At 68.4% G+C, this 53,482-nt stretch carries 57 protein-coding genes and 4 pseudogenes (1 of these 61 cut by a window edge); 30 read left to right on the plus strand and 31 right to left on the minus strand.

The genetic code is table 11. The features are described 5' to 3' along the window. The 3 pseudogenes from ASD34_RS28210 to ASD34_RS28220 form a co-directional block, all read left to right on the plus strand. A pseudogene (locus tag ASD34_RS28210) lies at positions 1 to 244 on the plus strand (D-aminoacylase); the annotation flags it as partial. A 2-nt stretch (positions 245 to 246) separates the two neighbouring features. After that, positions 247 to 549 (plus strand): annotated as a pseudogene (locus ASD34_RS28215) (D-aminoacylase); the annotation flags it as partial. Position 550: 1 nt separating this feature from the next. After that, positions 551 to 755 (plus strand): annotated as a pseudogene (locus ASD34_RS28220) (D-aminoacylase); the annotation flags it as partial. On the opposite strand, the gene ASD34_RS13205 reads toward ASD34_RS28220, so the two are convergent. Further along, positions 752 to 1,678, minus strand: coding sequence for a LysR family transcriptional regulator (locus ASD34_RS13205; protein WP_056578093.1), 927 nt, complete (start codon positions 1,676 to 1,678; stop codon positions 752 to 754). The pseudogene ASD34_RS28220 and the gene ASD34_RS13205 overlap by 4 nt on opposite strands. Before the next feature lie 130 nt (positions 1,679 to 1,808). Between ASD34_RS13205 and ASD34_RS13210 the strand changes: the two genes are divergently transcribed. Both ASD34_RS13210 and ASD34_RS13215 read left to right on the plus strand, forming a co-directional pair. Continuing rightward, on the plus strand, positions 1,809 to 2,702 hold the full coding sequence (locus ASD34_RS13210; RefSeq protein WP_056578095.1) for an amino acid ABC transporter substrate-binding protein: 894 nt from the start codon (positions 1,809 to 1,811) through the stop codon (positions 2,700 to 2,702). 4 nt (positions 2,703 to 2,706) lie between these two features. After that, the gene (locus ASD34_RS13215; protein WP_056578097.1) at positions 2,707 to 4,029 is read left to right on the plus strand and encodes an aminotransferase class V-fold PLP-dependent enzyme; all 1,323 of its coding nucleotides are present in this window, start codon (positions 2,707 to 2,709) and stop codon (positions 4,027 to 4,029) included. On the opposite strand, the gene ASD34_RS13220 is transcribed toward ASD34_RS13215, so the two are convergent. From ASD34_RS13220 to ASD34_RS13240, 5 genes are all read right to left on the minus strand, one after another. After that, positions 4,016 to 4,390 (minus strand): c-type cytochrome, encoded by a 375-nt coding sequence (locus ASD34_RS13220; RefSeq protein ID WP_056582305.1) that lies wholly within the window; start codon positions 4,388 to 4,390, stop codon positions 4,016 to 4,018. The two genes, ASD34_RS13215 and ASD34_RS13220, sit on opposite strands and share 14 nt — an antisense overlap. 29 nt (positions 4,391 to 4,419) lie before the next feature. Beyond that, on the minus strand, positions 4,420 to 4,989 hold the full coding sequence (locus ASD34_RS13225; RefSeq protein ID WP_056578099.1) for a ferritin-like domain-containing protein: 570 nt from the start codon (positions 4,987 to 4,989) through the stop codon (positions 4,420 to 4,422). Positions 4,990 to 5,027: 38 nt separating this feature from the next. After that, positions 5,028 to 5,720, minus strand: a complete 693-nt coding sequence (locus tag ASD34_RS13230; RefSeq protein WP_056578101.1) for an RNA polymerase sigma factor — start codon at positions 5,718 to 5,720, stop codon at positions 5,028 to 5,030. Between the two features lie 65 nt (positions 5,721 to 5,785). Further along, complete coding sequence (locus ASD34_RS13235) at positions 5,786 to 6,484, minus strand: CBS domain-containing protein (RefSeq protein WP_056578103.1); 699 nt, start codon at positions 6,482 to 6,484, stop codon at positions 5,786 to 5,788. Further along, entirely contained in the window at positions 6,481 to 7,080 is a 600-nt protein-coding gene (locus ASD34_RS13240; RefSeq protein WP_235510061.1) for a DUF6306 domain-containing protein, read from the minus strand. The genes ASD34_RS13235 and ASD34_RS13240 overlap by 4 nt, the downstream gene beginning before the upstream one ends. A gap of 122 nt (positions 7,081 to 7,202) precedes the next feature. Here ASD34_RS13240 and ASD34_RS13245 point away from each other — a divergent pair, with 122 nt between their 5' ends. The 5 genes from ASD34_RS13245 (at position 7,203) to ASD34_RS13265 (ending at position 10,720) form a co-directional block, all read left to right on the plus strand. Then, positions 7,203 to 8,075, plus strand: coding sequence for a LysR family transcriptional regulator (locus ASD34_RS13245; protein WP_056578105.1), 873 nt, complete (start codon positions 7,203 to 7,205; stop codon positions 8,073 to 8,075). Positions 8,076 to 8,334: 259 nt separating this feature from the next. Next, a complete protein-coding gene (locus tag ASD34_RS13250) occupies positions 8,335 to 9,060 on the plus strand; it encodes a hypothetical protein (protein ID WP_056578106.1) in 726 nt (241 codons plus the stop codon). Between the two features lie 45 nt (positions 9,061 to 9,105). After that, positions 9,106 to 9,582 (plus strand): hypothetical protein, encoded by a 477-nt coding sequence (locus ASD34_RS13255; RefSeq protein ID WP_056578108.1) that lies wholly within the window; start codon positions 9,106 to 9,108, stop codon positions 9,580 to 9,582. A gap of 104 nt (positions 9,583 to 9,686) precedes the next feature. After that, on the plus strand, positions 9,687 to 10,295 hold the full coding sequence (locus tag ASD34_RS13260) for a flavin reductase family protein (RefSeq protein ID WP_056578110.1): 609 nt from the start codon (positions 9,687 to 9,689) through the stop codon (positions 10,293 to 10,295). Between the two features lie 5 nt (positions 10,296 to 10,300). Continuing rightward, positions 10,301 to 10,720, plus strand: coding sequence for a hypothetical protein (locus tag ASD34_RS13265; RefSeq protein ID WP_056578112.1), 420 nt, complete (start codon positions 10,301 to 10,303; stop codon positions 10,718 to 10,720). Here the strand turns inward: ASD34_RS13265 and ASD34_RS13270 are convergent. The 15 genes from ASD34_RS13270 to ASD34_RS13340 all read right to left on the minus strand — a co-directional run bounded on the left by ASD34_RS13270 (position 10,701) and on the right by ASD34_RS13340 (position 25,496). Continuing rightward, positions 10,701 to 11,261 (minus strand): methyltransferase family protein, encoded by a 561-nt coding sequence (locus tag ASD34_RS13270; RefSeq protein WP_056578114.1) that lies wholly within the window; start codon positions 11,259 to 11,261, stop codon positions 10,701 to 10,703. The genes ASD34_RS13265 and ASD34_RS13270 overlap by 20 nt on opposite strands. Positions 11,262 to 11,290: 29 nt before the next feature. Next, positions 11,291 to 12,049: an SDR family NAD(P)-dependent oxidoreductase gene (locus ASD34_RS13275; RefSeq protein WP_056578116.1), complete on the minus strand. Its 759-nt coding sequence runs from the start codon at positions 12,047 to 12,049 to the stop codon at positions 11,291 to 11,293. Then, entirely contained in the window at positions 12,049 to 14,109 is a 2,061-nt protein-coding gene (gene paaZ, locus ASD34_RS13280) for a phenylacetic acid degradation bifunctional protein PaaZ (protein WP_056578119.1), read from the minus strand. Before paaZ ends, ASD34_RS13275 begins: the two co-directional genes overlap by 1 nt. A gap of 58 nt (positions 14,110 to 14,167) precedes the next feature. Then, positions 14,168 to 14,899: an ABC transporter ATP-binding protein gene (locus ASD34_RS13285; RefSeq protein ID WP_056578121.1), complete on the minus strand. Its 732-nt coding sequence runs from the start codon at positions 14,897 to 14,899 to the stop codon at positions 14,168 to 14,170. Next, on the minus strand, positions 14,896 to 16,800 hold the full coding sequence (locus ASD34_RS13290) for an ABC transporter permease subunit (protein ID WP_056578123.1): 1,905 nt from the start codon (positions 16,798 to 16,800) through the stop codon (positions 14,896 to 14,898). The genes ASD34_RS13285 and ASD34_RS13290 overlap by 4 nt, the downstream gene beginning before the upstream one ends. Then, positions 16,797 to 17,825, minus strand: a complete 1,029-nt coding sequence (locus ASD34_RS13295) for a branched-chain amino acid ABC transporter permease (RefSeq protein WP_056578125.1) — start codon at positions 17,823 to 17,825, stop codon at positions 16,797 to 16,799. The genes ASD34_RS13290 and ASD34_RS13295 overlap by 4 nt, the downstream gene beginning before the upstream one ends. A gap of 127 nt (positions 17,826 to 17,952) precedes the next feature. After that, on the minus strand, positions 17,953 to 19,098 hold the full coding sequence (locus ASD34_RS13300; protein WP_056578127.1) for an ABC transporter substrate-binding protein: 1,146 nt from the start codon (positions 19,096 to 19,098) through the stop codon (positions 17,953 to 17,955). Between the two features lie 53 nt (positions 19,099 to 19,151). Then, entirely contained in the window at positions 19,152 to 20,246 is a 1,095-nt protein-coding gene (gene paaE, locus ASD34_RS13305; RefSeq protein ID WP_056578128.1) for a 1,2-phenylacetyl-CoA epoxidase subunit PaaE, read from the minus strand. Between the two features lie 10 nt (positions 20,247 to 20,256). Further along, entirely contained in the window at positions 20,257 to 20,784 is a 528-nt protein-coding gene (gene paaD, locus ASD34_RS13310; RefSeq protein WP_056578131.1) for a 1,2-phenylacetyl-CoA epoxidase subunit PaaD, read from the minus strand. Next, positions 20,781 to 21,560 carry a 1,2-phenylacetyl-CoA epoxidase subunit PaaC gene (gene paaC / locus ASD34_RS13315; protein ID WP_056582309.1) on the minus strand — a complete coding sequence of 260 codons (780 nt, stop codon included), beginning with the start codon at positions 21,558 to 21,560 and terminating at the stop codon, positions 20,781 to 20,783. The genes paaD and paaC overlap by 4 nt, the downstream gene beginning before the upstream one ends. Positions 21,561 to 21,574: 14 nt before the next feature. Beyond that, entirely contained in the window at positions 21,575 to 21,871 is a 297-nt protein-coding gene (paaB, locus tag ASD34_RS13320; RefSeq protein WP_056578133.1) for a 1,2-phenylacetyl-CoA epoxidase subunit PaaB, read from the minus strand. Further along, on the minus strand, positions 21,868 to 22,881 hold the full coding sequence (paaA, locus tag ASD34_RS13325) for a 1,2-phenylacetyl-CoA epoxidase subunit PaaA (protein ID WP_056578135.1): 1,014 nt from the start codon (positions 22,879 to 22,881) through the stop codon (positions 21,868 to 21,870). Before paaA ends, paaB begins: the two co-directional genes overlap by 4 nt. Positions 22,882 to 22,920: 39 nt before the next feature. After that, a complete protein-coding gene (paaK, locus tag ASD34_RS13330) occupies positions 22,921 to 24,231 on the minus strand; it encodes a phenylacetate--CoA ligase PaaK (protein ID WP_056578137.1) in 1,311 nt (436 codons plus the stop codon). Between the two features lie 13 nt (positions 24,232 to 24,244). After that, positions 24,245 to 24,691, minus strand: a complete 447-nt coding sequence (gene paaI, locus ASD34_RS13335) for a hydroxyphenylacetyl-CoA thioesterase PaaI (RefSeq protein WP_056578139.1) — start codon at positions 24,689 to 24,691, stop codon at positions 24,245 to 24,247. 1 nt (position 24,692) lies between these two features. Further along, positions 24,693 to 25,496 (minus strand): enoyl-CoA hydratase-related protein, encoded by an 804-nt coding sequence (locus ASD34_RS13340; protein WP_056578141.1) that lies wholly within the window; start codon positions 25,494 to 25,496, stop codon positions 24,693 to 24,695. Positions 25,497 to 25,645: 149 nt separating this feature from the next. Here ASD34_RS13340 and ASD34_RS13345 point away from each other — a divergent pair, with 149 nt between their 5' ends. Together ASD34_RS13345 and ASD34_RS13350 are read left to right on the plus strand one after the other, a co-directional pair. Then, entirely contained in the window at positions 25,646 to 26,248 is a 603-nt protein-coding gene (locus ASD34_RS13345) for a phenylacetic acid degradation protein PaaY (RefSeq protein WP_056578143.1), read from the plus strand. Positions 26,249 to 26,319: 71 nt separating this feature from the next. After that, positions 26,320 to 26,955, plus strand: a complete 636-nt coding sequence (locus ASD34_RS13350; RefSeq protein ID WP_056578145.1) for a TetR/AcrR family transcriptional regulator — start codon at positions 26,320 to 26,322, stop codon at positions 26,953 to 26,955. Here the strand turns inward: ASD34_RS13350 and ASD34_RS13355 are convergent. The 4 genes from ASD34_RS13355 to ASD34_RS13370 are packed head-to-tail and all read right to left on the minus strand — an operon-like array spanning position 26,939 to position 30,999. Then, the gene (locus ASD34_RS13355; RefSeq protein ID WP_056578148.1) at positions 26,939 to 27,976 is read right to left on the minus strand and encodes a VWA domain-containing protein; all 1,038 of its coding nucleotides are present in this window, start codon (positions 27,974 to 27,976) and stop codon (positions 26,939 to 26,941) included. The two genes, ASD34_RS13350 and ASD34_RS13355, sit on opposite strands and share 17 nt — an antisense overlap. After that, positions 27,973 to 28,968 carry a DUF58 domain-containing protein gene (locus tag ASD34_RS13360; protein WP_056578150.1) on the minus strand — a complete coding sequence of 332 codons (996 nt, stop codon included), beginning with the start codon at positions 28,966 to 28,968 and terminating at the stop codon, positions 27,973 to 27,975. Before ASD34_RS13360 ends, ASD34_RS13355 begins: the two co-directional genes overlap by 4 nt. Continuing rightward, positions 28,949 to 29,974 carry an AAA family ATPase gene (locus tag ASD34_RS13365; protein WP_056578153.1) on the minus strand — a complete coding sequence of 342 codons (1,026 nt, stop codon included), beginning with the start codon at positions 29,972 to 29,974 and terminating at the stop codon, positions 28,949 to 28,951. The genes ASD34_RS13360 and ASD34_RS13365 overlap by 20 nt, the downstream gene beginning before the upstream one ends. Before the next feature lie 20 nt (positions 29,975 to 29,994). After that, on the minus strand, positions 29,995 to 30,999 hold the full coding sequence (locus tag ASD34_RS13370) for a S1C family serine protease (RefSeq protein WP_056578154.1): 1,005 nt from the start codon (positions 30,997 to 30,999) through the stop codon (positions 29,995 to 29,997). A gap of 88 nt (positions 31,000 to 31,087) precedes the next feature. Here ASD34_RS13370 and ASD34_RS13375 point away from each other — a divergent pair, with 88 nt between their 5' ends. The 12 genes and pseudogenes from ASD34_RS13375 (at position 31,088) to ASD34_RS13425 (ending at position 42,514) form a co-directional block, all read left to right on the plus strand. After that, on the plus strand, positions 31,088 to 31,948 hold the full coding sequence (locus ASD34_RS13375; RefSeq protein ID WP_056578156.1) for a TatD family hydrolase: 861 nt from the start codon (positions 31,088 to 31,090) through the stop codon (positions 31,946 to 31,948). A gap of 131 nt (positions 31,949 to 32,079) precedes the next feature. Then, complete coding sequence (locus ASD34_RS13380; protein ID WP_056578158.1) at positions 32,080 to 32,565, plus strand: hypothetical protein; 486 nt, start codon at positions 32,080 to 32,082, stop codon at positions 32,563 to 32,565. Positions 32,566 to 32,669: 104 nt separating this feature from the next. Beyond that, complete coding sequence (locus ASD34_RS13385; RefSeq protein WP_056578160.1) at positions 32,670 to 33,212, plus strand: DNA-deoxyinosine glycosylase; 543 nt, start codon at positions 32,670 to 32,672, stop codon at positions 33,210 to 33,212. Further along, positions 33,212 to 33,988, plus strand: a complete 777-nt coding sequence (locus ASD34_RS13390) for a hypothetical protein (protein ID WP_056578161.1) — start codon at positions 33,212 to 33,214, stop codon at positions 33,986 to 33,988. The genes ASD34_RS13385 and ASD34_RS13390 overlap by 1 nt, the downstream gene beginning before the upstream one ends. Positions 33,989 to 34,006: 18 nt before the next feature. After that, positions 34,007 to 35,797, plus strand: a complete 1,791-nt coding sequence (locus tag ASD34_RS13395; RefSeq protein WP_056578164.1) for a GspE/PulE family protein — start codon at positions 34,007 to 34,009, stop codon at positions 35,795 to 35,797. 134 nt (positions 35,798 to 35,931) lie between these two features. Next, the gene (locus tag ASD34_RS13400; RefSeq protein ID WP_056578166.1) at positions 35,932 to 36,420 is read left to right on the plus strand and encodes a tripartite tricarboxylate transporter TctB family protein; all 489 of its coding nucleotides are present in this window, start codon (positions 35,932 to 35,934) and stop codon (positions 36,418 to 36,420) included. 19 nt (positions 36,421 to 36,439) lie between these two features. Next, positions 36,440 to 36,727: tripartite tricarboxylate transporter permease (locus tag ASD34_RS28225; RefSeq protein WP_235510062.1), on the plus strand; the 288-nt coding region annotated here is incomplete at its 3' end. 3 nt (positions 36,728 to 36,730) lie between these two features. Further along, positions 36,731 to 37,889, plus strand: a pseudogene (locus ASD34_RS13405) (tripartite tricarboxylate transporter permease); the annotation flags it as partial. A 203-nt stretch (positions 37,890 to 38,092) separates the two neighbouring features. Beyond that, on the plus strand, positions 38,093 to 39,064 hold the full coding sequence (locus ASD34_RS13410) for a tripartite tricarboxylate transporter substrate binding protein (RefSeq protein ID WP_056578168.1): 972 nt from the start codon (positions 38,093 to 38,095) through the stop codon (positions 39,062 to 39,064). 22 nt (positions 39,065 to 39,086) lie between these two features. After that, positions 39,087 to 40,700, plus strand: a complete 1,614-nt coding sequence (locus ASD34_RS13415) for a gamma-glutamyltransferase family protein (RefSeq protein ID WP_056578170.1) — start codon at positions 39,087 to 39,089, stop codon at positions 40,698 to 40,700. Positions 40,701 to 40,721: 21 nt separating this feature from the next. Then, a complete protein-coding gene (locus ASD34_RS13420; RefSeq protein WP_056578172.1) occupies positions 40,722 to 41,675 on the plus strand; it encodes a DMT family transporter in 954 nt (317 codons plus the stop codon). Between the two features lie 47 nt (positions 41,676 to 41,722). Then, positions 41,723 to 42,514, plus strand: coding sequence for an SDR family oxidoreductase (locus ASD34_RS13425; protein WP_056578174.1), 792 nt, complete (start codon positions 41,723 to 41,725; stop codon positions 42,512 to 42,514). A 103-nt stretch (positions 42,515 to 42,617) separates the two neighbouring features. Here ASD34_RS13425 and ASD34_RS13430 read toward each other — a convergent pair whose 3' ends face one another. Beyond that, on the minus strand, positions 42,618 to 43,529 hold the full coding sequence (locus ASD34_RS13430; RefSeq protein ID WP_056578176.1) for a DMT family transporter: 912 nt from the start codon (positions 43,527 to 43,529) through the stop codon (positions 42,618 to 42,620). Positions 43,530 to 43,649: 120 nt separating this feature from the next. Between ASD34_RS13430 and ASD34_RS13435 the strand changes: the two genes are divergently transcribed. Both ASD34_RS13435 and ASD34_RS13440 read left to right on the plus strand, forming a co-directional pair. Next, positions 43,650 to 44,636 (plus strand): quinone oxidoreductase family protein, encoded by a 987-nt coding sequence (locus ASD34_RS13435; RefSeq protein ID WP_082548663.1) that lies wholly within the window; start codon positions 43,650 to 43,652, stop codon positions 44,634 to 44,636. 124 nt (positions 44,637 to 44,760) lie between these two features. Then, positions 44,761 to 45,186: a response regulator gene (locus ASD34_RS13440; protein ID WP_056578178.1), complete on the plus strand. Its 426-nt coding sequence runs from the start codon at positions 44,761 to 44,763 to the stop codon at positions 45,184 to 45,186. Here the strand turns inward: ASD34_RS13440 and ASD34_RS13445 are convergent. Beyond that, positions 45,143 to 46,069: a LysR family transcriptional regulator gene (locus ASD34_RS13445; protein WP_056578180.1), complete on the minus strand. Its 927-nt coding sequence runs from the start codon at positions 46,067 to 46,069 to the stop codon at positions 45,143 to 45,145. The genes ASD34_RS13440 and ASD34_RS13445 overlap by 44 nt on opposite strands. Before the next feature lie 70 nt (positions 46,070 to 46,139). On the opposite strand from ASD34_RS13445, the gene ASD34_RS13450 reads away from it, so the two are divergent. Further along, complete coding sequence (locus tag ASD34_RS13450; RefSeq protein ID WP_056582313.1) at positions 46,140 to 47,147, plus strand: bile acid:sodium symporter family protein; 1,008 nt, start codon at positions 46,140 to 46,142, stop codon at positions 47,145 to 47,147. Between the two features lie 30 nt (positions 47,148 to 47,177). Here the strand turns inward: ASD34_RS13450 and ASD34_RS13455 are convergent, their stop codons facing one another. Next, entirely contained in the window at positions 47,178 to 48,143 is a 966-nt protein-coding gene (locus tag ASD34_RS13455) for a LysR family transcriptional regulator (RefSeq protein ID WP_056578182.1), read from the minus strand. 148 nt (positions 48,144 to 48,291) lie between these two features. Between ASD34_RS13455 and ASD34_RS13460 the strand changes: the two genes are divergently transcribed. Next, positions 48,292 to 49,170 carry a pirin family protein gene (locus ASD34_RS13460; protein WP_056578183.1) on the plus strand — a complete coding sequence of 293 codons (879 nt, stop codon included), beginning with the start codon at positions 48,292 to 48,294 and terminating at the stop codon, positions 49,168 to 49,170. A gap of 28 nt (positions 49,171 to 49,198) precedes the next feature. On the opposite strand, the gene ureG is transcribed toward ASD34_RS13460, so the two are convergent. The 3 genes from ureG to ureE all read right to left on the minus strand — a co-directional run bounded on the left by ureG (position 49,199) and on the right by ureE (position 51,268). After that, positions 49,199 to 49,849 (minus strand): urease accessory protein UreG, encoded by a 651-nt coding sequence (gene ureG, locus ASD34_RS13465; RefSeq protein WP_056578185.1) that lies wholly within the window; start codon positions 49,847 to 49,849, stop codon positions 49,199 to 49,201. Between the two features lie 21 nt (positions 49,850 to 49,870). Beyond that, a complete protein-coding gene (locus tag ASD34_RS13470) occupies positions 49,871 to 50,542 on the minus strand; it encodes an urease accessory protein UreF (protein ID WP_056578187.1) in 672 nt (223 codons plus the stop codon). Positions 50,543 to 50,683: 141 nt separating this feature from the next. After that, positions 50,684 to 51,268, minus strand: coding sequence for an urease accessory protein UreE (gene ureE, locus ASD34_RS13475; RefSeq protein WP_056578189.1), 585 nt, complete (start codon positions 51,266 to 51,268; stop codon positions 50,684 to 50,686). A 184-nt stretch (positions 51,269 to 51,452) separates the two neighbouring features. Between ureE and ASD34_RS13480 the strand changes: the two genes are divergently transcribed. After that, positions 51,453 to 52,391, plus strand: a complete 939-nt coding sequence (locus ASD34_RS13480) for a helix-turn-helix domain-containing protein (RefSeq protein ID WP_056578191.1) — start codon at positions 51,453 to 51,455, stop codon at positions 52,389 to 52,391. 151 nt (positions 52,392 to 52,542) lie between these two features. Then, positions 52,543 to 53,482, plus strand: the 5' portion of a protein-coding gene (locus tag ASD34_RS13485) for an amidase (protein ID WP_056578193.1). It continues 461 nt past the right edge of the window; 940 of the gene's 1,401 nt are visible here — the first part of the coding sequence; its start codon is at positions 52,543 to 52,545; its stop codon lies beyond the right edge, outside the window.

Genomic DNA, 53,482 nt, shown 5'->3' on the forward strand with positions numbered 1-53,482 from the left:
CGCACCGGCCGAGGAAGTCACCGCGCTCGCGCGCGTCGTGGCACGCCACGGCGGTGTGTACGCCACGCACCTGCGCAGCGAGATGCAGCAGATCATCGAAGCGCTGCACGAGGCCGGCGACACGGCGTTCAGCGCGGGCGTGCCGCTGGTCATCTCGCACCACAAGTGCGCGGGGCCTGCGAACTGGGGCCGCACCAAGGAAACGCTGCCGCTGATCGAGGCGCTGTCGCAGCGCCAGCAGATCNNCTGGTCGACGGCGTGATCGACGTGCTGCTGACCTGGTCCGACCCGCACCCCGAGATGACGGGCCGCCTCATCGCCGACATCGCGCGCGAGTGGGGCACCACCGAGCAGGAGGCCTGCCTGCGCCTGAAGCCCGGCGGCGCCTGCTACTTCCAGATGCTGGAAGAAGACGTGGAGCGCGTCATTGCGCACCCGCTCACCATGATCGGCAGCGACGGCCTGCCGCACGACCGCCATCCGCATCCGCGGCTGTGGGGCGCGTTCCCGCGCGTGTTCGCGCGCTACTGGCGCCAGCGCAAGCTCTTCNCGGCCTGCTGCGCGTCGGCACCATGGCCGACGTGGTCGTGTTCGACCCCGAGACCATCACCGACACCGCCACCTACGACAAGCCGCATGGCGTGAGCGTCGGCGTCGAGCGCGTGTTCGTGAACGGGGTGCTGGCCTACCGCGGCGGCCAGGGCGAAGCGAAGGTGCTGGCGCGCGCGGGGCGGATGCTGACGCGCGGACGCTAGGAGCGCTCTTCCTCCGGCTGCGCCTGGAACATGCGCGTGAAGTCGCAGCACGCCTGTGCCAGCATCACGATCGACGACGTGAGTGCGCTGCGATGCTCGCCCTTGTGCATGGCCACATACCGCACCACGGGCAGCGCGGGCGTCACCTCGATCACCTCGAGCATGCCGGCGTCGACCAGTGGCGCGAGGCATTCGCGCGGCAGGTAGCTCACGCCCAGGCCCGACACGGTGAGGCCCGTGAGTGCCACGAGGTTGCTCACCACGATGGCGTTGGCGGGCTGCACGCCCTGGTCCTTCATCCAGGCGTCGTAGGCGCGGCCGGTGCCCGAGTTGTTGCCCTGCACCAGCATGCGGTGGCGCACGAGGTCGTGCAGGCGCACGGTGCCGGTGGCCGCGGCAGAGGGGATCACGCCGGGCTTGCACATCCACGCGCTCTTCACGCGGCCGATGACCTTGCTCTGCATGCGCGCGTCGGCAAAGGTGTGGGGCACGATGACCACGTCGAGCTCGTCGGCCAGTAGCTTGTCGCGCAGCTGCAGGCTGTCGTCCACGTCCGGCTCGAGGATCACCTTGGGGTAGTGCTGCTGGATCAGGCCAACCAGGCGCGGCAGCCACGTCATCGCCGTGAGCTCGGTCACGCCGAGGCGGATGCGCCGCTCCACCACGCCGGGCTTGCCGAACTGCTCGACCGCGGCGTCGCGCTGGTCGAGCAGCTTTTTGGCGAGCACGAACATCTCCTCGCCCTTGTCGGTGAGCCGCGCGGTGCGCTGGCTGCGGTCGAACAGCTCGGTGTCGAACAGCTGCTCCAGCTCGTGCACACGCTTGGAAATGGCCGACTGCGAGGTGTGCAGCTGGTTGGCCGCCTGCGCGAAGCCGCCCAGCCGGGCGATCCAGAACAGGGCTTCGAGTTGCTTGAAGGTCATCACGGCGGGCGGCTCCTGAAAAGAACGCTTTTATTCATGCAATTCGATCACAAAAAATCGCTTTTAGAAATTCATCGGGACGCACAAGATGCGCCCCAGGCCACCGTCATTGCAACCCAAGGAACACACCATGGACTTCAAACTGCCTCTCGCATCGGCACTCGCCCTCGTCTTCGCCTGCAGCGCCGCCAGTGCCCAGGACGTCGGCACGCTGCGCAAGATCAGGGAGAGCGGCACGATCCAGATCGGCGCGCGCGACAGCCAGATCCCGTTCTCGTACAAGCTCAGCGCCGACAGCGCGCCCATCGGCTTCACCAACGACATCTGCCTGAAGATCGTCGACGCCGTGAAAGCCAAGCTGGGCCTGCCGAAGATCGAGGTGCGCTACACCATGCTCAACTCGACCAACCGCATCCCGCTGCTGCAGAACGGCACCGTGGACCTGGACTGCGCGACCACCACCAACACCACGCAGCGCCAGGCGCAGGTCGACTTCGCACCGAGCCACTTCGTCACCAACATCACGGCCGCCGTGAAGAAGAGCTCGGGCATCAACGCGCTGCCCGACCTCAACGGCAAGAACGTGGCCACCGTCTCGGGCAGCACCTCGATCCAGCTGCTGCGCGGCGCACGCAAGAGCGGCACCATCGAGGTGAACGAGATCGCGGGCAAGGACACGTCCGACGGCTTCCTGCTGCTGTCCACGGGCCGCGCCGACGCGTACGTGCTCGACGACGTGCAGCTGGCCGGCATGATCGCCAGCGCACCCAACCCGGGCGACTACAAGATCCTCAAGGAGTCGCTGCGCCAGGAGCCCTACGGCATCATGCTGCGCAAGGACGACCCCGAGTTCAAGGCGCTGGTCGACGAGACCGTCAACGGCCTCATGAAGTCGGGCGCCATCGAGCAGCTGTACAGCAAGTGGTTCCTCTCGCCGATCCCGCCGCGCAACGCGAACCTGAACTTCCCGATGACGGACGCGGTGCGCGAGATCTACAAGAACCCCAACAACAAGGGCGTCTGACACCATGGCAGCCACACGAGCGGACCTGCCCCAAGGCGAGCTTTTTTCCGATGCGCTGATGCGCCAGGTGCGCGAGCGCTTCCTGGGCATCGAGCGCGACCACCACGGCCGCGAGCGCCTGTACTTCGACAACGCGGGCGGCTCGTTCCGTCTGAAGGCAGCGGTCGAGCGCTTTGCGCAGGTCGACGCCATTCCCGACAACGCCGAGCGCATCCATGAAACGGCCGTCGAGTTGCAGGCGATGCAGGCGCGCGGCGCCGACGACCTGCGCACCATCCTCAACGCCACCGGCGGCAGCGTGTACCCCTCGCTCACCGCCTCGGGCGCGATGTTCGACATGGTGCGCGCGGTGGCCGAGAACGTGCCGGGCACGAACATGGTCACGACCGCGCTCGAGCATCCGTCGGCCTTCGACGCCATGCGCCTGTATGCGGAGCGCCTGGGGCGCGAGCTGCGCGTGGCGAAGAGCAACCCCGTCACCGGCGGTGTCGACGTGGACGCCATCGTCGGGCTGATCGACGAGCACACCTGTGTGCTCAACGTGATCCATGCGTCGAACATCTCGGGCGCCAAGCTCGACATGGCGGCCATCGTGCGGCGCGCGCGAGAGATCAAGCCCGACCTGTACATCCTCGTCGATGCCGTGCAGCACGCGCCGCACGGCGTCATCGACCTGCAGCAGACGCCGTTGGACGGCATCAACCTCGCGCCCTACAAGTTCTTCGGCTGCCGCGGCTCGGGCTTTGCGTGGATGTCGGAGCGCGCGGCCGCGCTGCCGCATCACAAGCTGGCCGGCAAGAAGCCCGGCCACTGGGAGCTGGGCAGCTCGGCGCCGTGGCAGTTCGCGGTGCTCAACGAAATCGTCGACTACGTGGGCTGGCTCGGCGGCCACTTCACCGATGCCTCCGACCGCCGCGCGCGCTTCGTCGCGGGCATCGAGCGCATCGAACTGCACGAGCGCGCACTGCTGGCGACGCTGCTCGACGGCACCGCGCAGACGCCGGGCCTGCGCGCGCTCGACGGCGTGCAGGTGTTCCTCGACCATGAAGACCTGACGCAGCGCGACCTGATCCTGGGCATCGGCTTCGACGGGCTCGACTGCACGCAGGCCGTGGTCGAGTACGGCCTGCGTGGCGTCACGGTGTACGAGCGCGTGGCCAGCAGTATCTACTCGAAGCGGATGCTCGAATCGTTCGGGCTCGAAGGCACGGTGCGGGTGTCGCCGCTGCATTGCCACACGGTGGGCGAGATGGAGGCATTCTTGCGCGTGACGCGCGAGATCGCGGGCGCCTTCGCGTCCGCCTCGCCTGCAGTCAGCGCGACGTAGGGCGCGCCAGTGCCGCGCAGGCCGGCGTGCCGTTCGCCTGCCGCAGGTAGGCGAGCAGGTCGGCGCGCTCCCGCGGGTCGGGTACGCCGTCGTAGGTCATGCTGCTGCCCGGCACCATCGCGAGCGGGGCGCTGAGGAAGCGGTCGAGCGTCTTGTCGTTCCACACGATGCGCGACTTCTTCATCGCCTCCGAGTACGCGAAGCCCGGCACGCTGCCGGCGAGCCGGCCGAACAGGCCGCAGTGGCGCGGCCCGACCCGGTCGGCGGCCAGTGCGTGGCAGGCCTGGCAGCGCGCGTAGACCTGTTCGCCGCGCACCGCATCGGGCGTTGCGGCACCTGCGCAGGCCCACGCGGCCAGCAGGCTCGCAGCGAGCCCGCGCGCCGCACGGCTCACGATACGAACGCCGAAGGCACCGGCGCCTCGCCGAGCGCCTGGCGCAGCACGGCCCAGTGCATCGCCTCGTCGCCGAGGATGCTGGCCGCGGCCTTCGACAGCTCGCGGTTGCCGAACAACGGCACTGCGCCCAGGTAGGCACTCACGGCGCCTTGTTCAAGCTTCGCCGCGAAACGCAGTACGTCGGCCTGCGACTTGAGCTGCTCCACCGGGAAGTCGTAGCGCGCCTTGGCCGCGACGGCCTTGCCGCCGAGCTTCGCGATGGTCTTGGCCAGCAGGTCGGCATGCTCCTTGTGGTGGCCCTGGAAGGTCACGGCGAGGTCCAGCACGGGCTTCTCGAGCAGCTTGCTTTCCGCGCCGAGCTGGTAGGCCGCGATCGCCTCGAGCTCGGCGCCGAGCGCGGTGTTGAGGATCTGCACGTCGTTGCCGGTGGCACCGCCGCTCTTCGCGGCGAGCGCGTCGCGCCCCGCCAGCAGCGCCACGGCGGCGCCCGACAGCATCAGGCCAGAGCGGCCGAGGAAGGCGCGCCGCGCGGCGGCCGGGGTGGGCATCAGGAAAAAGGACATGGTGGGGTCTCCTCGGGGGTGGTGGTTGTGGGAAGCCATCAGGGCAGCGCCGCCAGCACGCGCGCCACGATGCGGTCGCAGCGCGCGCCGTCGAACGCGAAGGCATCGCCCGTCGCGAGGTCGATGTCGCGCGACAGGCCTTCGCGCAGCAGGCTGCGGGCGCGGAAGAAGCGCAGCCGCACCGTGGCCTCGGGCAGCTGCAGCGCTTCGGCGGTTTCGCCGACGCTGAGTTCCTGTACGGCGCGCAGCACGAACACGGTGCGGTAGGCGCCGGGCAGCCGGTCGATGCGGCGTTCCATGAGTCGGCGCAGGTCTTCGCGCATGGCGAGGCGCTCCGGTTGGCGGTCGGGGTCGTCGGCAAGTTGCGTATCGCGGGCGTCGTCGTCCCCCGTGTCCGCATGGCCGTCGAGCGGAATCACCTGCGCGCCGCGACGCCGCAGGCGGCCCAGCGCTTCGTTGATGACGATGCGCACCAGCCAGGTCGAGAGCTTTGCTTCTTCACGGAAGCTGCCGATGGCGCGCCAGGCGCGCAGGTAGGCGTCCTGCAGCGCGTCTTCGGTGTCGGCGTCGCTGTGCAGGATGCTGCGCGCGGAGCGGAACAGCAGCTGGTTGTGCCGCCGCATGATGCGTGCGAAGGCCTGCGTGTCGCCCTGCGCGGCGCACGCCGCGAGTTCGGCGTCGGAGGCATTTGCCGCAGCATCGACAGTGAGGGGCAGGGCGGTGGGCGGCATGCGATGGATTCCTTCTGCCCATTGGATGGCGCTCCCCCGCGCCGTGTTGCAATTTTCTTTGCTTCTCAGACCATCGTCTGCCACTCGATCGTGCACAGCCGCTCGTCGACCACGCCGCGCACGCCTGTGATGCCTTCGGCTGCCACGCGCGCCGCGTCGCGCTCGGCCTCGTTGCCGACCATGCCGTGATACATCACGATGCCGTCTTCCACCGACACATGCGACCACGCGCGGCTCCACCAGGTCTGTCGTTCGAGTTCTGCCACGAGGCGCGCCAGGATCTGTGTGTCGTCGCATGCGTCGGTGCACGAGGTATCTGCGTCGGCCCGCCGCAGCAGCGCCTTGACCAGGTCGCCACTCGTCACGATGCCCACCAGCCGGCGTCCGCGCACCACCGGCAGGCGCTGGATGCGGTACGCGGTCAACAGCTGCGCGACGCGGGCCAGCGAGAGATCTTCGGTGATCGACACCGGCTCGCGCGTCATCAGGTCGGCCGCGCGCAGCGCGTGCGAGCGCACGTAGTCGCGCGGCGGCGCCGTGCGCTGCACCCAGCGCTGCCACCATGGGCGCGACGGCGCGCCGCCGGGCTCGGCCTCGTAGCGGTGCAGCAGGTCGGATTTGCTCACGATGCCGACCACGTCGCCCTGCTCGACCACGGGCACGCCGCTGATGTGGCGTGCCAGCAGCAGCGCGCTGATGTCACGCACCGGCGTGTCCGGTGCGATGGTGAAGACCGGCGAGGTCATGACGTCCTGTGCATTCATGGGGAAGCTCCTTCTTGCGGCTCGCAGGGAACCTGTGGTGCCTGTTGCGCGTTGACGCGCGCGATGTTCTGCTGGTGAGACATCAGCATCGCCGTCAGCTCGCCGTGGATGTGCGTGTCGCCAAGGCGTGGCAGCAGCGCCTGCAGCTTGCGCACCACCCAGCCCTGGCCCCGGTTGAGCAGGGCCAGGCGCGCGTCCAGGTCCGGCACGGCCATCGCGCGCTCGTAGAACGCGCCGGTGCGCGTGCTGGGCGTGGCGGGCAGCGACTGGATTGCGTCGATCAGCACGCCGCACCAGCGCACTTCGTCGCGATGGATGTCGGTCACCAGGCGCTGCAGCGCGGGGTCGTCGGTTTCGGCGGCGCTGCGCAGCGTGATGCGAGCGCCGGCGCGCTCGGCTTCGAGCAGTTCGTTCAGCGCGGCCAGCAGCGCGTCGCGGTCGCTGGCCTCGCGGTAGGCCGCGTCGAGCTCGTCGGCATAGCAGACCGGCGAGGACACTTCCACGCGCTCGGGAAAACGCAGCCCCTGCGCGCGCTGCGCGGCGGGTGTGTCAGCAAAGGGCGCAGCGGCATCGTCAGCCGAAGAGGCATGGGGCATGGGTGGCAGGGGACGCATGGGCAGGGCTCCGGAAGTCGTTTCATGCCCATGGTGAACCGAAGCTTCTCCTCAAGCCAATGAATGTTCATTGCAAATGACTGCAAAAAAACTAATATGAAACGATGGACATTGGCCTTGCTCGCACGTTCCTCGAAGTTGCGGCCACCGGCAGCTTCATTGCCGCGGCCGAGCGGCTGCACCTGACGCAGACCGCCGTCAGCGCGCGCATCCGCCTGCTCGAAGACCAGCTTGGCCGGCGCCTCTTCGTGCGCAACAAGGCCGGCGCGCGGCTCACGGCCTCGGGCGAGCGCTTCGTGGCCCACGCGACCACGCTGGTGCAGGTGTGGGAGCGTGCGCGCCAGCATGTCGCGCTGCCGCCGGGCATCGTAGAAGGCGTGAGCGTGGGCAGCGAGCCCAGCCTGTGGCACCCGCTGCTGGCCGACTGGCTGATCTGGATGCACCGCGTCTGCCCCGAGATTGCGCTGCGCGCCGAGGTCGACAGCGCACAGCGTCTGCTCGAGGCCGTGCAGGGCGGTGCGCTCGACCTGGCCGTGCTCTACAACCCGCCGCAGCGCCCCGGCCTCGTGACCGAGCTGCTGGCCGAGGAGCGGCTGGTGATGGTCACCACCGACCCTGACGGCCGCCTCGACCGTGCGCGCTACGTGTCGGTGGATTGGGGCCCAGCCTTCGCAGCCAACCACGAGGCTGCGTTTCCGGAACTGGCCCACGCGACGGTGTCGATCTCGCTCGGGCCGCTGGCGCTTACCTACCTGCTCGCGGTGGGTGGTGCGGGCTACTTCCGCATCGGCGTTGTGCGTCCGTACCTTGACGACGGGCGGCTGCGGCTGGTGGAGGGCGCGCCCGAGTTCTCGCATTCGGCGCACGCCGTGTATGCGCCGCAGCGTGAGAACGAAACGCTGGCGCGCGTGCGCGCCGGGCTGCGGCTGGTGGCGGCGGCGGAAGATGCGCACCACGGCATCGGCGCGGGCCGGTGAGTTCCGACGGGCGCTGAGGCCACACTGCACACTGCTTTCCGGGTTGTCATGAATGCTTAAGCAGCGGTTTTTGCGAAGTAGGCATCAAACTTAAATCTTGTCGGTTAACGGACTTCTCAGAAGACGGCACCGGCTCAAAAAAAACATGCCATAACGCCCGCGCAGCCTCGGGAGCGACGCTTCCCGCTGGTATGGTCGTGCGCGCAATTCAGCTCCACGCCACCACGCCCGTTGTCGACGCATTGGGTACTCGCTTCACATGCCCCTTCGCCACGACCGCATCTTTCCGCGCTACGCGTTCTACTGTGTGCTGGCCGGCCTGGCCGCGATCTATGTGTTCTGCGCCATGGTGCTGGTGCCGGCCAAGATCTACATCCTTCCGTACCTCATCACGCCGGATTTCGTTCGCTACAAGGGCGCGTTCTTCGTGCTGGTGCTGGCGATTCCGGCTGCGATCTATTTGATCTGCTGGAAGGGCAGCGACTTCTTTGCGTGGCTGCGCACCCCGTCGGTGCTGACGCTGACCGCGCACGGCCTGCAGCTGGGCACACAGACGGTTGCCTTCGCCGACGTGACGCGGCTGCGCCATCGCCACAACCGCAACCACCTGCTGCTCACCACCCGCGATGGCCGCACGCTGCGCCTGCGGCTCGACCTGTGGGACGACCCGTACGCGCTCGTCGCCGAAGTGGAAGAGGCCGTGGGCGAAGTGCTGCGGCACGACGTGGAGCGGCGCCTGCATGCGGGCGACACCGTGCCCTTCGGCGCGCTGGCGCTGAATGCGGAAGGGCTGGTGCACAAGGGCCAGTTGATCGCGTGGTCGAGCATCGACACCATCCGCACACAGTCGGATGCCGAAGCGATGGATGTCGACGAGCACCTGGTGATCGTGGCCAACGGCAAGACCCGCAAGATCGATCGCTCGAAGATCGACAACGAGCCGGTGCTGATGGGCTGCCTCATGCAGCGCCTGCCGTCGGCCTGAGCCTTCTCCCGATTTTCTTCATCTCCAAAGTACAGGGACTCAAAAATGGAAATCTACAGCTCCGCCAGCCAACAGGAAAAAACCCGCCAGGACCGCCCCGTCTTCTACTCGCGCACGCGGCTGATCGCCGGTGCCACGCTCTGGGTGGTGGTCGCGGTCGTGCTCGCCGTGCTGTGCATTCGCACGCAGGACAAGAACATCGGCATCCTCATCGCGGCGGCCTTCGGCCTGCTGGCCGCGTGGCTGGCCGTGAAGTGCATCCGCACACTGGCCAACATCGGAACACCCGCGTTCGTCATCGGCCGCCAGGGGCTGACCTTCGAGAACGGCCTGCTGCTGCCGTGGGGCAACATCGTCGAGAACACCTGGGTCAACCAGGACTACATGGGCATTCCCATCGGCAAGCAGATCCAGATCAAGACCGACCTGCCCAAGCCGAAGGCCCGGGTGCTGCGCCGTGCGACGGCATTGGAAATTTCGGGCGACGAGTACCTCGCCCTGTGCGACGCCTACGCGGCGTGACGAGCCACGCCGCGCCTGAGCCCCTCCGCAGGGCAGGGCGCGGCACCTGCTGGTAGGCTGGCGGGCCTCCATCCTCCGGGCTTGCCATCGCGGGCCCCACGCGCATGAACGCCTCTCACCGCCGGCCGGTTCCGCTGAACAAGGCCTACCGTCTTTTGAACCACGGGCCCACGGTGCTCGTGAGCGCCGCGCACGATGGCCGGCGCAACATCATGGCCGCGGCCTGGGCGATGCCGCTGGACTTCGATCCGCCCAAGGTGGCGGTCGTGCTCGACAAGAGCACCTGGACGCGCGTGCTGCTTGAGGGCGCGGGCACCTTCGCACTGCAGGTGCCCACGCGCGCGCAGCTCGACCTGACCGAGGCGCTGGGCAACAGCTCGGGCCGCGAGATCGCCGAGCGCGACGGCAGCGACAAGTTCGCCGCCTACGGCCTCTCGACCTTCGCGGGCGAGGCCACCGGCGCGCCGCTGCTCGAAGGCTGTGCGGCCTGGCTCGAATGCCGGCTGCTGCCCGAGCCGCCGATCCAGCAGCGCTACGACCTGTTCCTGGGCGAGGTGATCGCGGCGCAAGCCGACGCGCGCGTGTTCTCCGAGGGGCGCTGGCATTTCGAAGGACACGACGAGCTGCGCACGCTGCACCACGTGGCGGGCGGGCACTTCATCGTCGACGGCGAGGCGGTCGATGCAAAAGCGCTGCCGCGTTTGACACCGTAGCCTGCATGCCGGACCTGAACCAGATCATCACCGTCGTCGGCTACAGCCTCATGGGCCTGCTGGCGGCCATGATGGGTTCGCTGGGCCTGGCCGCGCTGTGGACCTGGCGCGACTGGCCCGGCGCCGACCGCCTGACCGGCCTGGCCGCGCGGCTCGCGATCCTCACGTGGATGGTGGGCGGCGTGATGCTGATCGTCGGCGGGCTGGCGATGGCCGGGCTGGCGACCTGGGTCATCTTCTGGGCGTCCAAACCGCTGCCGTCGACACTGCTCGGCATCGCGGGCTACGTGGCCTCGCGGGCCGTGCTCGTGGTCATGGCGGTGCTGCTGGTGCGCAAGGGCGGCCTGGTGCTCTCCGCCTGGTGGAGCGCGAGGAAAGAAGAGGGCGGGCCCGAAGCGCCCGGCGCTACAACACGAAAGGAATGAAGCGCCGCGTGCCGCGCATGTACGCGCGGTAGTCGTCGCCGAAGTGCGCGAGGCATTCCTTCTCGTCGCGCAGCGCCGTCAGGAACAGGAACAGCGTGGCCGCCAGCACCAGCACCAGCGTGAGCCAGGTGAACTGCTTGAGGAACGCGCCCCAGGCCAGCAGCATCAGCGCCGTGTACATCGGGTGGCGGATGTAGCGGAAGGCGCCGGTGGTGACCAGCGCCGAGGTCTTTTCAAAGCCGTACAGCGCCGGGTCGTCGTTGCGTACGTCGCTTGGCTTGCCGTGCGCCTTGAGCAATCGCACCGCGTGGATGGGCAACCAGATCGACAGCGCCAGCAGCACGCACGAGATCAACTGCTTGGCCGAGAACGGATCGACATGCCACACCGGCAGGTTCAGCACGATCAGCACCAGCATGCATTCCCACGCGAAGAAGCGGAAGAAGCCGTGGGAGCCGGGCTGGCTGAGCGGGCCGCGCGACACGTACAGCAGTGCGGCCGTGCCTGCGACAACAAGAAAGAGCTGAAACCAGAGGAGCATGGCGGCCGAATTTACACGGCCCGCAAGACTCAGCCGGAGATCGAAAACCCGCCGTCGACGGGAATGGCGGTGCCGGTCACGTAGTCGGACGCGGCGCTGGCCAGGAACACGGCGGTGCCCGCGATGTCCGAGGGCTGGCCCCAGCGGCCGGCGGCGGCGCGGGTCTTCACGCGCTCGTACAGGCCCGGGATCTGGTTGCGGGCACCGTCGGTCAGCTCGGTCTCGAACCAGCCTGGCAGGATGGCGTTGACCTGGATCTGGTCGGCCGCCCAAGAGAGCGCGGTCGACTTGGTGAGCTGCACGATGCCGGCCTTGCTCGCGGCGTAGGCCGGCGCGTAGGGCGCGCCGAAGATCGACATCATCGAGCCGATGTTGATGATCTTGCCGCCGCCCGCGGCCTTCAGGTGCGGGTGCGCGGCGCGGCTGCACAGGAAGGCGCTGGTGAGGTTGGTGTCCATCACCTTGTGCCACTCGGCCAGCGCGAGCTGGTCAACCGGCTTGCGCACCGTGGTGCCGGCGTTGTTGACGAGGATGTCGAGCCGGCCGCAGCGCGCCACGACCTCGTCGAACACCTTCTGCACCGAGGCTTCGTCGGTCACGTCGAGCGAGAGCGCGAAGCTGTCGCTGCCCAGTCCCTTCAGCGATTCGACCGCAGCGGCCGACTTCTGTGCATTGCGCGCTGCAATGATGACGCGGGCGCCGGCCTTGGCGAGGCCCTGTGCCATGCCGAGGCCGATGCCGCCGTTGCCGCCGGTGACGAGCGCGACTTTTCCTGTGAGATCGAACATCAGTGGGTTTCTGGTTTCTTGGAGACGAGGGTCAGGATATCGTAGCTCGCGACCAGTTCGCCGAGCTGGTTGGTCACCTCCACGTCCCAGGCCACCACGCCCTGGCCCTGGCCGCTCGCGTCCTTCTTGTTGCGGTCGATCTTGCGCTTGCAGGTCAGGCGCGCCTGGATGGTGTCGCCGATGCCCACGGGCTTGACGAAGCGCAGCGTGTCCAGGCCGTAGTTGGCCAGCACCGGGCCGGGCGAGGGCGAGACGAACAGGCCCGCGGCTGCCGACAGCACGAAGTAGCCGTGCGCGATGCGCTTGCCGAAGGGCGAGGCCTTGGCCGCCTCGTCGTCGAAGTGCATGTAGAAGTAGTCGCCCGAGATGCCGCCGAAGGCGACGATGTCGGCCTCGCCCACGGTGCGGCGGTGCGTGAGCAGCGAGTCGCCGATGCGCAGTTCCTCGAAGTAGCGGCGGAACGGGTGCACCTCGCTCTCGCGCAGCGCGGCGCCGCGCACGTGCTCGCCGGTGACGGCCGCCAGCATGGTGGGCGAACCCTGCAGCGCGGCGCGCTGCAGGTAGTGCTTCACGGCGCGCAGGCCGCCCAGCTCTTCGCCGCCACCGGCGCGGCCCGGGCCGCCGTGCTTGAGCACCGGCAGCGGCGAGCCATGGCCGGTCGATTCGGCGGCGGCTTCGCGGTCGAGCACCAGCAGGCGTCCGTGCCAGGCGGCAGCGACCGGAATGGCCTTGGCGGCGATGGCCGGGTCGCGCGTGACGAGCGTGCCCACGAGGCTGCCCTTGCCGCGCGCGGCCAGCGCCAGCGCTTCGTCGATGCCGTCCGCACTGTCGTAAGGCATGAGCGTGCTGACGGGGCCGAAGGCCTCGATGTCGTGCGCCGCATCGTGTTCGAGCGGCTTGCGGCTCAGCAGCAGCGTGGGCGCGAAGAACGCGCCTTCGCTCACGCCGTCGCCCACGGGCGAGAAGCCGTCGCGCGCGCCATACACCAGCTCCGCGCCTTGCAGCAGCGTGGCGACGCGCTCGGCCACATCGGCCTGCTGGTCGCGCGAGGCGAGGGCGCCCATGCGCACGTCTTCACGCGACGGGTCGCCGATGACGGTCTTGGCCAGGCGTGCGCGCAGCTTCTCGGCCACCGCATCGAGGTGCTGGCGCGGCACGATGGCGCGGCGGATCGCCGTGCACTTCTGGCCGGCCTTGATGGTCATCTCGCGCGCCACTTCTTTCACGAAGAGATTGAACTCCTCGTCGTCGGGCGTGACGTCGGGCGCGAGGATCGCGCAGTTCAGCGAGTCGGCCTCGGCATTGAACGGGATCGACTGGCGCACCAGGTTCGCGTTCACGCGCAGCCTGGCGGCCGTGTCGGCCGAGCCGGTGAAGGTGACCACGTCGGGGCCTTCGAGGCGGTCGAGCAGGTCGCCCGTGCTGCCGATCACGAGCTGCAGGCTGCCCTCGGGCAGGATGCCCGATTGCACGATGAGCTTCATCAGCGCCTCGGTGAGGTAGCTCGTGGCCGTGGCCGGCTTGCCAATGCAGGGCATGCCCGCGAGGAAGCTGGGCGCGAACTTCTCGAGCAGGCCCCACACCGGGAAGTTGAAGGCATTGATGTGCACCGCCACGCCGCCGCGGGGCACCAGGATGTGCGTGCCTGCGAAGCCACCCTTCTTGCCGAGCGGAAAAGCCGGGCCTTCGTGCACGAGGTTGCCTGAGGGCAGCTCGTTGGTGCCGATGCTGGCGTAGGCGCTCAGCGTGCCGGCGCCGCCCTCGATGTCGATCCAGCCGTCGGCGCGCGTGGCGCCCGTGTGGGCCGACACCGCATACAGCGCTTCCTTGTTTGCCGCCAGGTACTTGGCCAGCGCCTTCAGTCGCTCGGCGCGCTGCTGGAAGTCGAGCTTCATGAGCGCCGGAATGCCCACGCGGCGCGCGTGCGCCAGCGCCTCGGCGAAGTCGATGGCCTCGGCGTGCGTGCTCGCAACGGCCTGGCCGTTGACGGCGCTGCGCAGCGACTGTGCGGCTCCCTGGCCGATCCAGCGGCCGGCGATGTAGCTTTGAAGGGTGGTCATGGCGCGTGTCCTTTGAAGAGGGAAGGCGCAGCGGCGCGGAGCGCGCGCTGCACGGGGGTCATTGCTTGTTGCCGATGCCCAGGTAGGTATCGATGATTCGCTGGTCGTGCAGCAGATCGCCGGCGTTGCCTTCGAGCGCCACCGCGCCCATCTCGAGCACGTAGGCGCGGTCGGCCACCTGCAGGGCGGCGCGGGCGTTCTGTTCCACCAGCAGTACCGACACGCCGTGCTTGCGCAGCTGCGACACCACGCGCAGCACCTCGCGCACCACCAGCGGGGCCAGGCCGAGTGAGGGCTCGTCGAGCATCAGCAGGCGCGGGCGTGCCATGAGGGCGCGGCCGATGGCCAGCATCTGGCGCTCGCCACCCGAGAGCGTGGAGGCCATCTGCGGACGACGTTCCTTCAGGCGCGGAAAGATCTCGAAGATCTCGTCCATGCGCGCGCGCTGGTCGCGTTGGCCCTTGCGCCACTGGTAGAAGCCGCCGAGCAGCAGGTTGTCTTCGACCGACATCTCGCCGAACAGCTCGCGCCGCTCGGGCACCAGCGCCACGCCGCGCGCGACCATGATCTCGACGCCGGGGCGCGCGATGCGCGCGCCGTCGAGCGACAGCTTGCCGGTCGACTGCAGCAGGCCCATGGCCGCGCACAGCAGCGTGGTCTTGCCCGCGCCGTTGGGGCCGATGACGGTGACGATCTCGCCTTCGTTCACGTGCAGGTGCACGCTGTGCACCGCTTCCACGGTGCGGTAGGCGACGCAGAAGTCTTCCAGTTGGAGGATGGGGTGGCTCATGACTTGGCGTCTTCCAGCAGTTCGTCGTCGGCGCCACCGAGGTAGGCCTCGAGCACGCGCGGGTTGGCCTGCACTTCGGCCGGCGTGCCGGTGGCGATCACGGTGCCGAACTCCAGCACGGTGATGCGGTCGGCGAGGTTCATCACGAACTCCATGTCGTGCTCCACCACGAGGATGCCCAGGCCTTCGGCGCGCAACTGCCCGAGCAGCTCGGAGAGCGCGCGCTTTTCAAGATGGCGCAGGCCGGCGGCGGGTTCGTCCAGCAGCAGCACCGAGGGCTGGCCGGCGAGCGCACGCGCGATCTCGACCACGCGCTGCTGCCCCAGCGAGAGCGACGCGGCCGGCGTGTCGGCATGCGCGCCGAGGCCGCAGCGCTCGATCTGCTTGCGCGCCTCAGCCATCAATGCGGCTTCTTCGGCGCGGTCCAGCCGCAGCATGGCTGCGAGCCAGCCGCGCCTGGCGCGCAGGTGCGCGCCGAGCGCCACGTTCTCGACCACGCTGCGCTGCCCCAGCAGGCGCACGTGCTGGAAGGTGCGGCCCAGGCCGTGCGCCGCGAAGGCGCGCGAGGGGCGGCCCGACATGACGTCGCCTTCGAGCCGCACGTCGCCGGAGGTCGGATCGTCCACGCCCGAGATCATGTTGAAGAAGGTGCTCTTGCCGGCGCCGTTGGGGCCGATCAGTGCGTGGATCTCGCCGGCCTTCAGCGTCATCGAGATGTCGTTGTTGGCGATGAGGCCACCGAAGCGCTTGCTGACCGCATCAGCCTGCAACAGCATCGTGCCCGCCGCCGGCAGCACGCGCTGCGCGAGCTGCGCTGCCGGGGCCGTCGATGAACCGGCCGCGGGCGCCCTCGCCACTGGCCGCACCCAGCGGCTCACCAGCCGTGCCAGCGTGGGCCACAAGCCGTCGGCAAAGCGCTGCAGCACGAACAGCATCAGCAGGCCGAACACCACCACTTCGAAGTTGCCGCTGGTGCCCAGCAGCGCGGGCAGGATGTCCTGCAGCTTCTCCTTCAGCAGCGTGATCAGCGTGGCGCCGAGCACCGCGCCCCACAGGTGGCCCGCGCCGCCGACCACCGCCATGAACAGCATCTCGATGCCGATGTTCAGGTTGAAGGGCGTCGGGTTCACGAAGCGCTGCATGTGCGCGTAGAGCCAGCCCGACACCGCCGCCAAGAGTGCGGCCAGCACGAACAACTTGATGCGGTGGCGCGCCGTGTCGACGCCCATCGACTCGGCCATGAGCCGGCCGCCCTTGAGCGCGCGGATGGCGCGGCCCTCGCGCGAGTCGAGCAGGTTGTGCAACGCCCACAGCGCCAGCAGCAGCACGGCCCAGATCACCACGCCGAGCGCGCGCGGCGAGGCCAGCGAGATGCCTGCGATCACCAGCGGCGGCACGCCCGTGATGCCGGTCTGGCCGCCCAGGAACTCCATGTTGCCGAGCAGGAAGTACAGGCTCAGGCCCCAGGCGATGGTGCACAGCGGCAGGTAGTGGCCCGACAGCTTCAGCGTGACCGCGCCGAGCGCCCAGGCCAGCGCGAAGGTCAGCACCAGCCCGAGCAGCAGGCCCAGCCACGGCACCAGCGCCGAGCCCGCGATGCCGCCGAGCCAGCCTGCGGCCGTGGGCGACGTGCAGATCCACGCGGTGGCATACGCCCCCATGCCGACGAACGCGGCCTGGCCGAAGGAGGTCATGCCGCCCACGCCGGTCAGCATGACCAGACCGGCGGCCACCAGCGCATAGAGGCCGATGTTGCTCAGCACCGCGACCGTGAAGTCGGGCAGCCAGCCCCAGGCCAGCGCGAGTGCGACGATGCACGCCAGCGTGAGCACGCGCGGTGTGACCAGCGGACGGCCCGTGTGCACGGCGGTGGTGGACGATGAAGTCGACGGCGCGCTCATTCCTCGTCCTCCACGTGGTGGCTGCGCAGCGAACGCCACCACAGCACCGGAATGATCAAGGTGAAGACCAGCACTTCCTTGTACGCGCTGGCCCAGAACGAAGAGAAGGCCTCCAGCAGGCCGACCAGCAGCGCGCCCGCGAGTGCCAGGGGGTAGCTTGCGAGCCCGCCGACGATGGCGGCCACGAAGCCCTTCAGGCCGATGAGAAAACCGGTGTCGTAGTAGACCGTGGTGATCGGCGCGATCAGCAGGCCCGACACCGCGCCGATGAGCGCCGCGAGCGCAAAGCTCAGGTCGCCCGACAGCTCGGTGGGAATGCCCGAGAGCCGCGCGCCCACGCGGTTGATGGCCGTGGCGCGCAGCGCCTTGCCGACCATGGAGCGGCCGAAGAACCAGAACATCGCGATCACGAGCAGCAAGGTAACGCCCACCACCACGAGCGACTGTCCGCTCACGGGGATGCCGCCGATGTCGAAGCGCACGTCGGAGAACGGCGTGGTGCGCGAACCTTCGGCACCGAAGAAGAACAGGCCCAGGCCGACCAGCACGCCGTGCAGCGCGACCGAGACGATCAGCAGCATCAGCACCGTGGCATCGGCCAGCGGGCGATACGCCAGGCGATAGAGCAGCGGCCCCAGCGGCGCGATCAGCACCAGCGTGGTGATCGCCTGCAGGGTCATCGAGGTGGGCTTGAGGCCCAGCACCAGCACCGCGGCGAGGGCCGGGAAGGCGACGCACCATGTGAAGGCCGAGCGCCAGTCGATCGTCGCGCCGCGCTTCCAGCGCCACACCTCGACCACCAGCGCCATGACGCCCAGCGCCACCAGCAGCCACAGCGTGGCCGGTGTGCGACCGCCCTGCAGCGCCGCCATCGAGAGCGCACCGAAGGCGACGAACTCGCCCTGCGGAATGAAGATCACGCGCGTGACCGAAAACACCAGCACCAGCGCGAGCGCCATCAGTCCGTAGACCGCGCCGTTCACGATGCCGTCCTGCCCCAGCAACAGGGCAATCTGCAAGTCCATATGAAAACCTTCGGGCGGGGCCCGTGACTCAGTTCAGGAACACCGAGGAACCGGCCCTCGCCGGACCTCTGGTGTCGACCCCGTCAGGGGAAAGAAGCGGCACGCGGTGCGCGCAGCCTGGGCGAGCTCAGGGCTGGTACTTCCAGGCGCCGTTCTCGATCTTCACCATCACGCGCGCGCGTTGATCGAGGCCCAGGTGATCGGCCGCCGTCATGTTGAACACGCCGTGCGCGCCCGACACTTCCTTGGTCTGCTCCAGCGCATCGCGCAGTGCGGCGCGGAACTCGGGCGTGCCCGGCTGGGCCTTCTTCAGCGCGACCGGCACGGCCGAGCTCATCAGGAGGCCCGCGTCCCAGGCGTGCGCGCCGAAGGTCGACACCGTGCCCTTGCCGTAGGCGGCTTCATAGGCGGCGACGTACGCGAGCGCGGACTTCTTCACCGGGTTGCTGGCGGGCAACTGGTCGGCCACGAGCACCGGACCAGCGGGCAGGAAGGTGCCGTCCACGTCCTTGCCGCCCACGCGCAGGAAGTCGGCGTTGGCCACGCCGTGCGTCTGGTACATCTTGCCGGTGTAGCCGCGCTCCTTGAGTGTCTTCTGCGGCAGCGCGGCCGGCGTGCCGGAGCCGGCGACCAGCACCGCGTCGGGCTTGGCCGACATGAGCTTCAGGGCCTGGCCGGTGACCGAGGTGTCCGAGCGCGCATAGCGTTCGTTGGCCACGATCTTGATCTTCTTCAGCTCGGCGGCCTTCGCGAACTCTTGCGACCAGCCTTCGCCGTACGCGTCGGAGAAACCGATGAAACCCACGGTCTTCACGCCGTTGGCGGCCATGTGCTCGGCGATGGCCAGCGACATCATGATGTCGTTCTGCGGCGTCTTGAAGACCCACTTCTTCTTGGCGTCCATCGGCTCGATGATGCGCGCCGAGGCGGCCACCGAGATCATCGGCGTCTGTGCTTCGCTGGCCACGTCGATCATCGCGAGCGAAGCCGGCGTGGTGGTCGATCCCAGGATCACGTCGACCTTGTTCTCGGCGATCAGCTTGCGCGTGTTGTTCACGGCGGCCGTGGTGTCGGAGGCATCGTCCAGCACGATGTAGTTGATCTTCTGCCCGCCGATGGTCTTGGGCATCAGCGAGATGGTGTTCTTCTCGGGGATGCCGAGCGAAGCCGCCGGTCCGGTGGCCGAGATGGTCACGCCGACGTTGACGTCGGCCCAGGCCGAGAGGGCCGTGGCGCACAGGGCGGTGATCAGCAGGGGCTTGAAGAATGTCATGGTTGGTTTGTCTCCGGGTTGAAAGGGGAAAGGCCGAGGGAAAAGCCGTGCGCTCAACGCTCGTCGAAAGACAGCGTGACGCGTTCGGTCAGGGGGTGGGCCTGGCAAGTCAGCACGAATCCCGCGGCCACTTCATTCTTGTCGAGTGCAAAGTTTCTTTCCATGCGGACTTCCCCGTCCACGCACTTCGCGCGGCAGGTGCCACACACGCCCGAGGTGCACGAGAACGGCACTTCGAGCCCGGCCGCCGACGCTGCGTCGAGGATGCTGGGCTGGCCCTCGGTGTAGGTGATCTCGCGTTGCAGGCCGTCGCGCACGATGGTCACGCGCGCCTGCTTGGCATCGCCCGGCTGCGCCTCGTGCACCACCGCGCCGACCTGGCTGGCCGAGGTGGCCGACGGCAGCGCGACGCCGAAGCGCTCGATGTGGATGCGGTCTTCGGGCACACCCGCGGCCAGCAGCGCGGCCTCGGCCTCGTCGTTCATCTGGAACGGGCCGCACACGTACACGTGGTCGATCTGCGCGGCGGGCACCACCGAGGCCAGGAACTCGCCGATCTTCTCGCGGTTCATCACGCCGAAGCCCAGTGGCGAATCGGTGTGCTCGTCGGAGAACACATGCTGCAGCACGAGGCGCGTCATGTAGCGGTTCTTCAGGTCCTCGATCTCTTCCTTGAACATCGTGGACTGCAGCTGGCGGTTGCCGTAGATCAGCGTGAAGCGGCTGTGCGGTTCGCGCGCGAGCACGGTCTTCATGATCGACAGGATGGGTGTGATGCCGCTGCCGCCCGCGATGCCCACGTGGTGGCGCGCAGAGGCCGGCTCGATCGGTACGAAGAAGCGGCCTTGCGGTGCCATCACCTGCAGGCTGTCGCCGGGTTGCAGGTGGGCGTTGATCCAGTTGGAGAACACGCCGCCGCGCACCTTGCGCACGCCGACGCGCAGCTCGCCGTCGTCGATGCCGGCGCAGATCGAATAGGAGCGGCGCAGGTCCTGGCCGTCGATGTCATGGCGCAGCGTGAGGTATTGGCCCTGCGTGAAGCCGAAGACTTGCTGCAGGTCGGTCGGCACCTCGAACGAGACGATGACGGCCTCGTGCGTGTCGGGCTCGATGGCCTTCACGCGCAGGGGGTGGAAGAGGGTGCTCATCGTGAGAGTCTCAGATTGGCTTGAAGTGTTCGAAAGGCTCGCGGCAGGCCATGCAGCGGTACAGGGCCTTGCAGGCCGTCGAGCCGAAGGCCGAGAGCCGTTCGGTGCGCTCGCTGGCGCAGCGCGGGCAGGCGATGCGCTCGCCGGCCATGCGGCCGAAGAGCTTGATCGGCACGGCGGTGGTGGAGGCCTGCTCGGGCGTGAGATGGGCCGGCGGCGCGATGCCGTAGGCCTTGAGCTTGTCGCGGCCTTCGTCGCTGATCCAGTCGCTGGTCCAGGCGGGTGCGCGGCGCAGCGTGGCGCGCGCGCGGCCCAGGCCGGCGGTCTCGATGGCGGCCAGCACATCGTGCTCGATGGCTTCGGTGGCGGGACAGCCGGAGTAGGTCGGCGTGAGCACGACTTCCAGGCCGTCGTCGTGCTCGATCACCTCGCGCACGATGCCCAGGTCGCAGACCGACACGGCCGGCACCTCGGGGTCGGGCACGGTGTGCAGCACGGCCCAGGCCGCATCGACACGCGACGCCACTTCGGTGGTCACCACACGCCTCCGGGGAAGCTGCGCTGCAGGTGTTGCATCTCGGCCAGGATGTAGCCCATGTGCTCGCTGTGCACGCCCTGCTTGCCGGTGCTGCGGAAGGCAGCTTCCTTCGGCATCGCGAGGCCGGCCGCATCGAGCACCTGCTGCATCTCTGCGAGCCAGGGTTCGCGCAGTTCGCTCCACGCCGGGCCGAGGCCGCTGGCGCTGGCCTGTGCATCGACGTCGTCGCTGTCGAACAGCTCGGGCACGTAGAGCCACAGCTGCTTGAGCGCCTTCTCGGTGCGGCGGCGCGATTCGTCGGTGCCGTCGCCCAGTCGCACGACCCAGTCGGCCGAGTGCTGCTGGTGGTAGCGCGCTTCCTTCAGCGCCTTGCCGGCGATGGCGGCCACCTCGGCGTCGCTCGATGCGGACAGGCGCTGCCACAGCAGCTTGAGCAGCGTGGCGACCATGGTGTTGCGCAGCACGGCAAAGGCGAAGTCGCCGCGCGGCAGCTCGACCAGCGTGAGGTTGAAGTAGTCGCGCTCGTCGCGCAGGTAGGCGAGCTGGTCTTCGTCGTGCGCGCGGTCCGCGCCTTCGAGCTGGCCGGCGTGCGTGAGCACCGCGCGGGCCTGGCCGACGAGGTCGAGCGCGATGTTGGCCATCGCGATGTCTTCTTCGAGCACCGGTGCGTGGCCGCACCATTCGCCCAGGCGCTGCGCGAGCACCAGGCAGGTGTCGCCGATGCGCAGCAGGTAGTGCACGGCGGGCGTGCGGTTCAGTTCGATCGAGGCTTGCATGGCGTGCCGCTCGCTCACATGTGGTCCACGGACTTGGGCAGCGCGTAGAAGGTGGGATGGCGGTAGACCTTGTCTTCGGCCGGGTCGAAGAACATGTCCTTGTCGCCCGGGTCGCTGGCCACGATCTGGTCGGAGCGCACCACCCAGATGCTGCTGCCTTCCTGGCGGCGCGTGTAGACGTCGCGCGCCATCTGGATGGCCATCTTCGGGTCGACGGCGTGCAGGCTGCCGCAGTGCTTGTGATCGAGGCCTGCCTTGCTGCGCACGAACACTTCCCACAGGGGCCACTCTTGCTTCACTTCGGTGCTCATGCTGCTTCCTTGATTGGTTGTTGCTTGTTGGCGTGGGCGAGGGCGGCTTCGCGCACCCAGGCCCCGTCGTCCCAGGCGTCCACGCGGGCCTGCAGGCGTTCGCGGTTGCAGGGGCCGTCGCCGGCGATCACGCGCCAGAACTCGCTCCAGTCGATGACGCCGAAGTCGTGCGCCTGGCGCTCCTCGTTCCACTTCAGGTCGGGGTCGGGCAGCGTCACGCCGAGGATTGCGGCCTGTTCGACCGTGGCGTCGATGAACTTCTGGCGCAGCTCGTCGTTGCTGAAGCGCTTGATGCCCCAGCGCATCGACTGCGCGGAGTTGGGCGACTGGTCGTCGGGCGGGCCGAACATCATGATCGAGGGCCACCACCAGCGGTTGACGGCGTCCTGCACCATGGCCTTCTGCGCGTCGGTGCCCTGCTTCATCATCGTCAGCAGGGCCTCGTAGCCCTGGCGCTGGTGAAAGCTTTCTTCGCGGCAGATGCGGATCATGGCGCGCGCATACGGTGCGTACGAGCAGCGGCAGATTGGCACCTGGTTCATGATGGCCGCGCCATCGACCAGCCAGCCGATGGTGCCCATGTCGGCCCAGGTCAGCGTGGGGTAGTTGAAGATCGAGCTGTACTTGGCCTTGCCGCTGTGCAGCGCGTCGAACATCTGGTCGCGCGAGGTGCCCAGCGTTTCAGCCGCCGCGTACAGGTAGAGGCCGTGGCCGCCTTCGTCCTGCACCTTGGCCAGCAGGATGGCCTTGCGCTTGAGCGTGGGCGCGCGGCTGATCCAGTTGCCCTCGGGCAGCATGCCCACGATTTCGGAGTGCGCGTGCTGGCTGATCTGGCGCACCAGCGTCTTGCGGTAGTGCTCGGGCATCCAGTCTTTCGCCTCGATGAAGTCGCCCGCGTCGATGCGGGCGTCGAAACGTTCCTCGAGACGCATCTCGTCGGCGGAGCGCACGGCCTTTTGCTTGCCGTCGCCTGCGTCCTTGCCCATCGTGTCCATGGCCTGGGTGTACATGTGCGTGTCCTTTCGGTGCGGTGTGGGGGCGCGGGCGGTTCAGCGCGGGCGCGTGTCGACGACGCGCCGGGCCTTGCCGGTCTGCGTGCGTTCCATTTCGTCGGGGCCGTGCACGACCACGCGGGTGGAGATGCCGATGAGCGTCTTCACGCGGTGTTGCACCCAGCCGGAGATGGCGTTGCGGTCGGCCGCGGCGGCTTCGTGCGGCGTGAGTTCGCAGTGCACCTCGACCTGGTCGAGCAGGCCTTCGCGGCTCACGCGCACCTGGTACAGGCCGGTGAGCGCGCTGTGCGCAAGCACGATCTCTTCCACCTGCGTGGGGAAGACGTTCACGCCGCGGATGATCATCATGTCGTCGCTGCGCCCGACGATCTTGCCCATGCGGCGGAACGCGCGCGAGGTGGGCGGCAGCAGGCGCGTGAGGTCGCGCGTGCGGTAACGCACGATGGGCATCGCCTCCTTGCTCAGCGAGGTGAAGACGAGTTCGCCTTCTTCGCCATCGGCTTTCAGCTCGCCCGTTTCCGGATCGATGATCTCGGGGTAGAAGTGGTCTTCCCAGATGACGGGGCCATCCTTGCTCTCGACGCATTCGCTCGCCACGCCGGGGCCCATCACTTCGGAGAGACCGTAGATGTCGACCGCGTCGATGCCGGCCTTGGTCTCGATGTCGCGGCGCATGGCCTCGGTCCACGGCTCGGCGCCGAAGATGCCGAGCTTGAGCGAGCTGTCTTTGGCATCGAGGCCCTGGCGCTCGAACTGCTCGATGATCACCTGCATGTAGCTGGGCGTGACCATGATGATGTCCGGCTTGAAGTCCTGAATGAGCTGGACCTGCTTCTCGGTCTGGCCGCCCGACATCGGGATGACGGTGCAGCCCGCGCGTTCGGCGCCGTAGTGCGCACCCAGGCCGCCGGTGAAGAGGCCGTAGCCGTAGGCGACGTGGATCATGTCGCCGGGCCGCCCGCCTGCCGCGCGGATGGAGCGCGCGACCAGGTCGGCCCAGGTGTCGATGTCGTTCTTCGTGTAGCCCACCACGGTCGGCTTGCCGGTGGTGCCCGACGACGCGTGGATGCGCGCGACCTGCGTGCGCGGCACGGCGAACATGCCGAAGGGGTAGTTGTCGCGCAGGTCGGTCTTCACCGTGAACGGGAACTTCGACAGGTCGGCCAGCGACTTCAGGTCGTCGGGGTGCACGCCCTTCGCATCGAAGGCCTGGCGGTAGTGCGGCACGTTGTCGTAGGCGTTGCGCAGTGTGGCGCGCAGCCGCGTGAGCTGCAGCGCGGCAATCTCGTCGCGGCTGGCGGTTTCGATCGGGTCGAGGTCGCCGGGGGCGGGGCGTTTGACGGTCATGGTGTGTGTCTCCTCAGGCGGCGGGTACGGCGGGCCGGCCCTTGGCGGTGTAGGAGCGGCCGCGGAACATCGCGATGCGCTCGCCGCGCTGGTTGGTGATTTCGGTGTCGTACACGCCGGTGCGACCGGCCTTCGACACTTCGAAGCAGCGCGCGGTGAGCACGTCGCCCTCGCGCGCCGGCGCGAGGAAGTCGATGGCGAAGCCCGAGGCCACGGTCAGCTCGTTGTACGAGTTGCAGGCGAAGGCGAAAGTGGAATCGGCCAGCGTGGCCATGAAGCCGCCGTGGCAGATGGCGTGGCCGTTGAGCATGTCGGGGCGCACGCGCATCTCGAGCGTGGCCTGGCCGGGGCCGACCTCCACGATGCGCATGCCCAGGCCCTTGCTGGCGTTGTCGTTCGCGAACATGCCGTCGCGCACGAACTCGGCGGTCTGCTGCGGGGTGCGGGAAGCGTCGGTCATCTCAGCGGTCCTTGAACACCGGGGCGCGCTTGGCGCGGAAAGCCTCGACACCTTCGCGGTAGTCGTCGGCATGGCCCATGTCGCGTTGGATGCGCGCTTCCTCGGCAAGTGCCGCGCCCAGGTCGAGGTTCTGTGCAGCGGCCATGGCCTCGCGGGTGGCGACCAGCGCGCGCGTGGGCATGCCGGCCAGGCGCGCGGCCAGCGCGGCGGCGGTGTCGGCCAAGGCCGTGTCGTCCACGCACTGCCAGATGAGGCCGATGCGCGCGGCGTCCTCGGCGGGCAGCTTGTCGCCCAGCATCGCGATGCCCAGCGCGCGGGCCGGGCCCACGAGCCGCGGCAGCAGCCAGGTGCCGCCGGTGTCGGGCACGAGGCCGATCTTGGTGAAGGCCTGGATGAAGCTGGCCGAGCGGCCGGCCACGACGAGGTCGCAGCACAGCGCGAGGTTGGCGCCCGCGCCGGCCGCCACGCCGTTGACGGCGGCAACCACCGGCACCGGCATCGAGCGCAGGCGCGCGACGAGCGGGCCGTAGTAAGTAGAGATGACGTTGCCCAGGTCCTTGGGCGCGGCACCCGGCGTGGGGTCGGGCGCGACCGACGGGTCGGCCAGGTCCTGCCCCGCGCAGAAGGCGCGGCCGGCGCCGGTGAGCACCACGCAGCGCACGCTGCTGTCGGCGGCCGCGGCTTCGAGCGCGGCCAGCAACTCGGCGTGCAGCCCGGTCGTGAAGCTGTTGAGCGCCGCGGGGCGGTTCAGGCACAGCGTGCGGACGGCGCCGGCGTTGCTGATGAGTACCAAAGGCTCAGTCATGCGTGTCTCTTTCATCCTTTGTGGGGACGGCTCGGTGCGTAAACACTATTGACCGACCGTTCGGTTGATTTTAGGATCGACCTCGATTCCGGCACAAGCGGGGTGCATTCAGGGCAAACCCTGAGACTCGCAAAAAACAAGGAGACCGAATGCCCAGCTATTCCATCGACGGCGTGATTCCTGTCGTCGACCCGAGCGCCTACGTGCATCCCACGGCCGTGCTGATCGGCGACGTGATCGTCGGCCCGCACTGTTATGTGGGGCCCTGCGCCAGCCTGCGCGGCGACTTCGGCCGCATCGTGCTGCAGGAGGGCTCGAACGTGCAGGACCACTGCTGCATCCACGGCTTTCCCGACAACGACACGGTGGTGGAGGTCAATGGCCACATCGGCCACGGCGCGATCCTGCACAGCTGCATCGTGCGGCGCGACGCGCTCGTCGGCATGAATGCCGTGGTGATGGACGAGGCCGAGGTGGGCGAGCAAGCCATCGTCGCGGCCTGCGCCTTTGTGCCCGCCGGCATGAAGGTGCCCGCGCGTTCGCTCGCGGCGGGCATCCCGGCCAAGGTACGGCGCGAGCTCAGCGACGCAGAGATTGCCTGGAAGCTCGAGGGCACGCACACCTACCAGGCGCTGACGGTGCGCAGCCTGGCCAGCCTGCACGAGGTGGCGCCCCTGGCCGAGGTCGAAAAAGACCGGCCGCGCCTGCCGGTCACCGACGTGAAATCCCTGATCGCGACCCGCCGCGGGTAGCCCTGCGGCTTCATGCAAGATCGAGCCTGCTGCACGCCAGCAACCGACAGACAACCCAGGAAGAAGACCCGATGCCGCGTGGAAGATCCGCCACCTACGACGATCAGCGCGAACTGATCCTTGCGCAGGCCGCCCAGCTGTTCGCCCGCCGTGGCTACCCCGCGACCTCGATGAACCAGGTCGCCGAGGCCTGCAACCTCTCGAAGGCCACGCTCTACCACTACTACAAGGACAAGAGCAGCCTGCTCATCAGCATCGCCCAGACGCACGTCTCGAAGCTGGCGGCGCTGGTGGCCGAGGAAGAGGCCCAGCCGTCCACCGACGAAGAACGCCTGCGCCGCTTCATCTATCGCATCGTCGAGGAGTACGCCGGCGCGCAGGACGCGCACCGCGTGCTGACCGACGACGTGCGCTTTCTCGAAGAGGAAGACCGCGAGCGCGTGCTCGACCAGGAGCGTGCCGTGGTCGCGGGCTTTGCGCGCGCCGTGTCGGCACTGCGCCCCGGCGCGCCGAGCGACGAGCTCGCCAAGCCGCTGACCATGCTGCTGTTCGGCATGATCAACTGGATGTTCACCTGGATGAAGCCCGGCGGCCGGCTCGACCACGCAGCCATTGCGCCGATCGTGGCCGACCTGTTCCTGGGCGGCGTGGGGGCGGTGAAGCTGCCGCCTGCTGCACCCTCGCAGAGCGCTAAAGAATCCGGTTGAACCAGAGCAGCGACAGCCCCGCCGACAGCAGGGTGAGCACCGCGGCGGCCAGCGCGAACAGCGCCGACACCTCGGTCTCCTTCTTCTCGACGGTGAGCTTGGAGCTCAGCGTTTCGTAGACTTTCTTCAGGTCGCTCGCGGTACCGGCGTAGAAGTATTCGGCGCTGGTCTTGTTGGCGATGGCCTTGAGCGTGTCTTCGTCCAGCCGCACGCGCATCGACCAGCCTTCGAAGCCGATGGTCTCGCCGTCGACCGTGCCCACGCCCACCGTGTAGATGCGCACGCCGCGGTCGGCCGCGGCCTTGGCGGCATCGAGCGGGTCGACGCCCGTGGTGCGCTGGCCGTCGGTCAGCATGATCACCGCGGCCGAAGTGAACGAGCCGGGTGCCACGGGCGTGAACTCCTTGAGCTGTTTTTCGTTCTGGTCGATCGGAATGCCGCGCTGGCGGCTCGGCGCACTGAATTGCGAGATGTCGATGCCCGCGTCGGGAAACAGCGTGGCCAGCGACACCACGATGGCATTGCCCGTGGCCGTGGCGCGCTGCAGCTGGAAGCTGTCGATGGCCGTGACGAGGTCGTCGTGGTTGGTGGTGGGCAGCTGCGCCACCTGCGCGCTGCCCGCAAACGCGACGATGCCCACCTTCACGTGGCGCGGCAGGTCCTTGATGAAGCTCTTGGCCGCCTCCTGCGCCGCCACGAGGCGGTTGGGCTGCACGTCGGCCGCGCGCATGCTGCCCGACACGTCCATCGCCAGGATGATGGTCTGCTGGTTCGACGGCAGCACCACCACGGCCATCGGCCGGGCCGCAGCCACGAGCATCGCCGCCATGGCCACCAGGAACAGCAGCGGCGGAATGTGGCGCCGCAGGCTCTGGCCCGGGCCCATGGCCTCGCGCACGATCGACAGGCTGGCGTAGCGCACCGCCATCTTCTTCTTGCGGCGGATCAGCCAGACATACAGCAGCACCAGCAGCGGCAAGGCCGCCAGCAGCCAGAGGAATTGAGGCCAGAGGAATGTCATGCCGCCACCATCGCCTTCCCGCCACGCGCTGCAACCCCGCGAACCCGGCGCTTGCGCAGGTCGGCGAATCGCACGATGGCTTCGACCAGGTCGTCGCTGGTCGAGAGTTCGAGGGCGTCGACGCCGGCCCGGGCCAGCGTGTCGCGCAGCGTGGTTTCGCGCTCGGCGGCCAGCCGCGCGAAGCGTTGGCGGAACCCCGCGTCATGGGTGTCGACCCACAGCTGCTCGCCGGTCTCGGCGTCGCGCAGCGGCACCAGGCCGAGGTCGGGCAGCTCGAGTTCGAGCGGATCGAACAGGCGCACGGCAATCACTTCGTGCCGCTGCACCAGCTGGCCCAGCGGCCGCTCCCAGCCGGGCTCGCTGAGAAAGTCGGACACCACGAACACGGTGGAGCGGCGCGGCATCAGCGAGGCGGCGGAGGCCAGCAGGTCCGACAGCCGCGTCATGCCTTTCTGCGTGGGTGCAGCCTCGGCCTGGTTCGCGCGCTTCTCCATTGCGTGCAACAGGTGCAACACATGGCGCCGTCCGGTGCGCGGCGGAATCACGGCCTCGAGGTCGCGGCCGTAGACCAGCGCGCCGACGCGGTTGCCGTGCCGCGTGAGCAGCCGCGCGAGCACGCCGACGAAGCCGGCCGAGATCTCGCGCTTGGCCTTCAGGCCCGAGCCGAAGTCGACCGAGCGGCTCAGGTCGAGCACGAACCAGGCGGACATCTCGCGATCTTCGGTGAACACGCGCACGTGCGGCGTCTGCAGCCGCGCGGTGACGTTCCAGTCGATGTGGCGCACGTCGTCGTGGTGCTGGTACTCGCGCAGGTCGGCCAGGTCGAGGCCGCTGCCGCGCATCAGCGTGCGGTAGTCGCCCTGCAGCAGGCCGTCGAGGCGGCGGATCACGGTCCATTCGAGCCGGCGCAGCGCGCGTTCGGCCCCGCCGGCTTGGAGCGCGAGCCGGTCGTCGTTCGCGGCCTCGGGAGCCTTACGCCACCAGCTTTTCATGTTCGAGTGGTTTGGGAGGGGCGGGGACGGCCTTCATGATCTTCTCGATCAGCCCGTCGGGCGTGAGCCCTTCGGACAGGCCTTCGTAGGACAGCGTCACGCGGTGGCGCAGCACGTCGGGCACCAGCGCGCTCATGTCTTCGGGCAGCGCGTAGCTGCGGCCGCGCAGCAGCGCCAGGGCGCGCGCGCCTTCGGTGAGGCTGATGCTCGCGCGCGGGCTGGCGCCGAAGGTGATGAAGCGGCGCAGGTCTTTCAGGCCGTGCTTCTCGGGCGTGCGCGTGGCCGACACCAGCTTCACGGCGTACTGGATCAGCGAGGGGTCGACGTACACGCGCCGCGCCTCGGCCTGCAGCTCGGCCAGCTGTTCGGTGGTGGCGACCGGCGTGGCCGAGACGGCCGGGCCGATCACGCGCTGCACGATCACGAACTCTTCTTCATCGGTCGGGTAGTCGACCATCACCTTCATCATGAAGCGATCGACCTGCGCCTCGGGCAGCGGGTAGGTGCCCTCGGTCTCGATGGGGTTCTGCGTGGCCATCACGAGAAAGGGGCGCGGCACCTTGTGCGTCTCGCCGGCGATGGTGACCTGGCGCTCCTGCATCACCTCGAGCAGCGCGCTCTGCACCTTGGCCGGCGCGCGGTTGATTTCGTCGGCCAGCAGCAGGTTGGCGAACACCGGGCCCAGCGAGGTGCTGAACTCGCCCGTCTTCTGGTTGTAGATGCGCGTGCCCACCAGGTCGGCCGGCACGAGGTCGGGCGTGAACTGGATGCGCTTGAACTGGCCGCGCACGGTGTCGGCCAGCGTCTTGATGGTGAGCGTCTTGGCCAGTCCGGGCACGCCCTCGACCAGCAGGTGTCCGCCCGCGAGCATCGCGACCATCACGCGCTCGAGAAAGCGGTCCTGGCCCACGACCACGCGCTTCACCTCATAGAGGATCTGCTCCATCAGCTCGGCGGTGGCGGGAGCCGTGGAAAAGGTCGAGGAGATCGGGTTTTCTGTGCTCATGCGAAGGGCTTTCGAGGAAATCAGAAAGGCGGCGAGCCGGCTGCGGAGGCAGCGTTCTCGATCGGCACCGCGAAGCCGATGCCGATGAAGGTGCGCTGCTGCGTCGGGTTGAGGATGGCGGTGACGATGCCGAGCACCTCGCCGTCCATGTTGATGAGCGGTCCGCCCGAGTTGCCGGGGTTGGCGGCGGCGTCGAACTGGATCAGGTTGCCCAGCTCCTGCTTGCCCTCGGGCGAACGGAAGGAGCGCTTCAGGCCCGACACCACGCCCGCCGACACCGACGGCCCGATGCCGAACGGAAAGCCCACGGCGGCGACCTGGTCGCCGGAGCGCAGGTCGGCGGTCGAGCGCATCACGGCGGGAATCAGGTCATCGGGAATCTTCTGCGCCTGCAGCACCGCAAGGTCGTTCTCGGGCTGCACGCCGGTGATGACGGCGGTGGCTTCGAGGCCGTCGGAGAAGGTGACCTTGATCTTCTCGGCGCCAGCGACCACGTGCAGGTTGGTGAGGATCACGCCCTTGTCGACGATCACCACGCCCGTGCCCACGCCGCGCTCGACCTCGCCGGGCGCGGCACCGTCGAGCGGCGCCTCGGGCGGCTTGCCCTTGGCCATGTTGCGGCCGCGCTTCTGGGTCCTGGCTTCGGGCGTGGCCTTCTCGGGGCCGTAGCCGACCACGCGCACCACGGAGGGCCGCACGATGTCGGCCGCCTTGGCGGCGGGCGAGGGCAGGGTGTTGGTCTGCAGCGTGCGCAGGACGGCAGCGTCGATGTCTTTCTGCGTGAGCGCCTTGGCGCCGTGGCGCGGTGCCCAGTAGGCGCCGCCGGCGGTGATGGCGATGCAGCTGACGGTGAGCAGGGCAAAGGCGCGGCGCCCGGGTTGCCAGTGCGCGCGCACCGGCGGTGGTGTGGCTTGCACGGCATCGGCCCCGGCCACAGCCTCGGCATCCGCCGGCGACCCGGCCGCCGGTTCTGCGGCCGGTGGCAGCGTGCGGGGCGAGCGGCTGTAGAAAGCGGGCCTGCGCATCGGAGCACCTCCGGCAAAAAAGACGCGTGAAGGAGTTCACAGTAGCACGCTTTCCGCGCCTGTGCATCCCTTCGGGCATCATTGTGCGATGGCTGCATTTGTCGATACCCACTGTCACCTCGATGCGCCCGAATTCGGTGCGGAGATGCCGGCGATCCGCGCCCGCGCCGCCGAGCGGGGCGTGGTGCTGTGCGTCATTCCCGCCGTGGCCGCCTTCAATTTCGCCACCGTGCGCGAACTCGCCCACAGGCAGGGCGACGCCTACGCACTGGGCATCCACCCGCTGCGCACGGGCGACGCGAGCGACGCCGACCTGCAGACGCTCGACGCCGAACTGCACGCACGCCGCGACGACCCGCGCCTGGTGGCGGTCGGCGAGATCGGGCTCGACTACTTCGTCGAAGGCCTGGACCCCGACAAACAGGAACGCTTCTTTCACACTCAGTTGCAACTGGCACGCAAGCATGGACTGCCGGTGCTCCTCCATGTGCGGCGCTCGGTCGACAAGGTCCTCAAGCATTTGCGCCAGACCGCGGGCGCGCGGCCATGGCATGGCATCGCGCACGCGTTCAATGGCAGTGAACAGCAGGCCAACGCCTGCATCGAACTCGGGCTCAAGCTGGGCTTCGGCGGCGCCGTGACCTTCGAGCGCGCGCTGCAACTGCGCCGCCTTGCATCCACGCTGCCGATGGACGCGTTGGTCATGGAAACCGACGCACCCGACATCCAGCCGCACTGGCTCTACCGCACGCAGGCGCAGCGCGATGCGGGCGAAGCGCAGGGCCGCAACGAACCCGGCGAGCTGCCGCGCATCGCCGAAGTGGTGGCGCAGTTGCGCGGCATCGACACCGCGTCGCTGGCCGGAAACACCACCCGCAATGCGGTCGCGGCGCTGCCGAAGCTCCAAAGTCTGCTGAACGTGTCGGAGGGGTGTCTGCCCGCTGCGTAGGTCAAGTTCCCGAGTTGCGCCAGCGCAGGCCATCGGGCCATTTTTGCTGTCATCCTTGAAGTTCGAAGTGGCGTTGGTTGCTCAGTGGCACTGTCGTCACTCCGCTAGTTCACTCAAAAAAGGAGTCTTTCATGACCACATCTTTTGTTCGCACCCTGCCCGTCGCGCTGGCCCTGGCGCTGGCCTCCATCGGTGTGTCGGCCGTCGCGCAGACCACCGCGGCCGAGCCCACGACCACCGAGAAGGTGAAGGAAGCCGGCAAGGACGCCGTCGACGCGACCGCACGCGGCACCGAGAAGGCCTGGGACGCCACCAAGAGCACCACCAAGAAGGCCGTGAACGCCACCGAGAACGGCGCCGAGAAGGCCTGGGATGCCACCAAGAGCGGCACCAAGAAGGCAGCCAACGCCACCGAGCGCGGCACCAAGAAGGCCTGGAACGCAACGAAGAAAACGACCAAGAAGGCGACCAACGCCACCAAGAACGTGGCCGCCAAGACGGGCGACGCTGTTGAGAATGCCGGCCACAAGACGGCCGACGGCATGCGCAGCACCGGCAAGGCGATCGGCGAGAAGGTGCCGGGCACGGCCGAGCACGACGCCGCGAAGAAGCCGTAAATTCACGCGCCGGGCTTGGGCCCGTGCTTGAAGAAAGAACCCGCCTCGGCGGGTTTTTTCATGGGCGTTCATGCACGCCGTGCGGCAATGCCAAGATACCGCCCATGAAACCAACCGCCGCCCCGTCCTCGACCGTTGCTGGCGCCACTGCCGGCTCGGTGCTGACCGGCCTTGCGCCCCTTGTCTCGTCGAACACGCGTGTGCTCATTCTCGGCAGCTTCCCGGGCGTCAAGTCGCTCGCGCAGCAGCAGTACTATGCGCATCCCCAAAATCAGTTCTGGAAGATCTTGCAAGCCCTCTGGCCCGACCCTGCGCTTCCAGGCGCCGACAGCTACCGCGCGCGCTGCGCATGGCTGCTCGATCGCGGCCTCGGCGTGTGGGACGTGTATGGCGCCTGCGAGCGCGAGGGCAGCCTCGACACGGCGATCCGCTCGCCCGTGGTGAACGATATCGCCGGACTGCAACTGCCCAAGCTCGCGGCCATCGCCCACAACGGCGGCGAGAGTTTCAAGCACGCACGCCACACGCGCACCCTCGGGGTGCCGGTTTATTCATTGCCGTCCACCAGCCCCGCCAACGCGTCATGGTCCTTCGAGCGCAAGCTCGCGGCCTGGCGCGAGGTCTTCGTCGCTCACCACCTTCTCTGATGGCTTCATCCTCCAAGAAAAACCTCGTTCTCCCCGAAGTCAATTTTTCCGACTGGGGCGACATCCGCTACCTGCACCTGGGCACCGAGTGGGTCCAGGGCTCGATGAAGCTCGATGCGCCGTTCGAGATCGAGCTCGAGTACGTGCAGCGCATGATGGCCTGGCTGCTGTTCGTCGACGGCAAGGGCGTGGGCAGCCGCCACGCGATGCAGCTCGGTCTGGGCGCGGCCACGCTCACCAAGTTCAGCCGCAAGACGCTGCGCATGCGAACCACCGCCATCGAGCTGAACCCGCAGGTGGTGTCGGCCTGCCGCGGCTGGTTCAAGCTGCCGGCCGACGACCTGAAGCTGCGCGTGGTGATCGCCGATGCGGCCGAGGAAATCCGCAAGCCCGACTGGCACGGCACGGTCGATGCGCTGCAGGTCGACCTGTACGACCACGAAGCCGCCGCGCCGGTGCTCGACAGCGAAGACTTCTATGCCGACTGCCGCGCGCTGCTCACCGAAGACGGCTGCATGACCGTCAACCTGTTCGGCCGCTCGTCGAGCTACGAGCGCAGCCTCGAGAAAATCGCGGCCGCCTTCGGTGCCGATGCAGTGTGGGCCTTCAAGCCGACGCGCGAAGGCAACACGGTGGTGCTGGCCCAGCGCACGCCCTCGCGACCGAAGCGCGAGGTGCTTGCCGAGCGCGCCCAAACCATCCAGACTCGCTGGGGCCTGCCCGCGCCGAAGTGGCTGCGGGTCTTCAAGCCGATGACGCTTTCCCTCACCACCTGATCACCTGACCTCCGGTTCATGAGCGCTGTACCCGCCGCTGCTTCCGCCCCCGCCGCCCGCCACGAAGGGCCGCTCGACCTGCGTCGCCTGATCGAATGGCTCGCCACCGACGGCGTGATCTCGCCGATGGAAGCCAAGCGCACCATCGCGCGTTGCGCCCAGGCCGAGAGCCGGCAGGCGCCGCTGGTGCGCCTGGCCAATGTCGCCATGACGCGCGAGGCCGACGGCAAGCCGCTCGACCTCGAAGCGCTCGCGCAATGGCTCGCCGGCCGCGCCGGCCTGAGCTACCTGCGCATCGATCCGCTCAAGGTCGACGTGGGCAAGGTGGCCGACACCATGAGCGCAGCCTACGCCGAGCGCCACAAGGTGCTGCCGGTGCAGGTGCTGCCCAACGAAGTGGTGGTGGCGACGGCCGAGCCGTTTCTTACCGACTGGATCGCCGAGGTCGAGCGCCAGTCGAAGCGCACCGTGCGCCGCGTGGTGGCCAACCCGTCGGACATCCAGCGCTACACGGCCGAATTCTTTGCGCTCGCCAAGTCCGTGCGCGCCGCGCAGAAGGCCGGCGGCAACACCGGCGGCGCAAGCTTCGAGCAGCTGGTCGAGCTCGGCAAGAGCAACAAGCAGCTCGACGCCAACGACCAGAGCGTGGTGCAGGTGGTCGATTGGCTGTGGCAGTACGCCTTCGACCAGCGCGCCAGCGACATCCACCTGGAGCCGCGCCGCGAGCAGGGGGTGATCCGCTTTCGCATCGACGGCATCCTGCATCCCGCCTACCAGATGCCCATGGGCGTGATGAATGCAATGGTCGCGCGCATCAAGCTGCTGGGCCGCATGGACGTCGTCGAAAAGCGCCGCCCGCTCGACGGTCGCATCAAGACCCGCAACATGCGCGGCGACGAAATCGAAATGCGTTTGTCGACCTTGCCGACGGCCTTCGGCGAGAAGATGGTGATGCGTATCTTCGACCCCGACACCGCGGTGAAGGACCTCGACGCACTGGGCTTCGCGCAGCACGACGCGCAGCGCTGGGAGCAACTCGTCACGCGGCCCAACGGCATCATCCTGGTGACCGGGCCCACGGGCTCGGGCAAGACCACCACGCTGTATTCCACGCTCAAGCGCGTGGCGACCGAAGAGGTCAATGTGAGCACGGTCGAAGACCCGATCGAAATGATCGAGCCCTCGTTCAACCAGACGCAGGTGCAGCCGCAGCTGGACTTCGGTTTCACCGAGGGCTTGCGCGCGCTGATGCGCCAGGACCCGGACATCATCATGGTCGGCGAGATCCGCGACCTCGCCACCGCCGAGATGGCGGTGCAGGCCGCGCTCACGGGCCACCTCGTGTTCAGCACGCTGCACACCAACGATGCGCCGAGTGCCATCACGCGGATGATGGAACTGGGCGTGCCTTCGTACCTCATCACCGCCGTGATGCTGGGCGTGCTCGCGCAGCGCCTGGTGCGCACGCTGTGCCCGCATTGCAAGCAGCCCGACGACGCGGTCACGCGCGAAAGCCTCGAGGCCATCGTCAAGCCGTGGCAGATCACCGGCCCGGTGCGCGCCTACAAGCCCGTGGGCTGCGTCGATTGCCGCATGACCGGCTACATGGGCCGCATGGGCCTGTACGAACTGCTGAGCGTGACCGAGCCTTTCAAGGACAAGGTCACCAAGGAACCCAACCTCACGGGCCTGCGGCGCCAGGCCGTGATCGACGGCATGCGGCCGCTGCGTCTTGCCGGCGCGTTGCGCGTGGCCGAGGGTGTGACGACCATCGAAGAAGTGCTCAGCGCGACGCCTCCGCTCGAGTAGAGACCCATGCCCCCGCGCGACGGGGCATGAGTCATTTCGGGTTATCCCTAGGACTTCGGTTAGTGGAATCCACATCAGGCTGACCGGAGGCTGACTCGACAATCCCGCATCGAAATTGTTCGAGGAGACTGTTCGTGAAAATCAAAAGTCAGAAAGACTTTTTCTCGGGACTGATGTTCACCGTCGTGGGCGTGGCGTTCGCATGGGGCGCCACCACCTACAGCGTGGGCAGCGGCGCCCGCATGGGTCCGGGGTACTTCCCGTTGATGCTCGGCATCCTGATGGCCTTCATCGGCCTGGGGATCATGTTCAGCGGCCTGACCGTTGAAACGACCGACGGCGAAAAGATCGGCAAGTGGGCCTGGAAGCAGGTGGTGTTCATCCTGGGTGCCAACCTCGCCTTCGGCGTGTTGCTGGGCGGCCTGCCGAGCATCGGCATTCCGGCCATGGGCATGATCATCGCGATCTACGCGCTCGTGATCATCTCGAGCCTCGCCGGTCACGAGTTCAAGCTGCCCACTGTGCTGGTGCTGGCCACCATCCTGGCCATTGGCAGCTACGTCGCGTTCATCTGGGCGCTGAAGCTCCAGATCCAGGTCTGGCCGACCTTCATCACCGGTTGAGAAGAAAGCTGCTCACACCATGGAACTGTTTGAACACCTCTCGCTGGGTTTTGGCGTTGCCTTTACCTTCACCAACCTGCTGTACTGCCTGGTTGGCTGCATTCTGGGCACGCTGATCGGCGTGCTGCCGGGCATCGGTCCGGTCGCGACCATCGCGATGCTGCTGCCCGCCACGTACGCACTGCCGCCTGTGTCGGCGCTGATCATGCTGGCCGGTATCTACTACGGCGCGCAATACGGCGGTTCGACCACCGCGATTCTGGTGAACCTGCCGGGCGAATCGTCGTCGGTGGTGACCGTGATCGACNNNCTTCGCGGGTTGCGTCGGCACGCTGATTCTTGCCGCCTTCGCACCGCCGCTGACCGAGCTGGCCTTCAAGTTCGGCCCCGCCGAATACTTCTCGCTGATGATCCTGGGCCTCATCGGCGCCGTGGTGCTGGCGTCGGGTTCGCTGCTCAAGGCGATCGCGATGATCGTGCTGGGCCTGCTGCTGGGCCTGGTCGGCACCGACGTGAACTCGGGCGTCGCGCGCTTCAGCTTCGACGTGCCTGAACTCACCGACGGCATCGGCTTCGTGGCCATCGCCATGGGCGTGTTCGGCTACGGCGAAATCATTGCCAACCTGTCGCGTCCCGACGAAGAGCGCGAAGTCTTCACCGCCAAGGTCTCGGGCCTGTTCCCGACCAAGGAAGACTTCAAGCGCATGCTGCCCGCCGTGCTGCGCGGCACTGCGCTGGGTTCGTCGCTGGGCATCCTGCCGGGCGGCGGCGCGCTGCTGTCGGCCTTCGCGGCCTACACCATCGAGAAGAAGACCAAGCTGCATCCGGGCGAAGTGCCCTTCGGCAAGGGCAACATCCGCGGTGTGGCTGCGCCTGAAGCTGCCAACAACGCCGGCGCGCAGACCTCCTTCATTCCGCTGCTGACGCTGGGCATTCCGCCCAACGCTGTGATGGCGCTGATGGTCGGTGCGATGACGATCCACAACATCCAGCCGGGTCCGCAGGTGATGACCAGCAACCCCGAGCTGTTCTGGGGCCTGATCGCCTCGATGTGGCTCGGCAACGCGATGCTGGTGATCCTGAACCTGCCGCTGATCGGCATGTGGATCAAGCTGCTGTCGGTGCCCTACAAGTTCCTGTTCCCGGCGATCGTGCTGTTCTGCGCCATCGGCGTGTACTCGACCAACAACAACACCTGGGACATCTGGATGGTGGGTGTGTTCGGTTTTGTGGGCTACACCTTCTTCAAGCTCGGCTGCGAACCCGCGCCATTGCTGCTGGGCTTCATCCTGGGCCCGATGATGGAAGAGAACCTGCGCCGTTCGCTGCTGCTGTCGCGTGGCGACTGGAGCGTGTTCGTCACGCGCCCGATCTCGGCCGGCCTGCTGATCGCCGCAGCGCTGCTGCTGATCATCGTGCTGCTGCCTGCGGTGAAGTCCAAGCGCGAAGAGGCCTTCGTCGAAGACTGATCGACGGCCTTTGCCTCCACGTACAAGCGGCGCCTTCGGGCGCCGTTTGTCGTTGGGGCTTCGCAGCAGCACCATTGATGCACTCAATTCATATATCTATCCGATAAATCCATTTCCCTTTTCAATGGCCCGCGTGTCCAATCCTGCGGCTACGTCGGCCAAGGCGCGCCCTCGACACACCACCTCGGGACACAATGAAATCCATGAAACGAACCACCCGTATCGCGCTCGCCGCAGCCGTGCTGGTGCTGGCCGCGGTGCCTGCCCTGGCTCAGACTTATCCGAACCGTCCGATCCGACTCATCGTGCCGTTCCCGGCGTCGGGTGCCACCGACCTCTTCGCCCGCACGCTGGGGCAGAAGATGGGCGAGAAGCTCGGCACCACGCTGGTGGTCGACAACAAGCCCGGCGCGGGCGGCGCGATCGGCTCCGACCTCGCGGCCAAGGCGCCGCCCGACGGCTACACGCTGCTGCTCGCGACCACGAGCACGCACGCCATCGGTCCCGCCATCACGCCCAGGCTGCCCTATGACACGGTGCGCGACTTCGCGCCCATCGCCCACGTGGGCGACGCGCCGAGCATCATGCTGGTGCCGGTCAACGCGCCCGCCAAGACGGTGCGTGAGTGGATCGACCACGCGAAGAAGAACCCCGGCAAGCTCAACTACGCGTCGAGCGGCAACGGCACCATCGTGCAGCTCACGGCCGAGCTGTTCAAGGCGCAGGCCGGCGTGTTCGTCACGCACATTCCCTACCGCGGAACGGCGCTCGCAGTGCCTGACCTCATCAGCGGCAAGGTCGACGTGCTGTTCGATTCGCTGCCCACCGGCATGCCGCACGTGCGCGACGGCCGCCTGCGCGCACTGGGCGTCACCTCGCTCAAGCGCAGCCCGCTCGCGCCCGAGCTGCCGCCCATCGCCGACACGCTGCCGGGCTTCGAGTCGAACACCTGGTTCGGCTTCTACGGTCCGAAGGGGCTGCCGGCCGACATCGTGGCGCGCGTGAACAAGGCCGCCAACGAGGCGCTGGCCGATCCGGAGCTGAAGGACAAGCTCGCCCGCCTGGGCATCGAGCCGGCGAACGCGGGCACGCCCGAGCAGTTCGCAAAGATGGTGGCCGTTGATGCCGCCAAATGGAAAAAGATCGTCGTCGATCGCAAGATCACCAACGACTAACGAGAGCAGAGAGCACGCCGACATGAACTTCGACTTCAACAATCCCTACCTCTCGACCCGCCTCCCGGTCTTCGCGCGCAACGTGGTCGCCACGTCGCACCCGCTGGCCGCGCAGGCCGGCCTGCGCATCCTGCAGCAGGGCGGCAACGCGGTCGATGCGGCCATTGCCACGGCCGCGGTGATGACGCTGGTCGAGCCCGTGAGCAACGGCCTGGGCAGCGACGCCTTCTGCATCCTGTGGGACGGCAAGGAGTTGCACGGCCTCAACGCCTCGGGCCCCGCGCCGAAGGCCTGGACGCCCGACTACTTCAAGGCCAAGTACGGCGCCGACGCGGCCACGCCGCCGATGCGCGGCATCGACTCGGTCACCGTGCCGGGCGCGGTGCGCGGCTGGGTCGCGATGAGCGACCGCTTCGGCAAGCTGCCCTTTGCCGACCTGATGGCGCCTGCCATCGACATCGCGGAGCGCGGCTACCTCGTGCCACCGGTGGTGCAGGGCAAGTGGGCGGCAGCCACGCCGTTGCTGCAGTCGCAGCCGGGCTTTGCCCAGGCCTTCCTGCCCTGGGGCCGCGCGCCCGAGATCGGCGAGCTGTTCCGCTTCACCGCGGCGGCACGCGCGCTCAAGGCCATTGCCCGCACCAAGGGCGAGGCCTACTACAACGGCGAGATCGCCGAGGCGATCGCCAAGTTCTCGAAGGAGCAAGGCGGCGCGCTCACCGTGGCGGACATGGCGGCCTACCAGCCCGAGTGGGTCAAGCCCATCTCGCGCGACTACCGCGGCCACACGCTGCACGAGATCCCGCCGAACGGCCAGGGCATTGCGGCGCTGATCGCGCTGGGCATCCTCGAGAAATTCGACATCGCCTCGCTGCCGGTCGACTCGGTGCAGTCGCAGCATCTGCAGATCGAGGCCATGAAGCTGGCCTTTGCCGACGTGTACCGCTACGTGTCGGAGCCATCGTCGATGACGGTGACCCCCGCGCAAATGCTCGATGACGCGTACCTGGCTTCGCGTGCGAGACTCATCGACGTGAACAAGGCGCAGGACTTCAAGGCCGGCAACCCGGTCAAGGGCGGCACCATCTACCTCACCGCGGCGGACGAGAGCGGCATGATGGTGAGCTTCATCCAGAGCAACTACATGGGCTTCGGCTCGGGCTGCGTCGAGCCGGAATTCGGCATCAGCCTGCAGAACCGCGGCCACGGCTTCAGCCTCAAGGCCGAGAGCCCGAATGTGGTGGCACCGGGCAAGCGCCCGTTCCACACCATCATCCCGGCCTTCCTCACCAAGGACGGCCAGCCGGTGATGAGCTTCGGCGTGATGGGCGGCAACATGCAGCCGCAGGGCCACATGCAGACGCTGGTGCGCATGCTCGACTACGGCCAGGCGCCGCAGACCGCCTGCGATGCGCCGCGCTGGCGCTTCAACGCTGGGCTCGAGATCAACGTCGAAGCCGCGATGAAAGCCGAGACGGTGCAGGGCCTGCGCGACCTGGGCCATCACCTGGATGTGATCAACGACTCTTACCAGGACTTCGGCGCCGGCCAGTTCATCTGGCGCGCGGGCGAGCCGTCGGTCGAAGGCTACGTCGCGGCCAGTGACCCGCGCCGCGACGGCCTCGCTGCAGGCTACTGAGGATCAAGGGATGATCGGGGGATGAACAAAGCAGCCGCATCGGCCGGCATTCCCCCGCACGGACACGAGGCCGCCCGCAAGGGCTACGTCACCGGCCTCGTCCTTGCCACGCTGGGCGCCATCGCGTTCAGCGGCAAGGCCATCATCGTCAAGCTCGCGTACCGCTACGGCGTCGACGCCATCACGCTCATCATGCTGCGCATGCTCTTCGCGCTGCCGCTGTTCGCGCTGATGGCGTGGTGGGCCGGCCGCGGCAAGCCCGCGCTCACGACGCGCGACTGGCTTGGCATCCTGGGGCTCGGTTTTTCGGGCTACTACCTTGCGAGCTTTCTCGACTTTGCCGGGCTGGCCTACATCTCGGCCAGCTTCGAGCGCCTGATCCTGTACCTCAACCCCACGCTGGTGCTGTTCTTCGGCTGGCTGCTGTACCGGCGCCGCCCGACGCGCCCGCAGGTGATCGGCATGGTCGTGAGCTACGCTGGCGTGCTGCTGGTGTTTGGCCACGAACTGTGGACCGGCGGCGACGGCAAGGGCGGCGGCGCGGCGGCATGGGGCGCGTTCCTCGTGTTCCTGAGCGCGGTGAGCTATGCGGGCTACCTCGTGTACAGCGGTGAATTCGTCAAGCGCCTGGGCTCGCTGCGGCTCGTGGGGCTGGCCACCACCGTGGCCTGCCTGTTGTGCATCCTGCAGTTCGTGCTCACGCGGCCGATGAGCGCGGCGATGGCGGTCGCACCCGAGGTGGTCTGGCTGTCGGTGCTCAACGCCACGCTGTGCACCGCTGTGCCTGTCCTCATGGTGATGATGGCCATCGAGCGCATCGGGCCCGCCATTGCAGCGCAAACCGGCATGATCGGGCCCCTGTCGACCATCCTCATGGGGGTGGTCATACTGGGTGAGCCGTTCACCGCGTGGATCGCGGCCGGCACGGTGCTCGTCATCGCGGGCATCTTCGTTTTCACACGCAAGGGGCGGTAGCCGTCCCTGCACGATCAATCAATCCATCGATCGACTGGAGCAAACACATGGATCTGGGCATTGCAGGCAAGACCGCGCTGGTGTGCGGCGCGAGCAAGGGGTTGGGCTACGGCTGCGCCGAGGCGCTGGTGCGCGAGGGCGTCAACGTGGTGATCGTGGCGCGCGGCGCCGAGGCGCTCGACGCAGCGGCGAAGAAGCTCACCGAAGCGGCCGGCCCGTCGGGTCCGTTCGTCAAGCCCGTGGCGGCCGACATCACCACCGAAGCCGGCCGCGCGGCCGTGTTCGCGCTGGGCCATGACTTCGACATCGTCGTCACCAACGCCGGCGGCCCGCCGCCCGGCGACTTCCGCAACTGGGACCGCGAGGCGTGGATCAAGGCGGTCGACGCCAACATGCTCACGCCCATCGAGCTCATCAAGGCCACGGTCGATGGCATGGCCCAGCGCGGCTTCGGTCGCATCGTCAACATCACGTCGAGCTCGGTGAAGTCGCCGATCGACATCCTGGGCCTGTCGAACGGCGCGCGCAGCGGCCTCACGGGCTTCGTGGCCGGCGTGGCGCGCACGTCGGTGGCGGCGCAGGGCGTGACCATCAACAACCTGCTGCCGGGCTCCTTCGAGACCGACCGCCTCAAGGGCACGATGGCCGGCGCGGCGCAGAAGTCGGGCCAGGATTTCGACACCGTGTGGGAAGCGCGCAAGAAGAACATTCCGGCCAAGCGCTTCGGCAACCCGGCGGAGTTCGGCGCGATCTGCGCGTTCCTGTGCAGCATGCAGGCTGGCTACATGACTGGGCAAAACGTGCTCGCCGACGGCGGCGCCTACCCCGGCACTTACTAAGCTCGCCCCCAGGCTTCGCGCACTTCGTGTCGCTTCGCCAACCCCCTACCGGGGGCAACACCTGAGGCCCGGCAAAGCCNCGCTTGAAGGAACCGCCTCGTTCTCAGCGCCGCGAGGACACCACGATCCCGCCGACGATCAGCACGAAGGCGGCGCCGTGGTACCAGTGCGGCGCCTCGCCCAGGAAGGCCGCCGACAGCACGGCCGCGAACAGCGGCGTGAGGTTCATGAAGATGCTCGCCGCCTGCGGGCCCGCGCGCTGCACGCCGGTGCCCCAGCAGCGGTAGGCCAGCACGGCGGGGCCGATGCCGATGAACAGCATCGCTGCAATGAGGGGCCAGCCCAGGTCGATGTGGGCGTCGGTCAGCGTCCATTCGCCGGCGGCCAGCGCACCCGACCATGCGAGGCCGAACACCAGCTGCGCCATCAGGAAGGCGGCCCAGTCGCCGCGCACGTCGGCGGGTTCGTGCGTGCGCGCGAGCAACCAGCTGTAGAAGGCCCAGGCGATGGTGCCCACGATCATGTAGAGGTCGCCCGGCACCAGCCGCAGCGCCAGCAGCTGTTGCCACTCGCCGCGGCTCAGGACCAGCAGCACGCCGAGCATCGACAGCAGCGCGCCGCCCACCGTGCGCCGGCTGGCGCGCGCGCCGAAGCACAGCGTGCCCACGGCCAGCATCCACAGCGGCAGGCTCGAGCCCACCAGCGTGACGTTGATCGGCGTGGAAGTCTGCAGCGCCAGGTACTGGAACGCGTTGTACAGGCCGATGCCCAGCAAGCCCAGCAGCGCGTAGCGCTTCCAGTGCGCCCACAGCGGGCTGCTTCGCCGCAGCACCCACGCCGCCAGCGGCAGCAGCAGCACGAACGCGATCACCCAGCGCACGAAGTTCAGCGTCAGCGGCGACACCAGCGCGCGCACCAGGCGGCCGACCACGGCATTGCCGGCCCACAGCAGCGGCGGCACGGTGAGCAGAAGGGCGGTGAGGGGCGTGAGGCGGTGATGCGATGCGGAAGACATGGCCGCCGACTCTACCGGGGCCGCGACGTGTCCGCTCTTCACCCGGTGTGCGTCGTGAAAATCCCAAACGTGGCACGATGCCCGTCCCATTCTTTTTTCCCCTGCGTGGAGACAGCAACGATGTTGAGCAAAGCCGTCCGTATCGACCGCCATGGCGGTCCCGAGGAACTGAAGGTCGTCGAGGTCGAGGTGGGCGAGCCCGGCCCCGGCGAGATCCGCATCCGTCACAAGGCCGTGGGCCTGAACTTCATCGACACCTACCAGCGCACCGGCCTGTACCCGTTCCAGATGCCGTTGCAGCTGGGCATGGAGGCCTCGGGCATCGTCGAGGCGGTGGGCGAGGGCGTGACGCACCTGAAGGTGGGTGACCGCGCCGCCTACGCGAGCCAGCCGCCGGGCGCGTATTGCGAGCTGCGCGTGATGCCCGCCAGGTGCGTGTGCAGGCTGCCCGACGACATCTCCTTCGAGACCGGCGCGGCCATGATGCTCAAGGGCCTCACCGCGCAGTACCTGCTGAAGAAGACGCTGCCGGCCGAAGGCCTGCAGCCCGGCGACTTCGTGCTGTTCCATGCGGCGGCGGGCGGCGTGGGCCTCATCGCGTGCCAGTGGGCCAAGGCGCTCGGCCTGCAGCTCATCGGCACGGCCGGCAGCGATGCCAAGTGCCAGCTCGCGCTGGCGCACGGCGCGGCGCACGCCATCAACTACAGCACAGAGAACTTCGCGGCACGCGTGAAGGAAATCACCGGTGGCCAGGGTGTGAAGGTGGTGTACGACTCGGTGGGCAAGGACACCTTCGAAGGCTCCGTCGACAGCCTGCGCCCCTTCGGCCTGCTCGCGATCTTCGGCAACGGCTCGGGCCCGGTGCCGCCGGTCAGCCTCGGCCTGCTGGCCTCGAAGGGTTCGCTCTACGTGACGCGTCCGACGCTGTTCACGCACATCGCCACGCGCGAGCGCACGCAGGCCATGGCCGACGACCTCTTCGCGGTGGTGCAAAGCGGCGCGGTGAAGATACCCATCGACCAGCGCTACGCACTGGCCGACGTGCAGCAGGCGCACCGCGACCTCGAGGCGCGCAAGACCACGGGCTGCACGATCCTCACGCTCTGAGCCGGGCGGGGCGGGCCGGCGGGTGATGTCCTACGCGCGGTGGGGTGTCACACCTTCGACGTGTGGCGGGGGCACTTTGTAGCCTCACTCGTCCCTTGTGCAGCCCCGTTGCAGAGCCCCGTCCATGACCACCGTCCGCGCCTTCATCGTCGAAGACAACCCCGCCTTGCGCGCGAGCCTGACCGGCACACTGCGCGAGATGGCGCGCATCGATCCGGTCGGCCAGGCCGAGTCGGAGGCCGAGGGCACGCGCTGGCTCACGCACAACCCGGCGCTCTGGGACCTGGCCATCGTCGACCTGTTCCTGGGCGACGGCACCGGCTACGGCCTGCTGCAGGCCTGCCGCAACCGCGATCCGAAACAGAAGATCGTGGTGCTCAGCAATCACGCCACGCCCGAGACGCGCCGCAAGTGCGCGCAGCTCGGCGCCGACGCGGTGTTCGACAAGGCCACCGAGGTCGAGGACCTGATCGACTACTGCGTGCGCCAGCGGCAGGAGCGCTTCTTCAGCGTGCCTTTGCCGTTGAAGAAGCCGGTGGCGCCTCACTGAGGGCTGCCGTCTCGCGCACCATGCGCCAGACCCGCTGCGCCAGCGGCGACAGTTCGCGGTTGCGGCGCCGGATCAGCATGATCGCGCGCTGCACGTTCGGCACCAGCGGACGAACCACCAGCCGCGCCAGCCCCTCTGGCGGCAGCGAGAGCCCCGGCATCACGCTGATGCCGATGCCGGCCTCGACCATGCGAAACACGGTGGTCGCATGGCCCAGCTGCTGCTTCACGTCGCAGTGTGCGCCGTGCCGCTCCAGCGCCTGGTCGATGAGGCGCCGGCTGCCCGACGCGTGATCGAGAAGCACCAGCGGCTGACCGTCAAGCGCGGACCAGTTCACCGACGCCTTCTGCGTCAGCCGATGGCCCGGCAGCGTCACCACCATGAAGGGGTCGGCCAGGATCGATTCGCAGTGCAGATCCTCGGCTTCGGAGGGCTCGATCACCACACCGAAATCGACCTCGCCGCTGCGCACGCTGTCCAGCACGTCCTGCTGGATGCGGTCGAGCAGCAGGAACTGGATGCCCGGCGCCTGCACCGCGCAGGCGGCGATGCAGTCGGGCATGAGGTTGGCCGAGAGCGTGGGGCTGCTCGCCACGCGCACCTTGCCGCCGCGCGCACTGGCCAGGCCCGCCACGTCCTGCAAGGTCTGGTCGAGTTCGTCGAGCACCCGGTCGAGCCGGGCCGCGAACGACTGGCCAGCGTCGGTCAGCACCACCTCGCGCGTCGTGCGGTCGAGCAGCTTGAGGCCCAGCTGGGCTTCGAGCTCCGAGATCGACCGGCTCACCGCCGGCTGGCTCAGGCCCACCTGGTCGCCGGCGCGGCTGAAGTTGCGGCCCTCGGCCACGCAGCGGAAGACGCGAAGTTGGCGAAGTGTGACGTTCATGCGCTCAAATCATATATCCATCCGATAAATCCATTTCTCTTTTGAATGGCCGGAAGGTCCAATGCAGGCCATGGCACGTTCACGCTTTCTCCCCGACAACTTCACGATCGCGCTCGTCGTGGTCGTCGCCTTGGCCAGCCTGCTGCCCGCAAGCGGGCGCGTGGCGCATTTCTTCGAGGGCCTGACCACGGTCGCGATCGGGCTGCTGTTCTTCCTGCACGGCGCCAAGCTGTCGCGCGAGGCGATCCTCGCGGGCATCATGCATTGGCGGCTGCACCTGCTCGTGTTCGCCTGCACCTTCGTGATGTTCCCGCTGCTGGGGCTCGCGCTGCGCCCGGCGCTGGCGCCGCTGGTGACGCCGCAGCTCTACACGGGCGTGCTGTTTCTCTGCGTGCTGCCGGCGACGGTGCAGTCGGCCATTGCCTTCACGGCGATGGCGCGGGGGAACATGCCGGCGGCGATCTGCAGCGCGTCGGCCTCGACCTTGCTGGGCGTGTTCATCACGCCGGTGCTGGTGAGCCTGGTGGTCTTGCCTGAAGGCGGCGCGGTGGCGTCGTCTTCGTCGCTCGACGCGATCGGGCGCATCCTGCTGCAGCTGCTGGTGCCCTTCGTCATCGGGCACCTGTCGCGCCCGGTGATCGGCAAGTGGATCCAGAAGCGCGCCGCGGTGCTGAAGTTCGTGGACCAGGGCTCGATCCTGCTGGTGGTCTACACGGCGTTCAGCGCGGCGGTGATCGAAGGGCTCTGGAAGCAGATCCCTGTGAGCGCGTTGCTCGGCCTGCTGCTGGTGTGCGGCGTGCTGCTGGCGCTCGCGCTGGGGCTCACGACCTTCATGGCGCGGCGCTTCGGCTTCAACGTCGAGGACGAGACCACCATTGTCTTCTGCGGCTCGAAGAAGAGCCTGGCCAGCGGGATTCCGATGGCGAAGGTGCTGTTCGCCTCGCACGCCGTGGGTGCGATCGTGCTGCCGCTGATGCTGTTCCACCAGATGCAGCTGATGGTCTGCGCGGTGCTGGCGCAGCGCTATGCGCGGCGCACTGCCGCAGCCACCGCATCCGCGTTGCGCACGGCCGAGTAATTTTTCCGGCGAGGCCCGGCAGGCCCGGGCTCAGTCGACCGAGGTGTGCGTCGGTCCCGAAGCAGCCGGGGGAGCCGACATACCCGCAAGTTCGAGGACTTCGAGCGCCGCGTACTCCTCCGCCAGGAAATCCATCAGCTTGCGCACCGACGGCAGCAGGCCGCGGCGCGACGGGAACACCGCATGCACGATGCCGCTGCGCGGCGCCCATTGAGGCAGCGCATCGACCAGGCGGCCGGCCTGCAGGTCGTCGCGCACCATCATCGTCGGCATCTTGGCCACGCCCACGCCCTGCAAGGCGGCATGCCGCAGCGCGGCCATGTCGTCGGTCACCAGGCGGGGTCGGTGGCGCACCTCGGCGCTCGCGCCGTCGGGGCCTTCGAGCGACCAGGTGTGGTGCGGCTGGGCCGGGCCGAGGTCCAGGCTGGGCAGCAGGCCGATGTCGGCCGGGCTGGCCGGCGCCGTCAGGCCTTCGAGCAGCCGCGGGTGGGCCACCAGCCGCTGCGTGCTGTGGCCGAGCACCTTCATCACCAGGTCGGTGTCTTCGAGCGGTGGAAAGCGCACGCGCAGCGCGAGGTCGAAGCCCTCGCGGATCACGTCGACGCGGCGGTTGGTGCTCTCGAGTTGAACCGTCACGCGCGGGCATTCGGTCATGAACCGCGCGAGCATCTCGGCCACCTGGTAGTCCACCAGCGCCGGCGGGCACGACAGCCGCACCAACCCCTGCGGCTGGGCCTGCAGGCGGTCGATGGCCTCCTGCGCGGCGTCGGCCTCGACCAGCATGGCCACGCAGTGCTCGTAGTACTGGCGGCCGATGTCGGTGACGCTGAAGCGGCGCGTGGAGCGCTGGATGAGGCGCACGCCCAACCGCTCTTCGAGCAGCGCGATGCGCCGGCTCAGGCTCGACTTGGGCACGCTGAGCGCGCGGCCGGCCGGGGCAAAGCCGCCGTGGTCGACCACCTGGGCGTAGTAGTAGAGGTCGTTCAGGTCGCGCATGGCTGGGGCCCTCCGTGCCGTTGATCGTTCGCCAGATGGAACGATGAGGGCGAATTCTGGCATCTACTCAAGGCATCGTTGCGGCCCCATCCTTGATCGATGGCTTTCCCGTTCCGGGTGAGCCGCCAGATGGAAAGGAACACAGACCATGAAGAAGATCCTCGGCACCTACAGCGCACCGCGCCCGCACTGGGTGGGCGACGGTTTTCCCGTGCGCTCGCTGTTCAGCTACGACACGCTGGGCCGCCACGCCAGCCCCTTTTTGCTGCTGGACTACGCCGGCCCGGCCCAGTTCACGCCGACCGATCAGCCGCGCGGCGTGGGCCAGCACCCGCACCGCGGCTTCGAGACCGTGACCATCGTCTACAAGGGCGAGGTGTCGCACCGCGACTCGACCGGGCAGGGCGGCACCATCGGCCCCGGCGACGTGCAGTGGATGACCGCGGGCGCGGGCATCCTGCACGAGGAGTTCCATTCCGAAGCGTTCACGCGCGACGGCGGCGAGCTGGAGATGGTGCAGCTGTGGGTCAACCTGCCCGCCAAGGACAAGATGGCCACGCCCGGCTACCAGGCCATCGTCGATGCGCAGATTCCGTCGGTGCCGCTGCCAGAAGGTGCGGGCAGCGTGCGCGTGATTGCAGGCGACTACCTTGGCAACAAGGGACCGGCCCGCACCTTCACGCCCATCAACGTGTGGGACCTGCGCCTGAACCCGGGTGCACTGGTGACGCTGCCGGTGCCCGAAGGCCATGCCGCCGCCATCGTGGTGCTGCGCGGCACGGTGCAGGTGAACGGGGAGGCGGTCGTGCGCGACGCGCAGATGGTGCTGCTCGACCGCGCGGGCGATGCGCTGACGCTGGACGCCAACAACGACGCGGTGGTGCTGCTGCTCAGCGGCGAGCCGATCGACGAACCCATCGTCGGCCACGGCCCGTTCGTGATGAACACGCGCGACGAGATCGTGCAGGCGATGCAGGACTTCGGCAGCGGGAAGTTCGGGCAGATGCCGGAGGCTGCGGCGCACTGAGCGGCCGCCGCCGCCTTGATTGAAAAAATCAGGCGGCGGTGAGCATGCCGCGTTCTTCGATGAAGGCGACCACCTCGGCGACGCCTGTGAGCGTCTTGAGGTTGGTCATCACGTAGGGGCGCTGGCGGCGCATGCGCTGGGTGTCCTGTTCCATCACGTCGAGGTTCGCGCCGACATAAGGCGCGAGGTCGGTCTTGTTGATGACGAACAGGTCGCTCTTGGTGATGCCGGGGCCGCCCTTGCGCGGGATCTTTTCGCCGGCGGCCACATCGATCACGTAGATGGTGAGGTCCGACAGCTCGGGGCTGAAGGTGGCCGCGAGGTTGTCGCCGCCCGACTCGACGAACACGATGTCGGCGTCGGGAAAGTCCTCGAGCATGCGGTCGATGGCTTCGAGGTTGATCGACGCGTCTTCGCGGATCGCGGTGTGCGGGCAGCCGCCGGTTTCCACGCCCATGATGCGTTCGGCCGGCAGCGCGCCGGCCACGGTGAGCAGGCGCTGGTCTTCCTTGGTGTAGATGTCGTTGGTGATGGCGACCAGGTCGTATTGGTCTCGCATCGCCTTGCAGAGCATTTCGAGCAGCGTGGTCTTTCCCGAGCCGACGGGGCCGCCGATGCCCACGCGCAGCGGCGGGAGCTTCTTGGTGCGGTTCGGAATGTGGTGCAGGGCGGAGGTCATGGGCGGAAAGGTCCGGTTCGGTCAGCTTCGAAAGAGGCGGGAATATTGTGTTTCATGGCGGGCCGACAACACCGCCAGCAGGGGCGCGAAGGCCTGGCGCTCGTCGTCGCTCAGGTGCATCGCACGGTCGACGGCCGCAGGGATTTCGTTCGCCAGCCGCGCGAGGATGCGCTGGCCCGCGCTCTGGCCCAGTGGCACGGCCTTGACGGCGGCGGCGACCATGTTCTCGGCCCAGCCGAAGGCGAAGGCCAGGCAGCCGTCTTGCACGGTGGCTTCGGTGCGGCTGGCCGCGAACGCAAAGGCCACGGGGTAGGTCGCGGGCAGGCCGGCGAAGACCTCGGCCGTGTCGGCATGGTGCAGCTTCAGCCACTCGACGAAGGAGCGGCCCATCTGCTCGGTCTGCAGGAAGAATTCGGCGGATTCGCGGGTGTGCAGCACCCAGTCGTTGAGGGTGCGGATGCGTTGTGCGTCGTTCGCGCGCCAGGCGGTGATCGCCTGGGCGGCCAGGGCGAGGTCGCCGCGCGCGAAGCTCAGGTGCAGCTGGTCGGAGAGCCACTCGGTGGCGCTGGCTTCGGCGTCGATGCCGGCCCATTCGACTGCGGCCTCGATGCCCTCGGAGTACGAGAAGCCTCCCACGGGCAGGGCGGGGGAGGCGAGCCAGATGAGCTGGAGGAGGCTGTGCGGGGGGGGCATTCTTGCGCTGTGGTTCAGGGCGCGTGCGCAGGCCACCGGGTACTTCCCTCCGCGAATGTCCCCCGGGGCTTCGCCCCTCCTCCTTGATTTCGCTGCGGGAAGCACCCAGTGTCCTGCGCACGGGAAGGGCGATGGGTCATTTCAGTGTGAGTGGCCGTGATCGTCGTCGAGCAGTTCGGGGGCGAGCACGAGGGGCTTCGGGCCGCTCTTGACGTGGGAATGCCCGTGGTCGTGGTCGTGGTCGTGACTGTGGCCGCCATGCGAGTGCCCCTGCGATCCGTACGCGCCGCCTTCGGGTTCGAAGGCTTCCTCGACCGCGACGACGATCAGATGCATCGAGCGCAGCATGTCGGCCAGCACGTGGTCGGGTTCGATCTTCAGGTGGTCGGGCTTGAGCTCGATCGGCACATGCCGGTTGCCCAGGTGATAGGCCGCGCGCGTCAGGTCGAACGGCGTGCCGTGCGCCGTGCAGTGCGTGATGCGCAGCACCGGCTGCGGCGCCGCGATCACGCGCACCAGCGAGCCGTCTTCCGCGACCAGCACGTCGCCGCCGCGCACCGCGGTGCCGCGCGGCAGGAAGATGCCGATCTGCCGGCCCTGCGAGTCGGTGGCGTCGAAACGGCTTTTCTGGCGCACGTCCCAGTCGAGTTCGATGGTGGCGGCACGCTTGAGCAGCACGGGCGCGAGACCGCGGCCCTGGGGCATGAGTTTGTTGGCGGTGAGCATGGCGGGTTGCGGGGTCGGATGAGGCCGATGAATGTAGCGCCTCTTGCAGCCCTGTTCGGCGTGGTGTCCCAAGCCCGTCGGCGAGGCCAACGTGCAGGGAACGGGCTTTCCTCCGTTAGCAAATATCGGGCCTTGTGGACTCGGGGGCTTGCCTGCGCGCCCCATCCGCCCCAGCATCCGCCTCATGAACAGCCTGGCCTACCTGACGACCGACGTCGCCACCCCGCTGCGTTTCGACTACTGGCACGACGTCGTGTGCCGTCACTGCATTCCCGCGGCCAGTCGCACGATGACGGCCGAGCCGTTCGAAGGGCGGCTCGACGTGCGCGAGGTGGGCGCGGTCAGCGTCAACCGCATGTCGGCGCCGATGCATCACTGGTCGCGCGACGCGCCCCACCTGCGCCGGCACCCCCTGGACGACCTGTGGCTGGCGTTCGTGCAGGAGGGCGAGGGCACCTTGGTGCAAGGCGGGCGGCAGGGGCGGCTGCGCAGCGGCGACATGCTGCTCTACGACGCCGGCCGGCCGTTCGAATGCACGATGGACGCGCGCTCGGTCTACCTGGCACGCATGCCGCGTCGGCTGCTGTTGCGGCGCTTCGCGAAGGCCGAAGATTTCACCGCGCGGCCCATCACCGCGGACCGACCCGGTGCGGCGCCGCTGCACGCGATGCTGCGGGAGACGGCGAATCCCGCCTTTGCGCAGCCGCATTCCGCCGCCGCCGAGCGCTTCGGCGGCGCGCTCATCGACCTGCTGGCCGTGACGCTCGAACTCCAGCAGGACATGGCTGGCGACGTCGGCGCCGAGCGCGGCCTGCACGCGCGCATGACGGCCTACATCGAGCGTCACCTGGACGATCCGGCGCTGTCGCTCGAGGCGCTGGCGCAGGCGCATCACGTGTCGGCGCGCACCGTGGCGCGGGCGTTTGCGCGCCGGGGCGAGACGGCGATGGGCGCGGTCTGGCAGGCGCGTCTCGAGGCCAGCCGCGACGCGCTGATGGGCGGGCGTTCGCACAGCGTGACCGACGTGGCGTTCCAGCACGGGTTTTCCGACCTGTCGCATTTCAGCCGGGTCTTCCGCAAGGCCTATGGCTGCGCGCCGCACACGCTGCTGAAGCCGCGCTGATCGCCGCGCGCGGGGTGTCCGCCCCAGCACAAGTGCATGTCCGGAAGAGACCAGCGCGGGCCGCCGCGCGCCGATAAGGTTCGCCCGGGGTGGCAGTGTCGCCACTTGGATTCGGACCTTCTTTTCAACCCTACACACGCGGGAGTCAGTCATGGCGGACACGGAATTGCATCATCTCGAACTGCTGGAAGTCGGCCGGCAGATCCAGTCACGCGAGCGCTCGTCGGAAGAAGTCACGCGCGCCATGCTCGCGCGCATCGAGGCCGTCGACGGCCGGCTGCGCAGCTACGCGACGCGCATGGACGCGCAGGCGCTCGACGAGGCGCGCCGCGCCGACACCGAGATCGCCGCCGGCCGTGCGCGCGGGCCGCTGCACGGCGTGCCGCTGGCCGTGAAAGATCTTCTGTGGACCGAAGGCGCGCCGAGCGCGCACGGCATGACGATCCACCAGTCGTTCCGCCCGACCGAAGATGCGACCGTGGTGCACCGCCTGCGTGAGGCCGGCGCGGTGATCCTGGGCAAGCTGCAGCAGACCGAAGGCGCCTTTGCAGACCACCATCCGCAGATCGCGCCGCCGGTCAACCCGTGGGACGCCGCGCTGTGGCCTGGCGTGTCGTCCAGCGGCTCGGGCGTGGCCACAGCGGCGGGGCTGTGCTTCGGCGCGCTGGGCACCGACACGGGCGGGTCGATCCGCTTTCCGTCGGCGGCCAACGGCATCACCGGCCTGAAGCCGACGTGGGGCCGGGTGAGCCGCCACGGCGCCTTCGAACTCGCCGCCTCACTGGATCACATCGGGCCCATGACGCGCAGCGCCGCCGATGCGGGCGCGATGCTGGCGGCCATTGCCGGCGCCGACCCGCGCGACCCGACGGCCAGCACGCTGCCGGTGCCCGACTACCTGGCGACGATGACGCGCGGCCTGGCCGGCCTGCGCGTGGGCATCGATCCCGCCTGGACGCTGGATCGCGTGGATGCCCCCACGCGCGCCACGCTGGCAGCGGCGATCCGCACGGTCGAATCGCTGGGCGCCGAGGTGCGCGAGGTGGTGTTTCCCGATCCGACGCAGGCCGTGCTCGACTGGTCGCCGCTGT

Source organism: Variovorax sp. Root473 (assembly GCF_001426505.1).
GTDB lineage: Bacteria > Pseudomonadota > Gammaproteobacteria > Burkholderiales > Burkholderiaceae_C > Variovorax.

What these genes read in the sequence shown, in the direction of transcription:
- paaZ (WP_056578119.1), bottom strand. Translation starts at nt 14,109, where the DNA reads ATGACCACCCTTCAAAGCTACATCGCCGGCCGCTGGATCGGCCAGGGA.
- ASD34_RS13370 (WP_056578154.1), bottom strand. Translation starts at nt 30,999, where the DNA reads ATGCGCAGGCCCGCTTTCTACAGCCGCTCGCCCCGCACGCTGCCACCG.
- ASD34_RS13390 (WP_056578161.1), top strand. Translation starts at nt 33,212, where the DNA reads ATGGCTTCATCCTCCAAGAAAAACCTCGTTCTCCCCGAAGTCAATTTT.
- ASD34_RS13210 (WP_056578095.1), top strand. Translation starts at nt 1,809, where the DNA reads ATGGACTTCAAACTGCCTCTCGCATCGGCACTCGCCCTCGTCTTCGCC.
- ASD34_RS13420 (WP_056578172.1), top strand. Translation starts at nt 40,722, where the DNA reads ATGAACAAAGCAGCCGCATCGGCCGGCATTCCCCCGCACGGACACGAG.
- ASD34_RS13235 (WP_056578103.1), bottom strand. Translation starts at nt 6,484, where the DNA reads ATGAATGCACAGGACGTCATGACCTCGCCGGTCTTCACCATCGCACCG.
- ASD34_RS13300 (WP_056578127.1), bottom strand. Translation starts at nt 19,098, where the DNA reads ATGACATTCTTCAAGCCCCTGCTGATCACCGCCCTGTGCGCCACGGCC.
- ASD34_RS13440 (WP_056578178.1), top strand. Translation starts at nt 44,761, where the DNA reads ATGACCACCGTCCGCGCCTTCATCGTCGAAGACAACCCCGCCTTGCGC.
- ASD34_RS13215 (WP_056578097.1), top strand. Translation starts at nt 2,707, where the DNA reads ATGGCAGCCACACGAGCGGACCTGCCCCAAGGCGAGCTTTTTTCCGAT.
- ASD34_RS13435 (WP_082548663.1), top strand. Translation starts at nt 43,650, where the DNA reads ATGTTGAGCAAAGCCGTCCGTATCGACCGCCATGGCGGTCCCGAGGAA.
- ASD34_RS13450 (WP_056582313.1), top strand. Translation starts at nt 46,140, where the DNA reads ATGGCACGTTCACGCTTTCTCCCCGACAACTTCACGATCGCGCTCGTC.
- ASD34_RS13290 (WP_056578123.1), bottom strand. Translation starts at nt 16,800, where the DNA reads ATGAGCGCGCCGTCGACTTCATCGTCCACCACCGCCGTGCACACGGGC.
- ASD34_RS13410 (WP_056578168.1), top strand. Translation starts at nt 38,093, where the DNA reads ATGAAACGAACCACCCGTATCGCGCTCGCCGCAGCCGTGCTGGTGCTG.
- ASD34_RS13395 (WP_056578164.1), top strand. Translation starts at nt 34,007, where the DNA reads ATGAGCGCTGTACCCGCCGCTGCTTCCGCCCCCGCCGCCCGCCACGAA.
- ASD34_RS13415 (WP_056578170.1), top strand. Translation starts at nt 39,087, where the DNA reads ATGAACTTCGACTTCAACAATCCCTACCTCTCGACCCGCCTCCCGGTC.
- ASD34_RS13365 (WP_056578153.1), bottom strand. Translation starts at nt 29,974, where the DNA reads ATGAGCACAGAAAACCCGATCTCCTCGACCTTTTCCACGGCTCCCGCC.
- paaK (WP_056578137.1), bottom strand. Translation starts at nt 24,231, where the DNA reads ATGACCGTCAAACGCCCCGCCCCCGGCGACCTCGACCCGATCGAAACC.
- ASD34_RS13285 (WP_056578121.1), bottom strand. Translation starts at nt 14,899, where the DNA reads ATGAGCCACCCCATCCTCCAACTGGAAGACTTCTGCGTCGCCTACCGC.
- ASD34_RS13470 (WP_056578187.1), bottom strand. Translation starts at nt 50,542, where the DNA reads ATGCCCCCCCCGCACAGCCTCCTCCAGCTCATCTGGCTCGCCTCCCCC.
- ureE (WP_056578189.1), bottom strand. Translation starts at nt 51,268, where the DNA reads ATGCTCACCGCCAACAAACTCATGCCCCAGGGCCGCGGTCTCGCGCCC.
- paaB (WP_056578133.1), bottom strand. Translation starts at nt 21,871, where the DNA reads ATGAGCACCGAAGTGAAGCAAGAGTGGCCCCTGTGGGAAGTGTTCGTG.
- ASD34_RS13455 (WP_056578182.1), bottom strand. Translation starts at nt 48,143, where the DNA reads ATGCGCGACCTGAACGACCTCTACTACTACGCCCAGGTGGTCGACCAC.
- ASD34_RS13260 (WP_056578110.1), top strand. Translation starts at nt 9,687, where the DNA reads ATGAACGCCTCTCACCGCCGGCCGGTTCCGCTGAACAAGGCCTACCGT.
- paaE (WP_056578128.1), bottom strand. Translation starts at nt 20,246, where the DNA reads ATGAGCACCCTCTTCCACCCCCTGCGCGTGAAGGCCATCGAGCCCGAC.
- ASD34_RS13255 (WP_056578108.1), top strand. Translation starts at nt 9,106, where the DNA reads ATGGAAATCTACAGCTCCGCCAGCCAACAGGAAAAAACCCGCCAGGAC.
- ASD34_RS13360 (WP_056578150.1), bottom strand. Translation starts at nt 28,968, where the DNA reads ATGAAAAGCTGGTGGCGTAAGGCTCCCGAGGCCGCGAACGACGACCGG.
- ASD34_RS13385 (WP_056578160.1), top strand. Translation starts at nt 32,670, where the DNA reads ATGAAACCAACCGCCGCCCCGTCCTCGACCGTTGCTGGCGCCACTGCC.
- ASD34_RS13350 (WP_056578145.1), top strand. Translation starts at nt 26,320, where the DNA reads ATGCCGCGTGGAAGATCCGCCACCTACGACGATCAGCGCGAACTGATC.
- ASD34_RS13345 (WP_056578143.1), top strand. Translation starts at nt 25,646, where the DNA reads ATGCCCAGCTATTCCATCGACGGCGTGATTCCTGTCGTCGACCCGAGC.
- paaA (WP_056578135.1), bottom strand. Translation starts at nt 22,881, where the DNA reads ATGTACACCCAGGCCATGGACACGATGGGCAAGGACGCAGGCGACGGC.
- ASD34_RS13205 (WP_056578093.1), bottom strand. Translation starts at nt 1,678, where the DNA reads ATGACCTTCAAGCAACTCGAAGCCCTGTTCTGGATCGCCCGGCTGGGC.
- ASD34_RS13275 (WP_056578116.1), bottom strand. Translation starts at nt 12,049, where the DNA reads ATGTTCGATCTCACAGGAAAAGTCGCGCTCGTCACCGGCGGCAACGGC.
- ASD34_RS13240 (WP_235510061.1), bottom strand. Translation starts at nt 7,080, where the DNA reads ATGCCCCATGCCTCTTCGGCTGACGATGCCGCTGCGCCCTTTGCTGAC.
- ASD34_RS13230 (WP_056578101.1), bottom strand. Translation starts at nt 5,720, where the DNA reads ATGCCGCCCACCGCCCTGCCCCTCACTGTCGATGCTGCGGCAAATGCC.
- ASD34_RS13225 (WP_056578099.1), bottom strand. Translation starts at nt 4,989, where the DNA reads ATGTCCTTTTTCCTGATGCCCACCCCGGCCGCCGCGCGGCGCGCCTTC.
- paaC (WP_056582309.1), bottom strand. Translation starts at nt 21,560, where the DNA reads ATGCAAGCCTCGATCGAACTGAACCGCACGCCCGCCGTGCACTACCTG.
- paaI (WP_056578139.1), bottom strand. Translation starts at nt 24,691, where the DNA reads ATGACCGACGCTTCCCGCACCCCGCAGCAGACCGCCGAGTTCGTGCGC.
- ASD34_RS13375 (WP_056578156.1), top strand. Translation starts at nt 31,088, where the DNA reads ATGGCTGCATTTGTCGATACCCACTGTCACCTCGATGCGCCCGAATTC.
- ASD34_RS13480 (WP_056578191.1), top strand. Translation starts at nt 51,453, where the DNA reads ATGAACAGCCTGGCCTACCTGACGACCGACGTCGCCACCCCGCTGCGT.
- ASD34_RS13295 (WP_056578125.1), bottom strand. Translation starts at nt 17,825, where the DNA reads ATGGACTTGCAGATTGCCCTGTTGCTGGGGCAGGACGGCATCGTGAAC.
- ureG (WP_056578185.1), bottom strand. Translation starts at nt 49,849, where the DNA reads ATGACCTCCGCCCTGCACCACATTCCGAACCGCACCAAGAAGCTCCCG.
- ASD34_RS13460 (WP_056578183.1), top strand. Translation starts at nt 48,292, where the DNA reads ATGAAGAAGATCCTCGGCACCTACAGCGCACCGCGCCCGCACTGGGTG.
- ASD34_RS13245 (WP_056578105.1), top strand. Translation starts at nt 7,203, where the DNA reads ATGGACATTGGCCTTGCTCGCACGTTCCTCGAAGTTGCGGCCACCGGC.
- ASD34_RS13265 (WP_056578112.1), top strand. Translation starts at nt 10,301, where the DNA reads ATGCCGGACCTGAACCAGATCATCACCGTCGTCGGCTACAGCCTCATG.
- ASD34_RS13270 (WP_056578114.1), bottom strand. Translation starts at nt 11,261, where the DNA reads ATGCTCCTCTGGTTTCAGCTCTTTCTTGTTGTCGCAGGCACGGCCGCA.
- ASD34_RS13355 (WP_056578148.1), bottom strand. Translation starts at nt 27,976, where the DNA reads ATGACATTCCTCTGGCCTCAATTCCTCTGGCTGCTGGCGGCCTTGCCG.
- ASD34_RS13430 (WP_056578176.1), bottom strand. Translation starts at nt 43,529, where the DNA reads ATGTCTTCCGCATCGCATCACCGCCTCACGCCCCTCACCGCCCTTCTG.
- ASD34_RS13380 (WP_056578158.1), top strand. Translation starts at nt 32,080, where the DNA reads ATGACCACATCTTTTGTTCGCACCCTGCCCGTCGCGCTGGCCCTGGCG.
- ASD34_RS13250 (WP_056578106.1), top strand. Translation starts at nt 8,335, where the DNA reads ATGCCCCTTCGCCACGACCGCATCTTTCCGCGCTACGCGTTCTACTGT.
- ASD34_RS13425 (WP_056578174.1), top strand. Translation starts at nt 41,723, where the DNA reads ATGGATCTGGGCATTGCAGGCAAGACCGCGCTGGTGTGCGGCGCGAGC.
- ASD34_RS13340 (WP_056578141.1), bottom strand. Translation starts at nt 25,496, where the DNA reads ATGACTGAGCCTTTGGTACTCATCAGCAACGCCGGCGCCGTCCGCACG.
- ASD34_RS13445 (WP_056578180.1), bottom strand. Translation starts at nt 46,069, where the DNA reads ATGAACGTCACACTTCGCCAACTTCGCGTCTTCCGCTGCGTGGCCGAG.